This is a genomic window from Segatella copri (genome assembly GCF_024330485.1).
Taxonomy (GTDB): Bacteria; Bacteroidota; Bacteroidia; order Bacteroidales; family Bacteroidaceae; genus Prevotella; species Prevotella copri_L.
On the sequence record NZ_JANDWX010000010.1, the window covers coordinates 57,672 to 113,380 of the forward strand.

43 protein-coding genes and 1 tRNA gene (1 of these 44 only partly in view) are annotated in these 55,709 nt (G+C 47.3%); 23 read left to right on the plus strand and 21 right to left on the minus strand.

The genetic code is table 11. The annotated features are described in order from the left end of the window. Positions 1-405: the start of a hypothetical protein gene (locus NNC77_RS07630; RefSeq protein WP_233338368.1), read on the minus strand. It extends 444 nt beyond the left edge of the window; only the first 405 of its 849 coding nucleotides appear in the window; the start codon lies at positions 403-405; the stop codon falls past the left edge of the window. A 224-nt stretch (positions 406-629) separates the two neighbouring features. Here NNC77_RS07630 and NNC77_RS07635 point away from each other — a divergent pair, with 224 nt between their 5' ends. Then, on the plus strand, positions 630-1,904 hold the full coding sequence (locus tag NNC77_RS07635) for a hypothetical protein (protein ID WP_117691547.1): 1,275 nt from the start codon (positions 630-632) through the stop codon (positions 1,902-1,904). A 633-nt stretch (positions 1,905-2,537) separates the two neighbouring features. Here NNC77_RS07635 and udk read toward each other — a convergent pair. The 3 genes from udk to NNC77_RS07650 are packed head-to-tail and all read right to left on the minus strand — an operon-like array spanning position 2,538 to position 4,819. Next, positions 2,538-3,161, minus strand: coding sequence for a uridine kinase (gene udk, locus NNC77_RS07640; RefSeq protein WP_117691549.1), 624 nt, complete (start codon positions 3,159-3,161; stop codon positions 2,538-2,540). 14 nt (positions 3,162-3,175) lie between these two features. Then, complete coding sequence (locus NNC77_RS07645) at positions 3,176-3,745, minus strand: uracil-DNA glycosylase family protein (RefSeq protein ID WP_254970487.1); 570 nt, start codon at positions 3,743-3,745, stop codon at positions 3,176-3,178. Positions 3,746-3,748: 3 nt separating this feature from the next. Continuing rightward, positions 3,749-4,819, minus strand: a complete 1,071-nt coding sequence (locus tag NNC77_RS07650) for an endonuclease/exonuclease/phosphatase family protein (protein WP_254970517.1) — start codon at positions 4,817-4,819, stop codon at positions 3,749-3,751. Between the two features lie 341 nt (positions 4,820-5,160). On the opposite strand from NNC77_RS07650, the gene NNC77_RS07655 reads away from it, so the two are divergent. From NNC77_RS07655 to NNC77_RS07675, 5 genes are all read left to right on the plus strand, one after another. Further along, positions 5,161-7,761, plus strand: coding sequence for a TonB-dependent receptor (locus tag NNC77_RS07655; protein ID WP_254970489.1), 2,601 nt, complete (start codon positions 5,161-5,163; stop codon positions 7,759-7,761). Positions 7,762-7,832: 71 nt separating this feature from the next. Further along, positions 7,833-9,053, plus strand: a complete 1,221-nt coding sequence (locus NNC77_RS07660) for a DUF5689 domain-containing protein (RefSeq protein ID WP_254970491.1) — start codon at positions 7,833-7,835, stop codon at positions 9,051-9,053. Between the two features lie 44 nt (positions 9,054-9,097). Continuing rightward, positions 9,098-10,576, plus strand: coding sequence for a hypothetical protein (locus NNC77_RS07665; RefSeq protein ID WP_147346993.1), 1,479 nt, complete (start codon positions 9,098-9,100; stop codon positions 10,574-10,576). 321 nt (positions 10,577-10,897) lie between these two features. Then, a complete protein-coding gene (locus NNC77_RS07670) occupies positions 10,898-11,149 on the plus strand; it encodes a type B 50S ribosomal protein L31 (RefSeq protein WP_006847266.1) in 252 nt (83 codons plus the stop codon). A 184-nt stretch (positions 11,150-11,333) separates the two neighbouring features. Beyond that, the gene (locus NNC77_RS07675) at positions 11,334-12,386 is read left to right on the plus strand and encodes a DNA/RNA non-specific endonuclease (RefSeq protein ID WP_254970492.1); all 1,053 of its coding nucleotides are present in this window, start codon (positions 11,334-11,336) and stop codon (positions 12,384-12,386) included. 71 nt (positions 12,387-12,457) lie between these two features. On the opposite strand, the gene NNC77_RS07680 is transcribed toward NNC77_RS07675, so the two are convergent. Both NNC77_RS07680 and NNC77_RS07685 read right to left on the minus strand, forming a co-directional pair. Then, positions 12,458-13,174: a hypothetical protein gene (locus tag NNC77_RS07680; RefSeq protein WP_254970494.1), complete on the minus strand. Its 717-nt coding sequence runs from the start codon at positions 13,172-13,174 to the stop codon at positions 12,458-12,460. Positions 13,175-13,212: 38 nt separating this feature from the next. Continuing rightward, positions 13,213-13,824, minus strand: coding sequence for a hypothetical protein (locus tag NNC77_RS07685; RefSeq protein WP_254970496.1), 612 nt, complete (start codon positions 13,822-13,824; stop codon positions 13,213-13,215). A 374-nt stretch (positions 13,825-14,198) separates the two neighbouring features. On the opposite strand from NNC77_RS07685, the gene NNC77_RS07690 reads away from it, so the two are divergent. Further along, the gene (locus tag NNC77_RS07690; RefSeq protein WP_254986870.1) at positions 14,199-18,197 is read left to right on the plus strand and encodes a hybrid sensor histidine kinase/response regulator transcription factor; all 3,999 of its coding nucleotides are present in this window, start codon (positions 14,199-14,201) and stop codon (positions 18,195-18,197) included. Positions 18,198-19,159: 962 nt separating this feature from the next. Then, entirely contained in the window at positions 19,160-19,714 is a 555-nt protein-coding gene (locus NNC77_RS07695; RefSeq protein WP_006847257.1) for a glutathione peroxidase, read from the plus strand. Between the two features lie 184 nt (positions 19,715-19,898). On the opposite strand, the gene NNC77_RS07700 is transcribed toward NNC77_RS07695, so the two are convergent. From NNC77_RS07700 to NNC77_RS07745, 10 genes are all read right to left on the minus strand, one after another. Continuing rightward, positions 19,899-21,260, minus strand: a complete 1,362-nt coding sequence (locus NNC77_RS07700) for a TrpB-like pyridoxal phosphate-dependent enzyme (protein ID WP_254970499.1) — start codon at positions 21,258-21,260, stop codon at positions 19,899-19,901. 367 nt (positions 21,261-21,627) lie between these two features. Beyond that, the gene (gene mfd, locus NNC77_RS07705) at positions 21,628-25,038 is read right to left on the minus strand and encodes a transcription-repair coupling factor (protein WP_254970501.1); all 3,411 of its coding nucleotides are present in this window, start codon (positions 25,036-25,038) and stop codon (positions 21,628-21,630) included. A gap of 49 nt (positions 25,039-25,087) precedes the next feature. Further along, on the minus strand, positions 25,088-25,828 hold the full coding sequence (locus NNC77_RS07710) for a polyprenol monophosphomannose synthase (RefSeq protein WP_006847253.1): 741 nt from the start codon (positions 25,826-25,828) through the stop codon (positions 25,088-25,090). Between the two features lie 94 nt (positions 25,829-25,922). Next, on the minus strand, positions 25,923-26,681 hold the full coding sequence (locus NNC77_RS07715) for a lysophospholipid acyltransferase family protein (RefSeq protein ID WP_118085475.1): 759 nt from the start codon (positions 26,679-26,681) through the stop codon (positions 25,923-25,925). Positions 26,682-26,733: 52 nt separating this feature from the next. Continuing rightward, on the minus strand, positions 26,734-27,951 hold the full coding sequence (locus tag NNC77_RS07720) for a metallophosphoesterase (RefSeq protein ID WP_254970509.1): 1,218 nt from the start codon (positions 27,949-27,951) through the stop codon (positions 26,734-26,736). Continuing rightward, complete coding sequence (locus tag NNC77_RS07725) at positions 27,948-28,769, minus strand: vitamin B12 dependent-methionine synthase activation domain-containing protein (protein WP_254970511.1); 822 nt, start codon at positions 28,767-28,769, stop codon at positions 27,948-27,950. The genes NNC77_RS07720 and NNC77_RS07725 overlap by 4 nt, the downstream gene beginning before the upstream one ends. A gap of 45 nt (positions 28,770-28,814) precedes the next feature. After that, positions 28,815-30,149 carry a dihydroorotase gene (locus NNC77_RS07730; protein ID WP_254970513.1) on the minus strand — a complete coding sequence of 445 codons (1,335 nt, stop codon included), beginning with the start codon at positions 30,147-30,149 and terminating at the stop codon, positions 28,815-28,817. A 69-nt stretch (positions 30,150-30,218) separates the two neighbouring features. Further along, entirely contained in the window at positions 30,219-31,043 is an 825-nt protein-coding gene (locus NNC77_RS07735; protein WP_118200937.1) for a DUF4369 domain-containing protein, read from the minus strand. A 150-nt stretch (positions 31,044-31,193) separates the two neighbouring features. Further along, complete coding sequence (locus NNC77_RS07740; protein WP_203053925.1) at positions 31,194-31,619, minus strand: hypothetical protein; 426 nt, start codon at positions 31,617-31,619, stop codon at positions 31,194-31,196. Beyond that, on the minus strand, positions 31,603-31,950 hold the full coding sequence (locus NNC77_RS07745) for an FtsB family cell division protein (protein ID WP_117691582.1): 348 nt from the start codon (positions 31,948-31,950) through the stop codon (positions 31,603-31,605). The genes NNC77_RS07740 and NNC77_RS07745 overlap by 17 nt, the downstream gene beginning before the upstream one ends. Before the next feature lie 68 nt (positions 31,951-32,018). Here NNC77_RS07745 and NNC77_RS07750 point away from each other — a divergent pair, with 68 nt between their 5' ends. Beyond that, a complete protein-coding gene (locus tag NNC77_RS07750) occupies positions 32,019-33,935 on the plus strand; it encodes a DNA polymerase III subunit gamma/tau (protein ID WP_254970516.1) in 1,917 nt (638 codons plus the stop codon). A gap of 686 nt (positions 33,936-34,621) precedes the next feature. Here the strand turns inward: NNC77_RS07750 and asnA are convergent. Then, a complete protein-coding gene (asnA, locus tag NNC77_RS07755; RefSeq protein WP_153137598.1) occupies positions 34,622-35,659 on the minus strand; it encodes an aspartate--ammonia ligase in 1,038 nt (345 codons plus the stop codon). A 257-nt stretch (positions 35,660-35,916) separates the two neighbouring features. Here asnA and NNC77_RS07760 point away from each other — a divergent pair. From NNC77_RS07760 to NNC77_RS07770, 3 genes are all read left to right on the plus strand, one after another. Beyond that, positions 35,917-35,990 (plus strand) — tRNA-Arg (locus NNC77_RS07760). Between the two features lie 34 nt (positions 35,991-36,024). Further along, the gene (gene pepT, locus NNC77_RS07765) at positions 36,025-37,248 is read left to right on the plus strand and encodes a peptidase T (protein ID WP_153082362.1); all 1,224 of its coding nucleotides are present in this window, start codon (positions 36,025-36,027) and stop codon (positions 37,246-37,248) included. Between the two features lie 165 nt (positions 37,249-37,413). Next, on the plus strand, positions 37,414-39,669 hold the full coding sequence (locus NNC77_RS07770; protein ID WP_254971680.1) for a cation:proton antiporter domain-containing protein: 2,256 nt from the start codon (positions 37,414-37,416) through the stop codon (positions 39,667-39,669). A 260-nt stretch (positions 39,670-39,929) separates the two neighbouring features. Here NNC77_RS07770 and NNC77_RS07775 read toward each other — a convergent pair whose 3' ends face one another. Continuing rightward, positions 39,930-40,805 carry a DUF5715 family protein gene (locus NNC77_RS07775; protein ID WP_254971682.1) on the minus strand — a complete coding sequence of 292 codons (876 nt, stop codon included), beginning with the start codon at positions 40,803-40,805 and terminating at the stop codon, positions 39,930-39,932. A gap of 232 nt (positions 40,806-41,037) precedes the next feature. Between NNC77_RS07775 and NNC77_RS07780 the strand changes: the two genes are divergently transcribed. The 11 genes from NNC77_RS07780 (at position 41,038) to miaA (ending at position 52,533) form a co-directional block, all read left to right on the plus strand. Beyond that, positions 41,038-42,024, plus strand: a complete 987-nt coding sequence (locus tag NNC77_RS07780; protein ID WP_022120453.1) for a PhoH family protein — start codon at positions 41,038-41,040, stop codon at positions 42,022-42,024. Between the two features lie 114 nt (positions 42,025-42,138). After that, on the plus strand, positions 42,139-43,089 hold the full coding sequence (locus tag NNC77_RS07785; protein ID WP_006847238.1) for a phosphoribosylaminoimidazolesuccinocarboxamide synthase: 951 nt from the start codon (positions 42,139-42,141) through the stop codon (positions 43,087-43,089). A 109-nt stretch (positions 43,090-43,198) separates the two neighbouring features. Beyond that, complete coding sequence (ubiE, locus tag NNC77_RS07790; RefSeq protein WP_118085484.1) at positions 43,199-43,933, plus strand: bifunctional demethylmenaquinone methyltransferase/2-methoxy-6-polyprenyl-1,4-benzoquinol methylase UbiE; 735 nt, start codon at positions 43,199-43,201, stop codon at positions 43,931-43,933. A gap of 12 nt (positions 43,934-43,945) precedes the next feature. Further along, entirely contained in the window at positions 43,946-44,692 is a 747-nt protein-coding gene (locus NNC77_RS07795; RefSeq protein ID WP_006847236.1) for a shikimate dehydrogenase family protein, read from the plus strand. A 59-nt stretch (positions 44,693-44,751) separates the two neighbouring features. Continuing rightward, entirely contained in the window at positions 44,752-45,900 is a 1,149-nt protein-coding gene (locus NNC77_RS07800) for an AIR synthase-related protein (protein ID WP_006847235.1), read from the plus strand. Positions 45,901-46,006: 106 nt separating this feature from the next. Next, positions 46,007-47,116, plus strand: a complete 1,110-nt coding sequence (prfA, locus tag NNC77_RS07805; RefSeq protein WP_006847233.1) for a peptide chain release factor 1 — start codon at positions 46,007-46,009, stop codon at positions 47,114-47,116. Between the two features lie 55 nt (positions 47,117-47,171). Continuing rightward, positions 47,172-48,014 carry an orotidine-5'-phosphate decarboxylase gene (gene pyrF / locus NNC77_RS07810; RefSeq protein WP_006847232.1) on the plus strand — a complete coding sequence of 281 codons (843 nt, stop codon included), beginning with the start codon at positions 47,172-47,174 and terminating at the stop codon, positions 48,012-48,014. 202 nt (positions 48,015-48,216) lie between these two features. Beyond that, positions 48,217-49,251, plus strand: a complete 1,035-nt coding sequence (lpxD, locus tag NNC77_RS07815) for a UDP-3-O-(3-hydroxymyristoyl)glucosamine N-acyltransferase (protein ID WP_153094755.1) — start codon at positions 48,217-48,219, stop codon at positions 49,249-49,251. A gap of 114 nt (positions 49,252-49,365) precedes the next feature. Then, positions 49,366-50,748 carry a bifunctional UDP-3-O-[3-hydroxymyristoyl] N-acetylglucosamine deacetylase/3-hydroxyacyl-ACP dehydratase gene (locus NNC77_RS07820; RefSeq protein WP_006847230.1) on the plus strand — a complete coding sequence of 461 codons (1,383 nt, stop codon included), beginning with the start codon at positions 49,366-49,368 and terminating at the stop codon, positions 50,746-50,748. 15 nt (positions 50,749-50,763) lie between these two features. Beyond that, positions 50,764-51,534 (plus strand): acyl-ACP--UDP-N-acetylglucosamine O-acyltransferase, encoded by a 771-nt coding sequence (lpxA, locus tag NNC77_RS07825; RefSeq protein WP_022120462.1) that lies wholly within the window; start codon positions 50,764-50,766, stop codon positions 51,532-51,534. A gap of 99 nt (positions 51,535-51,633) precedes the next feature. Beyond that, positions 51,634-52,533: a tRNA (adenosine(37)-N6)-dimethylallyltransferase MiaA gene (miaA, locus tag NNC77_RS07830; RefSeq protein ID WP_118085486.1), complete on the plus strand. Its 900-nt coding sequence runs from the start codon at positions 51,634-51,636 to the stop codon at positions 52,531-52,533. 1,000 nt (positions 52,534-53,533) lie between these two features. Here miaA and NNC77_RS07835 read toward each other — a convergent pair. The 3 genes from NNC77_RS07835 to NNC77_RS07845 form a co-directional block, all read right to left on the minus strand. Then, positions 53,534-54,232 (minus strand): HAD family hydrolase, encoded by a 699-nt coding sequence (locus NNC77_RS07835; protein ID WP_118415608.1) that lies wholly within the window; start codon positions 54,230-54,232, stop codon positions 53,534-53,536. 384 nt (positions 54,233-54,616) lie between these two features. After that, positions 54,617-54,745 carry a hypothetical protein gene (locus tag NNC77_RS07840; protein WP_254971685.1) on the minus strand — a complete coding sequence of 43 codons (129 nt, stop codon included), beginning with the start codon at positions 54,743-54,745 and terminating at the stop codon, positions 54,617-54,619. Continuing rightward, positions 54,745-55,455, minus strand: a complete 711-nt coding sequence (locus NNC77_RS07845) for a hypothetical protein (protein ID WP_254971687.1) — start codon at positions 55,453-55,455, stop codon at positions 54,745-54,747. Before NNC77_RS07845 ends, NNC77_RS07840 begins: the two co-directional genes overlap by 1 nt. Positions 55,456-55,709: the final 254 nt, after the last annotated feature.

Consider the following 55,709-nt stretch of genomic DNA (forward strand, 5'->3'; position numbering starts at 1 on the left):
CAGATGCGATACATCGCGCAACTTCGGCATCACCGGATAGGTCCAGGTGGCCTTCAGCTGGTCCAGGTCTATCACCATGTCGGCACGGTTCTTCTCATCCTTCTCCTCGCATGGCATCACGCAAACCCAGTCGCCCACCTCTATATCTCCAAACACCTGATGGTTGCGAGTGGCATCCAGAATGTTGTATCTTACGGGGTCGCCACCTCCGTTGGGCAGCAGCACCAGCGCGGTATCCGAGCAGCCCAGGCAGGCAAGTCCGTAGATAGCCCTGTCGCCCTTTGCCGGTTTCGAGAGGCTGATGGCGAGTTTCGAATTGTCCATACGTGGTGGTTTCTTTCCCCTGTGACATGCTGCGAGGGTTGTGGCGGCTAGCGCCAGTATGAGTATTGTCTTGACTTTCATCTTTCTATTCATTATTTCAGATGCAAAACTACAACTATTTTTTGGAAGCACCAAATATTGAATCGTAAAATAATTAAAAAAATAGGTGATATATTTTGTAGTGTCTCGATTTTGCATTACCTTTGCAACCGTTTTTTGGGATCAACATCCCCCTCGTCCTGCCACACACGCCGGATGATGAAAAGAAATAGGACCAACTCAAGAATTATATGCAACAAGAGAATATGACAGACAAGACAAATACACACGCTCTCCCGGCATGGACCGAGGTAGAGTATACCGCATTATGCAAAAACCCGTACCTGTTAACCCCATTCTTCATCCCTAAGGAGGCGAAGTGCTTCACGTGCCGCGAAGATGGCACGAGGGAAGAAGAAAGAATGGTTTTCCTCGTTTTCAAATCTACTGCAGCCCCTACTGATGCCGAATGGGAAGATGATCCTGTTCCGGGCGAGATGTGGGTGCGAGCGCTGGGCGATGACGATGAGGAGATTGAGCCTGCCAAGGTGATTTACCTGGGTCAGGACATCGAGGATTTCATCCGTGTAGCCGCTGAGGACGACCAGACCATCACCTTCGATTTCTGGTGGCGCCACGGCGAGGTGAAGGTGGAGAAGGCTGAGAAGACGGATGACGGATTCGTATGCCGCAAGGATGATTTCGGCGATGACGGACTGGCTGTTACCCTGATTCCTGAGGACGGCGGCAATCCGGTTGTCCTCCGTCTTCAGATTCCTTATATCGGTTTCTCGCTCTACGATGCCGAGGGCAACAAGGTGCATGGCGAGCTGAGCATTCCGCAGGATAAGGTAGATGACTACACCTACGAATTTGTGGGCGATGACAACAACGACCGTTTCACCCTTCAGCTCGACAGCAACAGGCTGGTTTACATGTGTGTATTGCGCCATGAGGACCATCAGCTGGTGGTTCGCAACCAGCGCGACCGTCTTTCGGTAGTAGATCAGATTCCTACCGAGGGCAAGCTTTCTGAGTTGCTGATGAACACGAATTCTGCGCTCATCAAGAACAGGAATCACCGTTGGCGCATTCAGATTGAGGGCACCACGCTGTCTCACGAGGTTGAGTTGAATGTGGATGCAGCCTCTCTGGTAGCGTTTGCTGAGGAGCAGATGCAGAAGGGCATGGAGATTGACGAGCTGGGGCAGCATCTGATGGCACTGGAGCAGAAGTATCATTTCCAGTGGTTCTGGCTGAGTGAGGACGATTGGAGTCATGACAATCCGGTGTTCGACATGTTCATGAAGCAGCTTTGTGCCTTTTCGTATGTCAGTCAGAATCCTGTTCAGGCAGATGCGTTGATGGCAAGGAACTACAAGCGTAAGATTCGCCGTTACAGCAGTATGCTGAAGGCTCACAAGCGTGGCGAGTTGAATCTTTTTGAGGAGAGTGATGAGGTGCGAGCCGAGTATCTCCGCATCTTCCAGGGTTTCCACCAGCCATTCGTAGAGGCCTTTGAGAAGGAGGAAGAGGAATAATCTTTTAAGTTTTATCCCTCACATCCCTCACTTTTCCTCTTCTCAAAACGTTAATCATCTGATAATAAAAGAATTATCTATTTAGGAAAGCGTGATGGATGGATAAAATGTTTACAATATCCATCACGCTATCCATCACTAATAGCCTTCATCTATCACGTTTTTCAGCTTATCTTCTTGCAAAAAGCAAGAAGATCTTTGCAGAATATGGTTATGGGACCTGGCGAAAACGGACCACACGTTGTGCTGCGCTGACTCACGGATATTACTGCGTCGGGGTACAGATATTACTGCGTCGGGATACAGATATTACTGCGTCGGGGTACAGATATTACTGCGTCGGGGTACGGATATTACTGCGTCGGGGTACAGATATTACTGCGTCGGGGTACGGATATTACTGCGTCGGGGTACGGATATTACTGCGTCGGCTAGCGCAGACGTATCCGTAGGCTTATTGAGACGGCTGAATTCGCTGACTGAACTACTTGAGTTAGCAAACTGAACTACTTGAATAGCCCGACCGGGATAAAAACAAAGCGGGCGGACCTCTTCTCACGAAGAAGCCCGCCCTGTTTCCTAATTAAACTTTGTTTTGCATTAAAGAAATGCAATGCTTGAGCAAAAATATTTTTATTTCTCTATCAATCCCTCTACATACTTGCAGAGGATACCGATGCCCTTGAGGTTTTCGCCACCCTGAGGAATGATGATGTCAGCATAGCGCTTGGTGGGTTCGATAAACTGCTCGTGCATCGGCTTCAGGACCTTGAGGTATCGGTCTACCACCATCGATACGGTGCGACCCCTGTCGATGGTATCACGCTGAATGTTGCGTATCAGGCGCTCATCAGCATCGGTATCCACGAACACCTTCAGGTCCATCAGGTCTCTCAACTTCTTGTCCACCAGCGTCATGATGCCTTCGATGATCACAACCGGCTTGGGGTCAACGTGAACCGTTTCCGGTTCACGATTGCATTTGATATAACTATAGGTGGGTTGCTCTATCGCCTTGCCAGCGCGCAGATCAGCGAGTTGCTGGTGCAAAAGCTTCCAATCGAATGCCGACGGGTGGTCGAAGTTGATCTGATGACGTTCTTCCTCGGTCATCTGCGAGGTATCGTTATAATATGAATCGAGGGGCACCACAGCCACATAATGAGGCGGCAGCACTTCTACGAGTTTCTTCACCACAGTGGTCTTGCCGGAGCCTGTGCCTCCCGCAATGCCAATAACGGTCACTTTATCTTTCATATTCTTTCTTCTTTCTATAAGATTTCATCAAACATCTTGCGGTAGAATTCAGCCTTCTTCTCCACCGCCATGGGATAGGCACGGGAACTGGAGGGCATGCGGTACAGACGGAGTCTGCGTCCCTTGAACTGGAATTCTGCATAGTCTCCCATCTCAGGCTTTTCCTTGATACCGAAGTGTTCTGAAAATACCTTCGTGGCAAGCTGACCGGCTGTGAGCACCGCCCTGCAATGGGGCAGCAGGCGGAGCATGCCGTCGAGATCGGCAGGTTGCACGATCTGCAGGTCCTTATCGGATGCCGTATTCTTGGTGCGTATCACCTGCTGTGCGGTATCATAGATGGCGACGCCCTTCTCACTGAGAAATTCCTTAATAGCATCGAGGCGGTAGGTCTTCTTCTCTACATCCACGAAATGGAGCTTATCCTGGAAGTAGATAATCCCGAATATCCTCCACATATCATTCTGGAAGTTGGGATAATACCAGGGCATGCACCACCGCTTTTCTGCAGGCGGAAACGTGCCGAGCATCAGCAGCCGCGCATTATCGGGCAGCCACGGCTCAAAAGGATGATTCTCAACCATTTTCTACTTTTTTTCCTTCACCAGATACATCACTACCGGCAGGTGATCGCTGTAGCCGTTAAGCCATCTGCCGCCTGCCTTGGTACGCAAAGGAGCACCCTTGTACTGGCCCTCCTGCTGGATGAGGTAATCGCGGCGGAAGATGTGGTTCTTCCAGAACTTCAGAGAACTGTAGTCCTTGTGCTTACTATCCTTGTTCAGGAGATTAGGCGTGATGACTATCTGGTCGAAGAGATTCCATGAACCGCTGTAGAACAGGGTTCCCTTGCCCTCCTTGGCCAGGATGTTATACCATGGGTTATACATATCATCGGCACCTACCTCGCTGATTTCAGCTTTCGCCTTCAGCACCTTGTGCATGCTGGCGTCGGTAGGATCATCGTTCATATCGCCCATCACAAACACCTTCATCTCAGGGTTCAGACGGAGCAGACTGTCTTTTACCACCTTAGTCTGGCGCGCTCCGCTCTCGCGATAGAACGGACCGGAGAAACGGCTTGGCCAGTGGCATACGATAACCGCCACATCCTCGCCCGCCAGCTCACCACGTACGGTGAGGAAACCACGGGTCTTGTAGGCAGAATCCTTGGCAAGTTCCTGTACGTAAGGCACCAATCGGGTGTTCTTCACCGTGAAGAGTGCCGGATTATAGAGCAGCGCACAGTCGATGCCTCGCTTATCGGGACCCTCGATATGGCAGAACTGCATGTTTCTTGCCTTGAGAGGCGGCTGTGCGGTGAGATCTTTCAGCACGTTGGCATTCTCAACCTCAGACAGACCGATGAAGGCACAGCCCACGTTAGGCAGCACATCGGTACCCATGTCGGCAAGTGCACGCGACATATTCTTGAGTTTATTGGTATATTTCATACCATTCCATCCCTTAGCAGGGAGATACTCGTAATCATTCTTACCGGCATCATGACAGGTATCAAAGAGGTTCTCCTGGTTATAGAAACCAACAGCATACACTTGAAACTGCCTGTTGCCTGAAGCCTGCGACTTCTTTTTCTGTGCCGTAGCGCCCAGCCCTATCATGAGGAGGGCAGCCAGCAAGAGCAAATGTTTCCTCATACTAATAGTAATCATTAATGTTCACCTTATTATATATAATATATATGTTCACCTTAACGCGGTGAGGTAATAGGCAGCAAAGATACCTAAAAAACCGGAAATATCTCCATAAAAACGAATATTTTTTCAGTTTTCATGCATTTTTAACATAAATAAATTCATTTTTCAAAAAACTTTTTGTTACTTTGCAGCATTAAACACATTGAATCGGAACAGAAGACACAAGACCAGGGACCACGGTAAGTCCCCTTATCGCCTAAACAAGACCTAGCGGGACATATATCATCACTGCTCAAAGAGACTGCTGTTGCCGGTTTATTAATACTTAATACATATAAACTATGCAGAAGAAAGTAAACTTAGCAATGTTAGCGCTCTTCTCGTGTTCATTGGCTATGGCTCAGAACGAAAAGACTGACCAGAACGTAGCACAGGGACTTGACGAGAATGCTTTCACCTTCTCCGAGGCACAGTTGGGCGAGGACGATGACATGTCATCCAATGTCACCATCCTCAATTCTACCAGCAACGTATACGCGAGCCAGGCAGGTTACCTGTTCTCGCCAGCACGTTTCCGCTACCGTGCCTTCAACCAGAAGTACAACGATGTCTATATCAACGGTGCTTCCATGAACGATATGGAGACCGGACAGTTCCGTTTCTCCAACATCGGCGGTTTGAACCGATTCTCCAGAAACGTAGACTTCGCCCTGCCTTTCGAAGCCAACGGCTATTCGATGACCGGCATGGCAGGCTCCAACAACTATGATTTCCGTGCCGGAAGCATGCAGGAAGGACAGTATGCAAGCGTAGGTGTTGCCAACCGCAACTATACCCTGCGCGGACTCTACTCCTACTCCAGCGGATTCAACGAGAAGGGATGGGCCATCACAGCCGGTCTCACCTACCGCTGGGCTAACCGGGGATACGTAGAGGGAACCTTCTACAACGCCCTCTCCTATTTCTTCGGTGTACAGAAGAAGTGGATGAACGGTCACTCGCTGAGCTTCTCTACATGGGGTAACCCGACAGAAAGAAGCACCCAGGGAGCATCTACCGACGAGGCTTACTGGCTGGCAAACGACTACCAGTATAACCCATACTGGGGATACCAGAACGGGCACAAGAGAAACTCACGCGTAGTGAACGACTTTGCTCCTTCGGCTATCGCTACATGGGACTGGGAAATCAACGACCAGATGAAGCTCACCACATCGGTGTTCGGAAAATACTCTATGTACAAGAGCACCAAGCTCAACTACAACAACGCAGAGAATCCACAGCCAGACTACTGGAAGAACATGCCATCAGCCAACTACTATGTATGGGGCGACTACAAGAACGGCAACAACATGTATACCTGGGAAAACTGGAACAATGCCGTAAACTACTGGCAGGCAAGCAAGCAGAACCGACAGATTAACTGGGACCGCCTGTACTATGCCAACCAGCAGGCAGCCAAGAACGGACAGGATCTGCTCTACTATGTTCAGGCTAAGCACAACGACAACCTGACCCTGACCCTCTCATCCGTTCTGAACACCAAGCTGACCCAAAAATCGAACCTGGCTACGGGTATCATGCTCGGAAAGAGTACCAACCAGCACTATCAGACACTGGAAGACATGCTGGGCGGTGCCATCTTCCACAACATCAACACCTATGCCCTGGGCGATTATCCTAAGACCGACCCACGTGTGCAGTACGACCTGAACACAGCCGGTCCTAACAACACAGGCAAACTGGTTTACGAGGGCGACAAGTTCGGTTACGACTATCGCATCGACGTAAACAAGGCAAACGCATGGAGCACCTATACAGCCGAATTCTACAACATGAAGGCGATGCTGAGCGGACGTATCGGATATACCGGAATGAACCGCCGCGGCTATATGCGCAACGGTATGGCACCGAACAACAGCCAGGGCAAGAGCGGCACAGCCAACTTCCTGGACGGTGGCGTAAAGGGAAGCCTGAACGTGGATATGGGCAGAGGCCATGCCTTCAGCATCGGAGCCGGATACGAGCTGCGTGCGCCGATGGCAAGCACAGCCTTCATCTCGCCTGAAATCAGCAACGACTTCGTGACTAACCTCAAGAACGAGCGCATCTTCAGCTCAGAATTCAGCTACCTGTATCGCAACGCATGGCTGAGTGCCAACGTGAGCGGATACTACAGCCGACTGGAGAACGTTACGGAATGGCAGAACTTCTACAACGATGACGAGAACTCATTCACCTACGTGAGCATGACCGGACTGAAGAAGGAATACTATGGTGTAGAGGTGGGCGCTAAGTTCAAGCTTACATCATGGCTCGACCTGAAGACTCTGGGCGCTATGAGCGAGGCGAAGAACATCAACAATGTAAACGCCGTATATATGCTCTCAAAGAGTGCTGAGGTTTACCAGGACAAGGCTTACGTGATGGATATGCGCGAGAGTGGCACACCGCTCACAGTGGGAAGCATCGGTCTCGATGCCCACGTAAACGGATGGTTCGTCAACCTCAATGCCAACTACTACGACCGCATCTACCTCTCTTATTCTCCAAGCTACAGATATGAGAAGGTGCTGACCAACCGCCAGGCTGCCTACAAGGCATTCCCTGAAATCTTTGCTCCTACAACACTCGACGGTATGAGCTGGACTGAGGATGCTGTAGCCCAGGAGAAGGGTCACGGAGGATGGATGGTTGACCTGAGCATAGGCAAGAGCGTGAGACTGAAGAAGGGTTCTCTCAACTTCAACCTCATGATTACCAACCTGCTGAACAACCAGACCATCGTAACAGGCGGATATGAGCAGAACTCACGTTCAAGCTATACACTGGATGTTAACGGCAACGTGAAGAATCCACGCCTCTACCAGTTCTCAAAGAATCCTAAGAAGTATTACACCTGGGGTACCAACGGCATGTTCCAGGTATCTTACAGATTCTAAAGAACAGTTTCTCTTTAACATAAAGAACAGGGAGCAATCCCGTTTCTCTATAACAATAAAAAGAAAGAACAATGAAAAAGATAAAATTCATAGCATTGGCATTCCTGGCACTGACTCTGGGGTCGTGTATGGGCGACGGTTATGCTGACCCAGACCTGACCGAGAAGGTGCCTGCATCTCCATGGGGCAACAACAGCCTGAGGGAGAAGAATGTGATCAGCATAGCAGATTTGAAGACCCAGTTTGCTACGATTATCAACAGCGACAATGGCTACAAGCAGATTGAGAAAGACATGATGATCAAGGCGGTAGTGACGGGCAATGATGTCAGTGGCAATATCTACAACCAGGTGAGCGTTCAGGATGCATCCGGCGCTATCATCATTGCCATCAACGGAAGTGGTCTGTCGGGTTATCTTCCTGTTGGACAGGAGATTCTCGTAAACCTGAAGGGTCTCTATATCGGAAGTTACAAGAAGTTGCCTCAGATTGGCGGTGTGAATACCAAGCTCTCAGATGGAAGTCTGGGTATGGGCAAGATAGAGCGTGCCATTTGGAACGAGCACTTCAAGATTCTGAACCCTGGCGAGGCTGATGCAAACACGGTAGTGCCAGAGGAGTTTGACCTGACAAAGCTTACTGATGCAGCCTATATGAATGCTAACGTGGGCAAGCTGATGACCCTGAAGAAGGTGAAGTTTGCTTCTGCCAACGGTACTAACGTATGGGCACCAGATGATACCAATACGAGTCTGGAACTGATTGATGCCGAAACGGGCAAGAGAATCAGCAGCAGCAATCTGGTAGTGCGCAACTCGGGTTATTCTAAGTTTGCCAACGAGGTGATTCCAAAGGGTGTATTCGATATCACCGGTATCTTCACCCGTTACAATAACACCTGGCAGATTGTGCTTCGCAGCACAGATGATCTGAAGGCATCAGAAACAGGCGGTACATTGGAGAAGCCTTACACCGTGGCTCAGGCACTGGAGAAGATCAATGCCGGTACAGCAGGCGATGCTAAGGTTTATGCTACCGGTATCATCGTAAAGGTGAAAGATGTAGATACAGGCACGTATGGTAACGGTACATTCGTTATCTCTGACGACGGTAAGGATACAGAAGGCAAGACTCTCGAGGTATTCCGTTGCTTCAACATCGATGGTGCAAAGTGGACAGAGGAAACCAAGAAAATCCTTGTACCAGGCAAGAAGGTGGTTGTATCAGGCACCCTGCTTGATTATAACGGCACCAAAGAGATTAAGGGTGGCAATCTCATCTCTATCAAGTAATTACTGATTATCAAAATAGTAACAATATTTAAAAAGACAATAATATGAAAAAGTATATATTTTCAGTTTTGATGGCGGCAATGGCTGCCTTCACATTCAGCAGCTGTGAGGACGTTCCTGAGCCTTATACACAGCCTACTCAGCCTGGTGCTCCAACCACAGCAGAGGCTAAGGGTACAGGTTCTGCTGCAGACCCATTCAACATTGCCGGTATCATTAAGTATATCGAAAATGGCGGTAGCGCAGATCAGGAAGTTTACACCAAGGGTAAGGTGGTATCAGTTAAGGCAGGCAGCTTTGATGCCAGTTTTGGTAGTTTGAAGTATTATATTTCTGATGATGGTACTACGGCTAACCAGTTCTATGTTTACAATGGCTATGCTGGTCCAAATCGCACAAAGTTTTCAGGCGAAGATGCTCTGAAGCCAGGCGATGAGGTTGTTATCTGCGGTAAGGCAAAGAACTACAACGGAACCAACGAATATGATACAGGTAACTATCTTGTATCTCTCAATGGTAAACCAACAAGTGGGTCTACAACCCCTGATACTCCAACCGACGGTTACATCAATGAGACATTCAGCAAGAGCTTCGGTTCATTCACAGCCAAGACCATTAAGGGCACAGCATGGGTTATCGACTCTTACGGCTATGCAAAGGCTACAGGTTACGATAATGCCTCTAAGACAACAACTCCTTCAGAAAGCTACATTGTTTCTAAGGCTATCGACCTCTCTGCATCTAAAAGCGCGACATTGGAGTTCTCTTACATTCTCCGCTATGTTACAAAAAATGGTGCAGCCGTTGAGGGAGTAAAGAATCAGGTTCTCATCACAGACAATTACACCGGTGACCCAGCAACAACCAAGTGGACTGACATTACTGGCACAATGAAGGAAGGTGTGGATTGGAATACCTGGGAAACCTACAAGCACGATCTCTCAGCCTTCAAGGGCAAGAAGAATGTAGTTATCGCTCTCCACTATGCCTGCGCAGCTTCATCTGGAACATGGGAAGTAAAGAATCTATCAGTAAAAGAGGCTACAGGAGAAACTCCTGACACCCCATCTAAGCCTGATACTCCTGCTACCCAAGATGGCATTACCATCAACGACCTGACCGTAACTTTGGCTAACAACGGTGTAACAGCCGGCGAAAGCCTTAAGATTGATGACGTCAGCGCATTGAAACCTGATGCTACTCTTACAGAAATCAAATTGTCTGACGGCACAGTTATCGCATTTGACAAGAACAGTGGTACAAACGCTCCTGCTTACAACTCAAAGTTTAATGAGTTGCGTATCTATGCAAACAACAAGATGACTTTCACAGCCAGCAAGCCTATCGCAAAGATTATCTTTACATGCACATACGATACAAACAAGAACTGGAATGCTGTAGGTAACGAAACTGCTACTGTAGTATTCTCAGGAAATACAGCAACCTATACAAATACATTCAGCGGTACAGGCGGTGGCGTTCAGCTCCGTATTGCCAAGATGGAAATCGTATACGCAAAGTAATTCCTCTAGTAGATATTATGTATTAGAAAAAATACCAATCCCCATCGTCCTCTACACAAACAGAGGCGATGGGGATTTTTTTTCATCCATTAAAAACATAGGTGTCAGGAGGGAACGCGAACCTACGTATTATGCTCATTTCTAAAATATTTCTTAAAAAGAAGAAGAAATATTTGGTGGTTTCAGGAAAAAAGCGTAACTTTGCAGCCTGAAATTGATAACAGGCTATAATGGGCATGCCCCGATAAGGGACACGAAATGATGCAACGAGCATCCCCATGACGTCTAATTTTAATAACCCAATAAAAATAAAAAAGAAAAATGAAAAAAGGTATTCATCCAGAGAATTATCGTCCTGTAGTATTCAAGGATATGTCTAACGGCGATATGTTCCTCTCTCAGTCTACATGCAAGACTAACGACACTGTTGAGTTCGAAGGCGAGACTTATCCAGTTGTTAAGATTGAAATCTCTAGCACATCTCACCCATTCTACACAGGTAAGAGCAAGCTCGTTGATACAGCGGGTCGCGTAGACCGCTTCATGAACCGTTACGGCAAATTGAAGAAGTAATAATATACCTTTTTTATAAGGATATATTTATTATCGCAAAGATACTGAGTGCATTCCAGCGTAGTTGCATATACGTAGGAATGCACTTTTTTTCTCTCACTACAAATCCTCATGCAATCGATTTCTACATACATTTTTATATAGAAAGTACTTAATCTTTAACTTCAAAACATTATCGAGAATTATGAAGCATACTAAGTTTTTTATCTTCGCGCTCGTTGCTGCGATGACGTTCTCTGCCTGCGGCACAGACGATACCCTACAGTTCTATTATCCTGAAAATGGCGGTAATACGGGTGGTGGAAGCACAGGTGGCAATACCAGTGGTGAATCAACCGATAAGAACAACACAAACAAGAATGTGGCTACTGCCAACATGCCACAAGTGGTAAGAAACGCTATCGGCGGTCTGGAGTTTCCAAAGCTCAAGAATAATGGTACCAGCTATGCCATCGTTCACATGGATAATACAACAGGTATGTTGAACTATTCTACAGAATGGGATGACAACATGAAGAGCCAGAGATGGAGCTGCTATACTTTCCACACCGGAAACACGGCATCTAACGTAAAAAGATGGGATGCTCCTCAGGGCGAGCGCCAGTATCCATGGGATACAGATTTGCAAGAACAGTGGGGAATCACAGATTTCACAGAAGACCCTACTCCTACAACTCAAGGCTTTGACCATGGTCATATCTGCCCTTCTGCTGACCGCAAGCTCAATCTGACACAGCAGAAACAGACTTTCTTCATGACCAACATGCAGCCTCAATATGCCAATTTCAACCAGCGTGGAACATGGTATAAAATGGAGGAAGATCTTCGTACCAAAGCTCCAAAGATTGACTCAGATACCCTCTTCATCGTGAAGGGCGGTACCATCGACCCGGTGGGCAGCGAGAGTAATCTCCTGGGCTGGAAGAAGAAGGGTGCTTCTAGCGAAACCCAGAAGCCAGGCTATATCCCAATACCAAAGTATTTCTTTGTAGCAGTACTGAAAAAGGAGCTAAACAAGAGCACCAACCAGTATACATACAGCGCTTTCGGCTACTGGTTCCCTCACGAGAACAAGGCATTTGAAAAGGGCGATCAGCTCGGCAAATATGTGGTAAACATCAAGACGCTGGAAGACAAAACCGGCATCGACTTCTTCTGTAATCTCCCTGATGAAATAGAGAAGGATGTAGAAAACCAAGATGCAGAAGCTCTCAAGAAACTTTGGGGCTTTAAATAAATCAGGCTATATACAAACAAAGAATCCGCTCTCTCAAATCAATGAGAGAGCGGTTTCTTTTGTTTATATCATCATCTTCTCGGCAACTTCTTGATTGTATGTGGCATGAATGCCCTGCCGGTAGCCTTACCGAAGCTAGGAGCTACAGAATCGGTTGAAGCAGAACGGGTCTTCTTACGGGCTCCACTCGGATTGTAGCGCACTAAATCGATTTGCATCACATCACCCTTAGCCTTACCTGTTCCTATCATATAACCATAGAACACATCCTGCCCCTTTTCATCACCCAGATAGAAACCATATTGCTTAGCACCTGCATCCATCACATAGGTAGCACCAGAATCATTATAGCGGATATAAATATCACCATTCTTATCGATGTACCAGGTAAACTTCAGAGTCTGGGATTCATTGCTTCCATCATCGGCATAATCCACTTCTACACCATTACCACTGAGCGAGTTAACCTTATCACCCGCCTGATAGAACGTCATCTCGGCATTGAAACTGTAGTTATTGCGAGACTGGCCGTCCTCAGCAAGTTCAGAGAGCATCACAGAGCCTCTCCAGTCGCCTGTAAGAGTCTGAGCCTCCGACAGCAGGTAATCATCCTGAGAGCCGTTAGAACCGTTGTTCCAGTCGCCCTGGTTCCATCCCCAGCCACCATGATTATAGTCATCATACCAGTAATAATCATCATGCCAGTAATAATCATCATCACATGAGGTGAATGAGAAAGATGCTGCAGCTATCGCCATCCACATCCATATCTGCTTAAACTTTTTCATATCTTGTTTCCTTTCTTCAAACTAAATTCCTTATTGCCTTACTTCACTACAAAGCGGCGAACAGGCTTCTGATTATCATCTGCCACCTTAACATACTCTACAGAATCCTTAGCTCCGCGAGAAACAATCTGGGTGTTCTCCAAGCCCGAATGCTGCTTGCTGTAGCCCCAACCGTCATCGTAGTCCCAATCGTAGCCCCAGTCATAATCGCGCCAGTTATAGCTGTAAGAATCACGATAAAGTTCGAAATAAGCACGGTTGCCGTTATCAGCCTCTACATATCCAGAGAACTTGCGGTCGCCCAGAGCATAATCGTAAATCACAACATCGCTACCCTCATCAAGAAGAGTGATATAGATGTTTCTGTTGCGTACTGTCCAGGTAATGCGGTTTGCTATATAATTGTTGCCATGCCAGTAATTTCCCTTAAAGTAATCGATCCAATAGCCTGTACCGGAATAGATGCCATCATTCTGGTCGAATCGGATTACCGAGTAGAGGGCATTCTGATTACCATATTCTACCAACATATTACCCTTCCATGTACCATCGAGGGTGTATGCAATATCAGAATCATCATCACATGAGGTGAATGAGATGCTCATCAAAGCTATGAAAGCCATTGTGAGAAGAGTAGTAAACTTTTTCATATCAATTTATCAGTTAAGTTATTTATATTCTTATATCTTCTATACTTTTGAGTTCTCGAAGAACAGCATTCTTTCTTGAACTCGATGCAAAGGTAGTGGTTTTTGCGGCTACCACAAAGGGGAAAAGGATACAAACTGAGGGGGAAATCCCTATTCTTTAGAAAAACATGAAGAAAATTCAGAAATAACCAATAGCGAAACAACATACGCTAAACAAAAGAAAAGCAGGGAGATAACAACCAAATATTACACCTATTCTATGAAAAGTGGAAGATTTTAAGGCGCTAACATAAAAAAATACACCTAAAACTACAATATCTCATTTATTTTCACTACCTTTGTTGCGATTAATAAACGTATACGAATAAAAAATGATGAAAAGAAAATTATATATCACCCTATTAGGACTGCTCTCTACCATCATGACAGCAGCTGTACCCTACTGCGATGTGAGAAAATTCTCTATCACAGACGGACTCGCTGCCAATACCATCTCAGACCTCAAACAAGGTAAAGACAACCTCATGTGGTTCAGTACATGGAACGGACTGTCGTTCTATGACGGCTACAAATTTCATACTTTCAGAGACAACCCGGATGATATTGACGTACTGTCAACCAACCGTATACTGAAAATAGAACCATCCTATAACAACAACGTGTGGTGTATCACATACGACCACAAGCTCTACGTATACGATACCCACTTCTGCCGGTTCTTTGCTGTAGGACAGAAATTCAACGAACTGTTCAACATCGACCTGCGCGTGAGCCAGGTATACCCATTGAAAAACGGAGCTACATGGTTTACTTCAGAAAATGGAAAATACATCATCCGATCAGCAGGAAGAACCTTTGATGAGCGGAACATAGAACTCATCAAAGTAGGAGAAAAGGGACTCAGAAGCGGAAATGTATGGTACATCCATCGAGATATACACGGAAGAGAATGGGTGCTTACCGACAAAGGCGCATACATATATCATTCGAAAATTCCAAGCAAACTGCCTTTCAAATGGCTCAGAGGGGTGGGAGAAGATGAGTTCCTGGCAACTGAAGACGGCAAACTGGCAAAATATGACCTGCAGAACCGACTCACCATGATACCAATGCCGGAAGGCGTAACCCGTATCAACCAACTGAAAAATACAGGTTACCAACTCCTGCTGGCAACCAATCTGGGTGTTATCATCTACAACCCGCGCACCTTCAAGTTTGATATCATCAACGTACAGAGCCCGAGTCAGCCTCTGGCAGAGGTAAAGAAGATTTATACCGATGATTTCGGTATGGTATGGGCATTCACTGACGGCATGGGAGTAACCCTCGTCAATCCGAAGACCGGACAGAAACAGTGGCTCTTTGCCGACCAGGACGACCCGATGGACCGCACAACCTGCGAAAGCAATTTCATCACACAAGATGAACACAAGACCCTCTGGGTAGTGCCAAGAGGAGGAACCTTCAGTTATTTTGACCGCAAGGCAGGAAAACTGGTGCCTTATCTGCTGAGAAGCAATTCATCGGGCAACTACCGCATACCGAAGATTACGAAATATGTACTCTCAGACCAGGGAATCCTCTGGCTGACAGGCTCTCACGACCTGACACAGGTAGTCTTCAAATATCACCCTTATATTATCAACAAGCTGGATGTGGGCGAAGACGAAGTGTTCTCGGTGAATGCATCGCCAGACGGACATATCTGGGCTGGTTATTACAATGGTATAATCCAGGTGCTCAACGCATCCTACCAAAGCATCGGATACCTGTCGCCAAGCGGACAGATTGTGCCACAGCAGGTAAACTTCACCGAGAAGGGCATCATGTCTATCCACTTCGATATCAAGGGAAGAGCATGGATAGGAACCAACGGAAATGGTGTCTATCTGATAGATAAAATGCAGGTAAGACACTTTGTTTATGATGCCAACAACCCGTCATCGCTGCCGTTCGACAAGATACAAGACATTGTAGCCGACCGCACCGGACGCATCTGGATAGGTACCTACGGAGGTGGGCTGGCACTTGTTAACGAGGCGGCAGACGGCAGTATCAGTTTCATCAGTAAACGAAACGGCCTGCCTTGGGAGAAACAGCACTACGACCGCATACGCCGCATCTGCTGCACCACTACGGGAACCATTCTCGTAGGAACTACAGATGGTCTCATCACCTTCAGTGATGCCTTTACAAACGCAAGAAAGATCAATTACCACAAGACCTACTACATACCGAACGATACAACAAGTCTGGCTGCAAACGATATGAACAATATCATGGAGCACACCAGCGGCAAGATGTATATCTCGCAACAGGGCGGTTTGATGGAAGAGATTGTGAGCAAATCGCTCCTGCAAGACAACCTGAAGATGAAATACTTCCATGCCATCGATGTTAACGAAGGCATCGTACAGGGCATGGTAGAAGACAACCAGGGAAGAATCTGGGTAATCAGAGAGTCGAGTATCGACTGCGTAAACCCGAAAACGGGCCAGTGCAATGTGTTCGGACCTAACGATTTCGACTTCAACATGTCGTTCTCGCAAAGCCGTCCTTACCACGATCCGGCAAGCAACAACATCTCGGTAGGTACCCCGATGGGACTGATTACCTTCAATCCGGCTACGCTGAAGAAGAGCAACTACCAGCCTAAAGTCATCTTCTGTTCCCTCCATTATAGCGGAGAGAAGGAGTCGGAACCTATCCTGCACAAGGATAAAATAGTGATTCCTGCCAACAAGCGAAACCTGACCATCAACTTCGCATCGCTCGACTATCAGCGCAAGTATCAGACCAAATACCTCTATCGCATAGATGGTTATACAGCTCCAGGCGTGTGGATATCAAACGGAAGCAACCATACCATCGGCTTCAACCGTATCAGTCATGGCGATTACGTACTCAAGGTGAGAGCCACCAACTCTCACGGTGTATGGAGCAAGTATGTGGCAGAACTGCCTATCGAAGTGCGCCCTACCTTCTGGGAAAGCATCTGGGGCAAATTTCTGATGCTGCTTCTGCTCTTCGGTATCGTAGGCGCAATCTTCTATACCTACAACCAGCGCCAGCGCGAGAACGTAACCCACGAGATGAGCATGCTGAAGAACGAGTTCTATAACGATGCTGCCAACCGTCTGAGAACCCCTCTAACGCTCATCGGAGCCCCGGTAAAAACCATTCTAGATACCGAGCCGGGTATCACCCGAAAGGGCAAGGAACTGCTGAGAATGGTAATAGACAATGCTAACGAAATGCTGGTAATGCTGGACAAGGTTCAGAGATATGGTAGCAATGCAAACTTCCATACGAACAGCGGTCTGACCGAGGAAGATTACGACCTGGCAGAAAGAGAAAAAGCGAATGGCCAGATTGACGACCACAATGCATCTGACTATCTGGAAGAAACCAACAAACAGAAAGAAGAAAAGGATGCAGAGGCAGAACGCCTGGAAGAAATGGGCAAGGAACAGAAAGAAGCACAGGAAGAAGCGGAACTCAAAGACCAGACAGTACTGGTAGTAGAAGACAATGCCGACCTGCGCAAGTTCCTCTACAGCATTCTCTCGCCTACCTATAACGTGCTGCTCTCAGAGAACGGAAAGGCTGGCTTGGTAATGGCGCGCAAGGAGATACCAGACTTTATCCTCACGGACGTTACCATGCCTGTGATGGATGGTTTGTCGATGATTCACGAGATCAAGCAGGATACCACCCTCAACAACATCCCTGTGATGATTCTCTCGGCCAAGGCAAGCGTAGAAGACCAGCAGCGAGGTTTTGATGAAGGAGTTGACGCCTATATCACCAAGCCATTCTCTACCCCTTATCTGCTCGGCCGAATAGAGGCTATCCTCACCCAGCGCCGCAACATTCAGGTGGATATCATCAGGAAACTGAAGGAAGCTGGCGATAAAGATGCCATAGCAGCCTTGCGAATACTGCCTGCAGCAGCTCCTCTGCCTGCTATTAACCAGGCTGAAACTAGTGCCGAGAACGAAGCGGTTGACCCAAACAGCGAGCTGGCATTGATGGCGGCACAGATGCAGGACAGAACCATGATGCGTGCCTTCAGGTTTATTGTTGAAAATGCAGGCAACCCGGAACTCAAGATAGATGATATCTCGAACGAAATCGGTATGAGCCGAAGCGTACTATATAATAAGGTGAAAGCAACGACCGGAATGACGCCGGTAGACTTCGTTCGCCATATACGTATCAAGAAGGCATGCGAGATGTTGCGCAAGACAGACGATACACTGAGCAGCATCGCCTTTGCAGTAGGTTTCACCGACCCTAAGTATTTCTCGAAGGTATTCAAGAAAGAAACGGGTATCGTGCCTACTGAATACCGAAACAGAACGCAGGGATAGCCCGCATCATTACAGATGAAAGCAGTCATCATTACTGATGGCTGCTTTTATCTGTATTGACAAAAAAGTAATACATATTACAGGACATATCTTCAGTTGTTGCCGAGCACAGCCTTCTTCGTTATCGTACACAGCAAAACGTTCAAGCAAGGAAAAAAGCAGAATAGTCATAAAATTGAGCCATTTTGCTTTGTTTTTTGACCGAATATTGCAAAAAAGTATAAAAATGGGGGGGTATTTGATTAATTTTCCCTTTTTACTGAAAAAAAACTGAGAAAAAGTTTGGTGTTACAAGAAAATGTAGTATCTTTGCAACAAGTTCTTAGAAAAGTTAAATGATAGATTAATCGTAAACCTCTTTTTCTTTGTTTTTTTGAGGAAAAAGAGGTAAAGAAAAAGAAATGCAGGGTTTGTGAAAATCCTGCATTTTTTATTTTTACAACTTTCATACAGGCCGTTATGTAGTCTTATAATCTACACACCTTTCTATTCACAAACCCAATTATCTACGGAATCTATATACTCTTAACTGCGATACTATCTACATTATATATATTACGCACAGAACTTTCGCATGTGGTTCAAGTACGGGCTGAAGGCCCAAAAGCTCCTAGCCCAGGGCAACACCCTGGGTATGATGGCAATCAGCAAGACGCCCTGTAAGGGCAAAAGCTTTATGTTTTATCTGGAGTTTTAAAGCTTTTGCCCTTACAGGGCGACAGGTTTGAGTCCAATTACCCAGGGCGATGCCCTGGGCTAGGGGCTTCTGCCCTTTCAGGGCGTATGGGACAAAACTTGCGAAAGTTCAGTTATGCTTATTCCTTCATCTATGATTTTGTTCGATTTTTAGAATTTTTAAAAAAACTCTTGAAGTATTCTAAGAGAAAAGTAGTATCTTTGCACTCTAGATCATATAAGTTGAGATCGGAAATATAGATAACACATACATAAAGATAAAAAAAATGAGAACTGTTTACGAATTTTCTGTTAAAGACAGAAAGGGAAAGGATGTTTCCCTCAAGGAGTATGCCAACGAAGTGCTGCTCATCGTTAACACCGCCACAAAGTGTGGTTTCACACCTCAGTATGAGGAACTGGAGAAACTTTATGAGACCTATCATTCTCAAGGTTTCGAAATACTTGATTTTCCTTGCAACCAGTTTGGTCAGCAAGCCCCTGGTACAGATGAAAGCATTCATCAGTTCTGCAAGCTTACATACGGCACAGAGTTCCAGCGCTACAAGAAGATCAAGGTAAACGGAGACGATGCTGCCCCTCTCTTCAAATTTCTGAAAGAATGTAAGGGCTTTGCTGGTTGGGACGAGAGCCACCCTCTCTACCCTGTTCTCGACAAGATGTTGAGCGAGGCTGATCCTAACTACAAGGAGAGTGCCGATATCAAGTGGAACTTCACCAAGTTCCTCGTTAACAAGAAGGGTCAGGTTGTAGCCCGCTTCGAGCCTACCACAAGCTTCGATGTCATCGCTAAGGCTATCGAAGAGTGGTTGAACTTCTAATGAAAGATAGAAGTCTCGAACTGAGAATAGAATTTCTAAAAAAAGAGAATAGAATCTCTAAATAAAAAGCCAGGTTGCTTTTCGCAGCCTGGCTTCTTTTATATGTGATATCGTTATTTCAATATATCTCAAAGAATAATTGTCAACTGTTTGCTATAAACTATAAACTATTAACTGTAAACTATTAGTCAACCTTTGGCACATCCTTGAGGAACTGCTGGATTTCTTCATCACTTACTGAATAATTGTGCAAATCGCCATTAATATAGCTATCGTAAGACGGCATATCGATAAGACCATGGCCTGAGAGGCAGAACAGGATAACCTTCTCCTTGCCCTCTTCCTTAGCCTTCAGAGCCTCACGTATAGTGGCTGCAATCGCATGGCAGCTCTCTGGAGCAGGAATGATACCCTCGGTCTGTGCAAAGAGCATACCCGCCTTGAATGACTCCAGTTGAGGGATATCTACACCATGCAGGTAACCATCCTTCAGAAGCTGGGAAATAATCATGCCCGCACCATGATAACGGAGACCACCGGCATGAATGTTGGCTGGCTTGAAATCATGACCCAAAGTAAACATTGGCAGCAATGGAGTATAACCTGCCTCATCACCGAAATCATACTCAAACTTACCGCGAGTCAGCTTAGGACAGCTCTCCGGCTCTGCAGCTATAAACTCAGTATGGCGCTCGCCTGTGAAGTTGTGACGGAGGAATGGGAAGGCAATACCACCAAAGTTACTACCACCACCGAAACAAGCAATCACCTGATCAGGATACTCACCTGCCATCGCCATCTGCTTCTCTGCCTCTAGACCGATGATGGTCTGGTGAAGTGCCACATGATTGAGCACGGAACCCAGTGTATACTTACAGCCCGGTGTGGTTGTAGCCAACTCAACAGCCTCACTGATAGCTGTACCGAGCGAACCAGGATGATGAGGATCGCGTGTGATGATATTCTTACCGGCACGTGTACTCATGGAAGGAGAACCCTCTACAGTGGCTCCAAACGTACGCATGATGCTGGAACGGTATGGTTTCTGCTGCATGGTAATCTTTACCTGATAAACTGCTGCCTCCAGGCCGTAGAGTTTTGCTGCATAAGAGAGGGCTGCACCCCACTGTCCTGCACCAGTCTCTGTAGTGACGTTGGTATCACCCTCCTGCTTACAGTAATAGCACTGAGGAATCGCTGAATTGATTTTATGAGAACCTAACGGGTTGGTACTCTCATTCTTGAAGTAGATATGCGCCGGAGTACCGAGTGCCTCCTCAAGGGCATAAGCACGTACAAGAGGGGTTGAACGGTAGAAGGTGTACTTCTCCAGCACATCTTCTGGAATGTCAATCCAGGCATGCTCTGTATCAAGTTCCTGCTTTGAGCACTCCTTATTAAATACGTGTGACAAATCATCAGCACTCATTGGCTGGTGAGTCTGAGGGTTCAACGGTGGCAATGGCTTGTTAGGCATATCTGCCTGAATGTTGTACCACTGAGTAGGAAGTTCCTGCTCGCTTAAGATGTACTTTTTCTGTCTCATATCTATATATATGTTTAAAATTGTTGTATGCCTGAACAAAGGTACAAATAAAAAATGAAATAAAAAACTTTTTTATCTGATTTTCCACTATTTTTTTTATTTTTGTCCAACAAATCAGTTAATTCTATTGGTATTATTTGTTGCCAAAGTATACAATCGGTGTGATTTCTAAGATTTTAACCAAATATTACACCTAAAATATCAAATATTACCCCACTATTATAACAGGAAATAGTATCTTTGCAACAGAAAAATTCAACATGCGTTGTGAAACGCTTATCATCATCTTTTACTTATACAAAAAATAAAACATTGGAACTCAATAGGGATATTGGGATTCCAATGTTTTTTTTATGCAATAAACTGATTACTTTTCATTACCTAAATCTATCTGCGATATCTGATTCAGCAGGTTTACAGCCTGCCCTACTGTCTTCACATCATTGATGCGAAGCATTCGCTTGTTGAATTTTTCCTTCAGAACACAATCTTGAATATGACTGGTAACGTAAGCGAGTATGCGGTTAAACATCTGACTTCTGTAGAACGGACTGTTTACATTGCTTACAAACTGCATCTGCATATAGCCCTGCTTGAGAATAATCTTCTCGCAACCTAGCTTCTTGCCTACCCTACGCAGACCTACCACATGCATCAGTTCGTCTGCTTCATGAGGCACAGGACCAAAACGGTCTATCATACGCTTGCGGTAAGCTTCTACTTCATCATCGCTCTCCAGGCGGTCCAGTTCACGATAAAGAAGCATGCGCTCACTGTCACCAGGCACATAAGTCTGAGGGAAATACATCTCCAGATCGCTCTCTATGCCACAATCGTCAACGAAATCATCACCCGTAAGCTGGGCACCTTCATCCATCTTCTCCTGATAAAGATCACAGAACTCCTCGTTCTTCAACTCTGTGACAGCCTGAGAGAGAATCTTCTGGTAGGTTTCATAACCCAGATCTTCCATAAAACCGCTCTGCTCAGAGCCCAGCAGATTACCCGCACCGCGGATATCCAGGTCCTGCATGGCGAGATTGAAGCCGCTACCCAGTTCGCTGAACGTCTCCAGAGCCTCCAGCCGGCGACGCGCCTCAGGAGTAAGTGCACTCTTAGGTGGCGCCATCAGATAGCAGAAAGCCTTCTTGTTGCTTCTTCCTACGCGTCCACGCATCTGATGCAGGTCACTCAATCCGAAGTGATGAGCATCGCTCACGATAATCGTATTGGCATTGGAAATGTCGATACCGTTCTCTACAATAGTGGTAGAAAGCAGTACATCATAATCGTAATTGATAAAGCCCATGATGATTTTCTCCAAATCCTCAGGCTTCATCTGTCCGTGACCGATTGCTACCCTACAGTCTGGGATATGCTTCTCGATGAGCATCTTGAGTTCCGGAAGCTTGGATATTCTGTCGCATACGAAATAAACCTGTCCGTTTCGGCTCATCTCGAAGTTGATGGCATCGCAGATAACTTCACTACTAAACGTTACCAGTTCGGTATGAATCGGATAACGGTTAGGTGGCGGAGTGCGCATGATACTCATATCCCGGGCGCCCATCAGAGAGAACTGGAGGGTTCGCGGAATCGGAGTGGCACTCATCGTGAGTGTATCGACATTTACCTTGAGCTGACGGAGTTTCTCTTTGGTAGACACACCGAACTTCTGCTCTTCATCGATGACGAGCAGTCCCAGGTCATGCCATTTCACGGTCTTTGATATCAGCTTATGCGTACCTATGAGGATATCAATCTTACCCTCTTTCAGGGCGTCAAGCACCTCTCTGGTTTCCTTCGTTGTACGGGCTCTACTGAGATAGTCTACCCTTACAGGCATGCCTTCCAGACGCTTTTTGAAAGTCTGATAATGCTGGAAAGCCAGAACGGTAGTAGGCACCAGCACCGCAACCTGCTTGCTGTCGCACGCTGCCTTGAAGGCTGCACGGATGGCAACCTCAGTCTTGCCGAAGCCCACATCGCCACAAACCAGACGGTCCATCGGTCTGCCGCTCTCCATATCCTTCTTTACCTCCTGGGTAGCCTTATTCTGGTCTGGCGTATCTTCATACAGGAAGGAAGCCTCCAGCGTATGCTGCAGATAATTGTCGGCACTGAAGGCGAATCCCTTCTCCCGTCGGCGCTGGGCATAGAGTTTGATCAGGTCGCGCGCAATGTCCTTGATTCGCTTCTTAGCTTTGTCCTTGAGTTTATCCCAGGCACCTGTACCCAGTGTAGACAGGCGAGGCGGAGTACCGGTATCGCTGCGGCGATATTTGCTGATTTTATAAAGCGAGTGGATAGAAACATCCACCTTGTCATTGTTCGTATAGACGATGCGGATCATTTCCTGATAGCTGTTGCCCGTAGGAACCCTAACCAGACCGCCGAACTTGCCGATACCGAAGTCTACATGCACGATAAAATCTCCCACTTCCATCTCCTGCAGTTCCTTCATGGTGAGTGCCATCTTGCCGGCTCTCGCTTTATCTGAGCGCAGGTTATATTTATGAAAACGGTCAAAAATCTGATGATCGGTAAAGAAACAGCACTTCTTGTCATGGTCAGTAAAGCCTTCATGAAGCGTCTTGTCTACCGGTGTAAAACGGATGGCGTAGCGCTTCAGCTCTTCGCTTTCAAAGATATCCTTCAGGCGCTGTTGCTGCTTCTGGCTATCTGCCAATATATATAAGGTGTAACCCTGGAGCAGGAAATCCTCCAGAGTCTGGCAAAGCAAATTAAAATTCTTATGGAAAAGAGGCTGTGGAGCGATATTGAAAGGTATCACAGCCGGACTCTCTGACGGAGCGACCTTGCCGAACTCGATACGGAGATGAGCCGCTACTGCCTTCTTGAAATCGAGCGGAGAAACGAGGTTGAGCTCGGTCTTCATCTCATGTCTGATGCGCTCTGCCTCCACCTCAGTGGCTCCCTCCAGCTGCTCGGCAAGGCTCTGCGATGAGAAGCCTTCGGTATAAATCTGACCGATGCGGTCGCAAACGAAAGCAAGGTCTTTCGCCACGACTGGCGTACTTTCGGAGAGGAAATTGAGGAAACACTGCTTGTTGCTCTCGATATGGGCGAGTTCGGGCACGATTTCTATCTCTGTGCGCTTCGCCTGCGAGAGCTGGGTCTCAACATCAAAGGTACGGATGGTGTCAATCTCATCGCCGAAGAAGTCGATACGGAACGGATATTCGCAGCTGTAGGAATAAACATCGAGGATGCTTCCACGCACGGCAAACTGGCCCGGTTCATAAACATAATCGGTTTCTTTGAGTTCGAAATCGCGCAGGGTATGAACTACATCGGTCTGAGCAATCTGCTGGCCTACAGCCAGTTTCATTATCCGTTCATCCAGATTCTGCTTAGCCACAACGAGTTCTGCCAGTGCATCGGGATAAGTGACTACCAGGAAATGTCCTCCCGAAGAGAGGCGCGCCAGCACCTCTGTACGTAGGATTTCGTTCGCTGCATCACGCTGCCCGTATTTCACGGCACGCCGATAGCTGGAAGGAAAGAAGAAGACCTTCTCCTGCCCCATCATCTGAGTGAGATCGTGATAAAAATAGCCTGCTTCATCGGCATCATCCAGTACGAAGAGTACCGAACGCTTCATCTTCCCCTGCAGAGAAGCAAAGAACATCGGAGCCGAAGAGCACAGCAAACCCTGGAGAAAAATGGAATGAACCGACTTCTTCCCCATCAAATCAAAGAGGGCATCCGCCTGTGGCGAACGCCCGTATGTTTTTTCTATCTTTTGGATTTCCATCCAAGTACTGATTAGTGATTACTGATTACTGAGTAGTGATTACAGAGTATTAATCCTTCTTCGGATATTTCTTGAACCAGCCATCCAGGCGCAGTCGCATCACGCCAAAGAAAGCCTCACCGAAGATTCCACCACTCATCTTGCTCACACCTTCACGACGGTTAACAAAGATGACAGGCACCTCCTTGATCTTGAAACCGATTCGATGAGCCGTATATTTCATCTCTATCTGGAAAGCATAGCCCTTGAAGCGGATAGCATCCAAATCTATGGTTTCCAACACCTTACGTCGGTAGCAGACGAATCCAGCTGTGGTATCATTCACCTTAAATCCGGTTACGATACGTACGTATTTAGAAGCGAAATAGCTCATCAATACGCGTCCGATAGGCCAGTTGACCACGTTCACACCCGAAATATATCTTGAGCCTACAGCCACATCATAGCCCTCATCGTGAGTTGCCGCATAGAGACGAGGCAAATCATTAGGATCATGACTGAAGTCGGCATCCATCTCGAAGATGAAGTCATAGCCCTGCTTCAATGACCATTTGAAGCCCATGATATAGGCAGTACCCAAACCGAGTTTACCCGAACGCTCTAGGATATGCAGACGACCGGCAAACTCATTAGCCATCAAGCCCTTGACAATGGCAGCAGTACCATCAGGACTTCCGTCATCGATAACGAGGATATCAAACTGCTTTTCGAGACCGAAGACAGCACGGATGATTTTCTCGATGTTTTCCTTCTCATTATATGTAGGAATGATTACTATGCTATCACTCATAACTTCTTCTAATTTTAATGATTCTGATACTAAATAATGTAATACAGATGCAAAATTACAACTTATTTTTGAAATAACAAGCAAAAACCCGAAATTATTGGTCAGGATTCTCTACAAAACCTTGATATTTCTTGTCAAGCCCGTTCATGATCGCCTCATAGCTCTTGTTCATCTGGTTCTTGATATTGTCAGCTCCCTTGCCTATCGGCTCGATAGGCTCATGAATGGTGAGCTTCAGAGGATGCCAGAAAGCCCAGTAGATGTCCTTCATGCGAGGCTTCACATCAAAACTGCCATTGATGGTAAGCGGACATACCGGCAACTGCAGTTCATCGGCAAGCATGAAAGCACCGCGGCGGAACACGCCCATGTGCCCCGTAAACGAACGGGCGCCCTCAGGGAATACCACCAGCGACATGCCCTCTTTAAGCACCTCACGAGCACGGTCATAAGAAGCACGGATCTTCGAAGGTCCGCTCTTGTCTACAAAGATGTGGTGCGCATACTCACAGGCGATACCGATGAGAGGCACTTTGCGCAAGCCCTTCTTCATCATCCACTTGAAGTTTCTGCCCAGAAAACCGTATATCAGGAAGATATCGAAAGCACCCTGATGATTGGCCACGAAAACATAACTCTGGTTCTTCTTGAGATGCTCACGTCCCTCTACTTTTACAGGCAGAAGGAGGATGCGGACCCAAAGCCAGGACCAATACTTACCGGGATAATAACCCCAGAAATGGCCATTGCCCAGCATACATCCCAAAACAGTAGTTAAACTGGTTAAAACGCTAGCTACCAACAGGATAGGTAAGCATATCACAAGCTGATACAGACGATATAAGTACTTCATTTTTTATTAAGAATGAATAATTTAACACTCAATATTTAACACTCAACACTCCTTATTTTCTCTTCAGTGTGATGACCACGATTTCTGCCGTAGCCCCGATGCGGATTGGAACGGTACCGCCCAGACCCGATGTGGTATAGAGCTGGCAACCTTCCTCTTCGAAGAGGCCATAATCATAAGGAGTAAACATCGACGGACGCAAGCCCAGGATATTGATCTGCCCCGCATGCGTATGACCGCTCAGCGTAAGCTGCGGTGCTACGACCAGCGAATCCTTCCTGTCAGGTCCTATCACATCGCCATCCTCATCCTTCTCCTTATTAATAGTAGAAGGCCAAGTCTCGCGCCATTGCTTCGGAATATGCTGCAGCATCAGCACGAAAGAGCCCAGTCTGATGCCATACAGCGCCTTCCTTACGTTGGTTCGCTTTGGCTTGTCATAGTTCTCTGTACCAGCTACATAGATGCTGTCAGCGCCTCTATGCACCGCCACATGCTCATTCATCAGCAGGCGCCATCCGCAACTCCGCTGGAAGTCCTGCATCCGCTTCTCTAATGCAGCTATCTCCTGCTCATCATCTACATCCATATAATAGGTGTAATCGTGATTGCCCAGCACACTCATCACGCCGTCTCTGGCTTTCAGACTGCTGAGCAGCGCCTGATACTTAGGCAGTTCATCGGGTGTAACATTCTGTAAATCACCCGTAAAGCAAATCAGATCAGGTTTTTCGGCATTAATACTGTCGATATCGCGCTGAGGCAGATGACCACGCCAGCCATAGTATGACCCGAGATGGATGTCGCTGAACTGAACGATGCGATAGCCCTCGAAAGACTTCGGCAGATTAGGTACATAGATGGTGATACGCTTGACCTGCATCTTAGGAAATCCTTCGGTAAATCCATAGATAAAGCAGAAGAATGCCACCGCTCCCACTACCAGACCGAGGAGCTTGCCCCAGTTGCGATGGCCGTGGAGAAGCCTCATACAACACCAGCCGAAGACACTGAACAGACTGAAGACAAACTGCGGAACCGCACATACTGCCATCATCACAAACCAGATGTCGATGAGCACCGGATTGCGTGGCAGGAAGTTGGGCAGTATCGTGATATACGCGCTGTAGGCGATAACCACGAAAGCCGGCAACCAGAAGAGCACCCGCTGCCAGAGACTCTTCAGCCGTAACTTGCCATACCTTTTATATATCCAGAGATACGGCAACAGGGTGAATACCACTACGGGTATCAATATTCTTGCTATCATTTCTTGATCAAACTTGATTGAAGATACGTTTTCATTGCCTGCACGGGCACTCCTCTGCGCTGTGCATAGTCGCGAAGCTGGTCGTCTCCTATCCGTCCCAGTTCGAAATACCGCGACTTGGGATGTGCAAACATCAGCCCCGAGACACTGGCATGAGGCGTCATCATTCCGCTTGTGGTGAGCCGGATGCCCACCTGACTCATATCTATGAGCTGGTCGATGATGAAGTTGGCACTGGTATCGGGCAGCGAAGGGTATCCTATAGCCGGACGGATGCCCTGATAGCGCTCCAGATGCTGGTCTTCGATGCTCAGCTGCTCGTCGGGAGCATAGCCCCAGATGCTGCGTCTCACCTCTTCGTGCAACTTCTCTGCCGTGGCTTCAGCCAACCGGTCGCAGAGTGTCTGTGCCATCATATTGAGGTAGTCGTCCGTGCGATATTTCTTCTCCAGACCGCCATCTACCGTCGTGCAGAAGATACCCAGCCGGTCTGTTATTCCGCTGCCCAGAGGGCGGATGAAATCAGCCAGACAGAGATTGGGTTCTCCCTGAGCCGCCGGATGCTGCTGACGGAGCATCGGGAAGCGGACTTTCTGCCCTTCCAGCCAGATATCATCCCCCTCGCTGTTCGCCTCGAAGAGTCCGAAGACGGCATAGGTATGAAATTCGCCCTCCCATGAATGGAGCATATCGAGCGCCTCAGCCTTCAGTTTTTCCTTTTCCTCTCGAGGTTTGCCGCTCAATCCCCAGGCATGATAGAAATATAGCCAGTTGATATATGGCTCAATTTCGCTTATATTGTATACTATTCTTCGCATCCGATACGATATTTTATTTTACAATCTCCGTAAGATTTCCCTTTTTCAGGAATTGTTTCTGAACTCCAGTTCCTCTCCTCTGCAAGCGGCATCAAACACGCCTTTGTTATAGATAAGACTACCGTTACAGAAAGTCTGCTCCACTTTCCATGCAAACTCATCACCCTCTACAGGGCTCCATTTACACTTGCTCTGAATCATCTCTGCGGTCACCTTCCAAGGCTCTCCCTTGCGCACCACAACGACATCTGCCTTATAACCCGGACGCAGGAAGCCGCGCTGACTGATATGGAACAGACGGGCTGGATTATGGCACATCAGTTCAACCAGGCGCTCGATACTGATTACCTTTTCGTCAACAAGTTTCAGCATGCTTACCAGCGAGAACTGTACCATTGGCATACCTGATGCAGCCTTGGCACAACCGCCCTGTTTATCCTTCAACTGATGAGGAGCATGATCGGTACCTACTACAGTTATCTTGCCATTACTCAGCGACTTACGCAAAGCTTCGCGGTCAGCAACGGTCTTTACAGCAGGGTTGCATTTGATGCGTGCGCCCTTCACAGCGTAATCTTTATCCGAGAACATAAGATGAGCCACAACAGCCTCGCCTGTAATATTTTCATCCTTACCAAAGAACTCCAGTTCCTTAGCCGTAGTAACGTGGGCGATATGGAGATGCGCCCCGCTTTCCTTAGCCAGCTGCACCGCCAGACGGCTGCTTTCATAGCAAGCCTCCTCGCTGCGTATTTCCGGATGATGCTCTACGGCAGGGTCCTCACCCCATTTCTGCTTAGCCAGCTGCATGTTGCGGTTGATGATTTCGGTATCCTCACAGTGGGTCATCACCGGCAAATCCAGCTCTTTCGCCTTCTTGAAGATAGCCTGCAGCGCCTCATATTTATCCACCAGCATATTGCCCGTACTGGAGCCCATAAAGAGCTTGATTCCCGGAACGCGATGCGTATCGAGCTGCTCAAAATCATTTACATTGTCATTGGTAGCACCAAAGAAGAAACTGTAGTTCACATGACTCTTCTCTGCGCCCAGCTGCCGCTTTGCCTGCCAGGCCTCCAGAGTGGTAGTCTGAGGCACCGTATTAGGCATCTCGAAATAGCTGGTCACACCACCAAAGGCAGCTGCACGGCTTTCGCTCTCGATGTCAGCCTTCTGCGTAAGTCCCGGCTCACGGAAGTGAACATGATCATCAATCACACCCGGCAAAACAAAACACCCCGAGGCATCGATGACTTCATCGTAATTGCCACGGGGTGCCTCGCCTTCATATATCTCCTTGATAAATTCACCATCCAACAAGAGGTCGCCCACAAAAGAGCGACCCTCATTTATAATGGTTCCATTCTTGATTAATTTCATATTACTAAACTTATAAAATGAAGAGTTTTACAAGATGTTAATGCCCAAGACCTTGAAAGAGCCCTGTTTCTACTCCTGACCTTCCTGTTTTTCAGGAATCGTAGGCGCAGCCAGTTCGTTGGCTGTAGGTGCCGGAGCCGCATCAGGATTTACCTGTGGAGCCGCCTCCATCTCTGGCTGCATGCCGCTCTGAGCATCTCGAGTACCGTTCATAATCTCCTGATTTTCTTGAGCTTTCTTATAATAGTCCTTTACATAAGGATCATTCTTGAAATAGTCGGTAGCCTTGCTCATGATATCCTCAATCCAAGGAGAGAGCATCGGATACTGGTTGCCCATCGTAACGAGGAAGAAGACGCCCGGTCCCAGCACATTGTTGAAGTTGTCGGTAACAAACGAAGTGATGAGCTTGTCTTCCTGCTCAGAGAGGCGGATGGATTCCTCGTTCAGATGCTTGTTGACAGCCACCATATCGCTACCGTTCATGATAGCCTGGTCGTGCTTGTGTACCAGTTCGCGCAACTGATTCTGAATCTGCTGGTATTTCTTGAAGAAGCCGAAGAGCTTATCGTTCATCGGAGTACCGCTTACCACCTGCTGTGTATCATCGAGCTTCACCGTAATGCTTCCACTCTCCAGCACCAGCGGCAGCACAGGGTCATCATCCATGAAGATATTCGCCATCCTCATAGAGTCGACAGAACCCTGAAAATGGAACTGTCCGTGCACTACATCGCAAGAATCCACGTTCTTGAAATCGTTGTTTTCCAGTATTTTAAGGTACAGCATGCGTCCGTCCAGAGTACTTACGTTAGAAGTACCCGAGATATCGTAACTGTTGGCACAAGATGCAAGTGCCATCAAGGCAATGAATGCGTAAAATATTCTATTCATAAGCTATCTATATCACTTTCGGTGAACAAAAGTACAATCTTAATTTGAACTGACGAAATAAATTGCAGCAATTTAATTCATTCTTACAAGATTTATGTTTTGTTTGCACTCCTATTGGCCACCGAAAGCTTTTTTCTCGTCCTTTCTATATTACTGATTGTTTTCCTTCTTCAGTTCATGAGAGATGCGATGCGTGGTATACAGTTCCAGCAGAGCTGCGATGAGGAGGAAGACTACCCACTTATTATAGAAATAGGTGATATAGGTCTCATAATTCTCAAACCAGCGGCGCAGGAAAGCATACACCGTATCTACCATCGAGATGCCTGAGAGCACGAAGAAGATGTCTGCCACATACTGCATCCTCTTCAGTCGGTGGATAACCAGCGAAGGTCCCTCATAGATCTGCATCGCCTGCATTACACTGAAGAGTATGGTGCCCAGCAGGAACCCCCAGCTCGTTACCTGCACCAGCTGCGGATGTGAAAAACCAAATGCGAAGCAAGCCGCACCGACAACCATCAGCACGCCGCCCAGCAAGAAAATAGCACTTTCCAGTTTACTCAATTGTTTCATTTTCGTCTTGTTCGTTAGTTTTTTCCGGAATATCCGAACTCAATACAAAGATATCTTCATCATCAGCCTTCATGAAATAACGCTGGCGGGCTATCTTCTCAAATGCCCGCACACCATGCTGCATATCACGCAGGGTATGCTTGTCGTTTTCATACTGCTCACGATACTTTTCTATCTCCGAACGGAGCGTAGCTATCTCTATCTGGTACTTAATGTGCTGTCTTACACTGTTGTCGTCAACTACACCAACTACCAGAACACCCGCTACAATCACTATAAGATACTTATAATGAGCGAGATAATTCCATATAATACCAAGTTTTTTACTCATTTCTTCCGAATTTGTTTGCAAAGATAATATTTTTTTGTTATCTTTGCATCATCAATTAAGAAAAAATAATGGAAGAGTATATAGTTTCTGCAAGAAAGTACCGTCCGATGACCTTCGATTCGGTTGTCGGACAGAGTGCATTGACCACCACTTTGAAGAATGCAGTGAAGAGCGGCAAGCTGGCGCACGCCTATCTTTTCTGCGGTCCAAGAGGTGTGGGAAAGACCACTTGTGCCCGCATTTTTGCGAAGGCAATCAACTGCGAGCACCCTCGCGAAGACGGCGAGGCATGCAACGAATGTGAGAGCTGCCGTGCCTTCAATGAGCAGCGTTCCTACAACATCTTCGAGCTGGATGCCGCCAGCAACAACGGTGTTGACCAGATTAAGGTTCTGATGGAGCAGACCCGCATCCCGCCTCAGGTGGGCAAGTATAAGGTGTTTATCATTGACGAGGTCCACATGCTCTCTACAGCCGCCTTCAACGCCTTTCTCAAGACACTGGAGGAGCCGCCTCAGCATGTCATCTTCATCCTCGCCACAACCGAGAAGCATAAGATTCTGCCTACCATCCTGAGCCGATGCCAGATTTACGACTTCGAGCGAATGACGGTAGCCAACACCATCAACCACCTGAAGATGGTGGCTGAGAAGGAAGGCATACAATATGAAGAGCAGGCGCTCGCCGTGATAGCCGAAAAGGCAGACGGAGGTATGCGCGATGCCCTCTCTATCTTCGACCAGGCTGCCAGCTTCTGCATGGGCAACATCACTTACCAGAAGGTAATCGAGGACCTGAACGTGCTCGACAGCGACAACTATTTCCGTCTGGTAGACCTGGCTCTGGAGAACAAGGTGGCAGAGATGATGGTAACGCTCGACGGCATTCTGAGCCGCGGTTTCGATGGCGGCAACATGATTCAGGGTCTTGCCCAGCACGTGCGCAATGTGATGATGGCGAAGGACCCTCAGACCCTGCCTCTGCTCGAAACCAGCGATGACCAGAAAGCCAAGTTCCAGGCTCAGGCCCAGAAGGCGCCTACACCTTTCTTATATAAGGCGCTGGAACTGATGAACCAGTGCGATATCCATTACCGCGCCAGCAGCAACAAGCGATTACTGGTAGAGCTCACCCTGATACAGATAGGCCAGATTACGCAGCCCGAGGATCAGGATGTGCCTAGTGCGGGGCGTACGCCCAATAGATTAAAATCCCTGTTTCAGAAACTCCTGGCTCAGTCTAAGCTTGCCTCTCAGGGTGCAGGTTCTGAGCCTTCCGGCAGCAGCGAAAACCGGTCTTCACAGCCGGGAACGTCTGCTGCTACAGCTACTGCTGTGCCTTCGTCAGGGGCACCGACAGCCGCTTCTGCAGCCTCCAATGCTGCATCTTATTCAGCATCTGCCACCGCAGCCGCATCTGCCTCTCCAGAAGGCTCAGCCGCTGCCGGAGCTGCTACTGATGCTGCATCGCCTCACAAGCCACGACTCAAGAATATCAAGCTGGGCGGCATAGGCATGACTTTCTCTAACCTGAAGAAGAGGGAGGAGAACCAGCGCCGCCTGCACAGTCCGTATGATGATACCAATGAGGAAAAAGCGACCATCACGGGCGACCAGAACGAGTTCACCCAGGAGCAGGTGGAAGCAACATGGTTCAGTATGTGCATGAGAATGCAGAACAAGCTGGATTTCATAGGCTTAGCCAACCGCATGAAGAGTATTGTACCGAAGATAACCAACTATCCGCAGATAGAGGTTATCATCAACAACCAGCTCTTGCTAGACGACGTTTTGAACATCAAGAACCGCATTCTCAAGACTTTCGTCTTAGGTCTTCACAACAGCGAACTGAGCATCACCTACCGCCTTGCCGACCAGGAAGAGGTAGGCAAGGTTCTGACCAAGAATGAAGTTCTGGAACTTCTTATGGAGAAGAACCCTGCGATGAAAAAACTCACAAAGGACCTGGATCTGGTCATGACATAGAATGATGCCCAAGAGGTTATTCAGTATTCAGTATTCAGTTTTTTTCGCGATAGTTACCTTTTATACGGTTACAAATTGTAAGTAATTATTTTATATTATATATATATATTATTATATATATATAATATACTATCTATACAGAGAGTGGTAACAACAGCGAAAAAAACTGAATACTGAATACTGAATACGTTCCACGTAATCGGTTACTACTTTGTAATATACTGGTTTATAGCGTAAAACATAGTTTTCCACACCGCAAAACATAGAGATGCGTCCCATGAAACATAGAGTTATTTCTCTTTACTAAGTTTCAAATCGTAAGCTGCTGAAAATCGCTCCTTATCACATGCCTAAATTTGGTAGATACCAGAAATCTTCATATCTTTGCACCGGCAATCGAAAGAACAGTCTTTTGTGCCTCGCTCGAGTCTTCTATTAAGACCAACACGGGTTATAAATGATGGCAGACGCCGGTCATCAATGAAGACCCCGAAAACGGCAGAAACGGGGCGTTCTGGGGAATTTGAACCAACTAGGTTAGTGTCATACCGACACACAACAAAAAAAAAAGCCCCCGATGCAGAAACGCACCGGGAGCCTTCGTAAGCAAATTATTATTATCTTAAAAAGATCAACTGAATATGCAGCACATCAAAGTATACACCATGACGCACCGTCAGAAAGCCTTAGATGAGGTTCATGCCCGCTTCCTCAGCCTCCTTGCGCATCTCCTCAGGCCAGATGCTAGCCTGGATCTCACCAATATGAGCCTTATGAAGCAATACCATGCACAGACGGCTCTGGCCGATACCGCCACCAATGCTCAGAGGCAACTTGTCGTTCAGGAGCTGCTGATGGAAGTAAAGCTTCTCTCTATCCTCCTTGCCCTCCAGCTTAAGCTGACGCAGCAGACTCTCCTTGTCGACACGGATACCCATAGAACTGAGCTCGAAACTGCGACCCAAAACAGGATACCAGATGAGGATATCACCATTCAGTCCCATCTTGCCGTTCTCAGCCACGGTGCTCCAGTCATCATAGTCAGGAGCTCGGCCATCATGCTTCTTGCCATCGCTCAACTTGCCTCCGATGCCCTCTACAAATACAGCACCATACTTCTTGCAGATTGCATCCTCGCGCTCCTTAGGAGAAAGGTCTGGATACATATCGAGCAAATCCTGCGCATGAATAAAATGAATCTCCTTAGGCAGGAAAGGCTTCAACTGAGGATAATGCTCGCAAGCCAGGAACTCGGTACGCAAGATGGCACCATAGATGCGGCGCACGATATTCTCGAGGAAGGCAATGGTACGGTCTTCCTTGGTAATCACAGCCTCCCAGTCCCACTGGTCAACATAGAGCGAATGAAGATTATCCAGTTCCTCGTCAGCACGGATGGCGTTCATATCTGTATATACGCCATAAGCAGGCTCAATCTCATACTCGGCAAGCGTCAGTCGCTTCCACTTGGCAAGAGAATGAACCACCTCAGCCTGGGCTTCGCCCAAATCCTTGATAGGGAAACTTACAGGGCGCTCTACGCCGTTCAGGTCATCATTGATACCAAGACCCTTCAATACGAAGAGCGGAGCGGTAACGCGACGCAGACGGAGCTCGGTGCTCAGGTTTTGCTGGAAGAATTCTTTTATCATTTTAATACCCATTTCGGTCTGGCGCATATCCAGCAGCGCCTTGTACCCTTCAGGTTTTATCAAATTGCTCATTTTTATTTCATATTTAGTATTTGCGCTGCAAAGGTACAAAATAATAATTAATCTGCAAGCATTTTTCCGTATTTTTTCGCAAAATGATAGCATTTTTAAGTTTTTTAGTAGCATTTTGTAGAACAATTTGCAAATACACATTATATATATGAAAAAATCTGCCCCAAATATTTGGTTATTTCAAATAAAAGCAGTAATTTTGCAGTCGACTTCCGTTTCGATGTCATACAACCGGAGAAACGGGCGGCAGAAAAGAGGGTCTCGTAGCTTAGCTGAATAGAGCGTCAGATTCCGGTTCTGAAGGTCGTGGGTTTGAATCCCACCGAGATCACCCGAAACAACAGAAATGATTAATAATTGAAAACATGGATTTAGTAGAACGATTTATAAACTATACGAAATTCGACACACAGTCGAGCGAAGAATCGACCAGCGTGCCTAGTACGGCAAAACAGCTCGAATTTGCCAAGTACCTGAAGAAGGAACTTGAGGACGAAGGACTGAGCGATGTCGAAATGGATGACATGGGCTATATCTATGCCACTCTGAAGAGCAATACCAAGAAAAAGACTCCTACCATCGGATTTATTTCACACATGGATACATCGCCTGATGCCAGCGGAAAGGATGTAAAGGCGCGCGTCATCAAGAACTATGACGGCAACGACATCGAGCTGAGCCCGGGCATCATCTCAAGCGTTGAGACTTTCCCAGAACTGAAGGCTCACAAGGGAGAGGATATCATCGTGACAGACGGTACTACCCTGCTGGGTGCCGACGACAAGGCGGGCATCGCTGAAATCGTACAGGCTATGTGCTATCTGCGCGACCACGACGAAATCAAGCACGGAGATATCCGAGTAGGTTTCAATCCTGACGAGGAAATCGGTATGGGTGCACATCATTTCGACGTAGAGAAGTTTGGCTGCGACTGGGCTTACACCGTAGATGGCGGCGACCTGGGCGACCTGGAATATGAGAACTTCAATGCTGCCGGAGCTAAAATCATCATCAAGGGCGTGAGCGTTCATACAGGCTATGCCAAGGGAAAGATGGTGAATGCAAGCCGACTGGCTGTGGAATTCCAGAACATGATTCCTGAGAACGAGACTCCTGAGCAAACTGAAGGCTACCAGGGTTTCTACCACCTCATCGGCATCGAGAGCCGCTGCGAGGAGGCAAAACTCAGCTACATCATCCGAGATCACGACCGCAACAAGTTTGAAAGCCGCAAGGATTTCATCGAGGATTGCGTGAACAAGATGAACGAGAAATATGGCGACGGAACCGTAAAGGCGGTTATCTACGACCAGTACTATAACATGAAGGAGAAGATTGATCCTAACATGCACGTCATCGACATCGTGCTCAGAGCGATGCAGGAGAGCGGCGTTCCACCTCGTGTAGAGCCTATCCGCGGCGGTACCGACGGAGCCCAGCTGAGCTTCAAGGGTCTGCCTTGTCCTAACATCTTCGCCGGCGGTGTCAACTTCCACGGTCCTCACGAGTTTGTGAGCATCCAGGTAATGGAGAAGGTAGTGAAGACCATCGTGAAGATAGCGGAAATCACAGAAGAATTTAATGATTAGTTTATAGTTAATAGTTTATAGTTAATAGGGCACTCTTGCTGCAAAGCAAGCGTCTTATCTACTATAAACTATTATTTTTATCAGCATCCCTCTTCTTTAAGCAAGTTTGCCCCTATACGGCGAAGCCGCTATAAACTATAAATTATAAATTATAAACTATAACTAATGGCAGATATTCCCTTTTTAGTAAAAGACCTCGCCCTCATTCTGATGGTAGCAGGCATCGTAACCCTCATCTTCAAAAGGCTCAAGCAGCCGCTGGTGCTGGGATACATCATGGCGGGATTCCTGGTTTCGCCACACATGCCCTACACCATGTCGGTAGTCGACGAGACGGATATCCAGACCTGGGCCGACATCGGTGTCATCTTCACCCTCTTCTCGCTCGGTCTCGACTTCTCGTTTAAGAAAATCGTGAAGATGGGTGCCTCTCCCATCATCGCCACCGTGGTCATCGTGTTCTGCATGATGATGCTGGGCATCAGCGTAGGCCACAGTTTCGACTGGGGCAGGATGGACTGCATCTTCCTGGGCGGTATGCTCGCCATGAGCTCCACCACTATTATATATAAGGCATTCGATGATATGCGGCTGCGCACCCAGAAGTTTGCCTCGATGGTGATGAGCGTGCTGATACTGGAAGATATCCTGGCTATCGTGATGATGGTGATGCTGTCGGCGATAGCGAGCGGAAGCAGTCCCGACGGCGGGCAGATGCTTGCCTCTATCGTGAAGATAGGCTTCTTCCTGGGCGTGTGGTTTATCGTGGGCATCTTCGCCATTCCGTGGTTCCTGCGTTCGGTGAGGAAACTTATCAATGCCGAAACCCTACTCATCGTTTCGCTGGGTCTGTGCTGCGGCATGGCGGTACTGAGCACCAAAGTGGGATTCAGCAGCGCCTTCGGAGCCTTCGTTATGGGCAGCATACTGGCAGAAACCATTGAGGCAGAGAAGATTATCAAGCTTGTAGAACCGGTAAAGAACCTCTTCGGAGCCATCTTCTTCGTATCGGTAGGTATGCTGGTAGACCCGAAGATTCTGATAGAATATGCCGTTCCTATCCTCGCCCTGGTGGGCACGATACTGGTAGGTCAGGCGATATTCGGCACCTTCGGATTCATGCTCGGAGGCGAGTCGCTGAAGTCGGCGATGCGCTGCGGTTTCTCGATGGCTCAGATCGGTGAATTCTCTTTCATTATCGCCTCGCTGGGTCTGTCGCTCGGCGTCATCAGCAAGTTCCTCTATCCGGTAGTGGTAGCGGTGAGCGTCATCACCACCTTCCTTACACCTTATATGATTCGTCTTGCCACACCTACCTACCAGGTGATGGAGAAACATCTGCCCGACAAACTCATCCATATTCTGAACCATTTTGCGATGAGTCATCCCCAGACGCAGCAACAGAGCAAGTGGAAATCGCTGATCCGCCAGATGCTGGTCAACACCACCGCCTACTCTATCCTCTCGGCAGCCGTCATCGCCCTGATGTTCACCTTCGTGCTGCCGCTGATGCGCAATCTGCTGCCCGGCTGGCATCTCCACTGGTATGCCAACGCCATCACCGGTCTGCTCACCATCCTGTTCATCTCACCGTTCCTGCGCGCCATCGTGATGAAGAAGAACCACAGTGCCGAGTGGAAACGCCTCTGGGTGGAGAGCAGCATCAACCGCGTGCCGCTGCTCTTTACGGTGTTCGTGCGCTTCATGATAGCACTGGCTTTCATCTTCTATATCATCAATTTCCTCTCGCGCTTTACCAATGCGCTGATTGTCTGCATCGGTGCAGCCGTGGTGATGCTGATGCTGGCATCCCGCCGCATCAAGAAGCGTAGCATCGTGATGGAGCGCGTCTTCGTTCACAACCTCCGCTCGCGCGATATTGCGGCTCAGGTGAATGGCGAAAAGCGGCCGCTCTACGAGGGCAGACTGCTAGACCGGGATATCCACATCAGCGAATTTGAAGTGCCTGAAGATAGCAGTTGGACTGGCAAATCGCTGAGAGAGCTGCATCTGCGCCAGCGTTTCGGTGTTGATATGAGCAGCATTCGCCGCGGTTCTCACCGGCTGAACATCCCGAACGGCGACATGATCATCTTCCCGGGCGACAAACTGCAGGTAATCGGCAACGACGACCAGCTGCAGAAATTCAACACCGCCCTGCAGAGCGACCTGCTGGCTGAGGAGGCTGAAATAGAAAAGCGCGAAATGAAACTCAGCCAGCTCATCATCTCTTCTTCCAGCGAATTCCTGGGCAAGACGCTCATCGAAAGCGGTATCAGAGACCGGTACAACTGCATGGTTGTAGGACTGGAAGAAGGTCGTGAGAATCTGACGCACGTATCCCCTACCCGAGTCTTCAAGAAGGGAGACATCATCTGGATAGTGGGAGAAGAAGCAGATTTGAAGAGAATCAAAAATTAAATAAAAGAACTTTCGTAAGTAAGCTCCATACTAAGTAAGCTCCATACGCCCTGAAAGGGCAGAAGCTCCTAGCCCAGGGCAGCGCCCTGGGTATAGTAGCAGTCAGCAAGACGCCCTGTAAGGGCAAAAGCTTTATTATCACTAAGTATTTTAAAGCTTTTGCCCTTACAGGGCGCATGTTTATTATTATATTTTACACCCAGGGCGCTGCCCTGGGCTAGGAGCTTCTGCCCTTTCAGGGCGTGCCGGGAACAACCAGATTACTTCACGGTGATATGGAAGCAACCCTGCTTCACCTCATATTTAATATAGCAGCGGTTCTTGTCGCGGAAATCGCGGAGCACCTCGGAGAACACCCATTTCAGGGTATCATTCTGCACCTGGCGGCGAGGCTGTTCACGGGTCTGAATCTGCTTGTAGCGGTTGTAGCAGATATCGAAGGTAGTACCATAAAGATGGCACGAATTTTCGGTAGCATTACCGTTTCGGGTACGCAGTTTCGCCACATCATCCTTGGTACGCAGAATGCTCGTCACGATAATCTTATGCAGCGGAATGCCCTTGATCTGCAACGAATCAAAATAGGCACGGCCGATATCCTGGAGCAGCACAGAGGCACGAGGCACCAGGTAAGGAATGCTGTTGTTCAGCTTGTCGACATAAAAGAAAGGATTGCTGCCCACATACACCAGTTTGCCCTTGCTGTTCTCCGCCTCCAGACGGTTCTGTACCGGTTTCACACCATGCTTAGTAGCCGCCAGAATCTGCACATCCTGCTGGTCGGGGAAAGTATTGCCGAAATGAGGCACCGAGAAGATACGATGCTTCACCTCCCTGCCATCCTTATCGAAGAAGATAGAAGGCTTGCCGCCCTGTGCCGTATCAGGCGTAGCGGAGAGTTCATCCTTCTTCAGGTCCTCAGCCACATTTCCATCAGCACCAGCGGGAGCATCAGAAATTTCAGCAGAAGAAGCATCAGAAGCTGCCGAATCCTTCGCAGCCACTAATGTAGAATCAGCCGCATCAGCAGCCGCAGTTTTCGGTTTTGCCACCCCCGGGAAGATGACTCTCACCAGCGCCAAAAGCAAAACCACAATACCAAAACCCTGTAAATATCTGTTCTTACTAATCTTCATAATTATCTAATTTTCACGAAATAATATTCTATATTCTTCAGGCAAAACGGAAGCCGTATCGCCAAATTTAGCTGCAAAGGTAACAAAATCTCTCGAAAAAATAGCTTTTTTAATATTTAAAGAATGTTTTATTCGCCGAAATTTGCTCATTTCATGGAAAAGTAGTAATTTTGCAGCGTTATATAACAAAATATTAGATAGGATAGTTTAAACTTTATAGAATTAAGACATTTTGATAGAGAAACATATTGTACTCGAAGATATCGATCCAGTGATGTTCTACGGTGTGAACAATGCCCACCTGCAGATGATTAAATCGCTGTATCCTAAGTTGCGTATCGTGGCACGCGACAACGTGATTCGTGTGCTCGGCGACGAGGAGGAAATGGCAAAGGTGGAAGAGGATATTGAGCAGATGCGCAAGCACTTGCTTAAATACAACATGCTCAATGATGAAGACATCCTGGACATCGTGAAAGGAAAACAGACCAAGGCGGACAGCGTGAAAGGCGTGCTGGTATACAGCATCAGCGGCCGACCTATCAAGAGCCGCAGCGAAAACCAGCAGCAGCTGATAGATGCTTACGAGAAGAACGACATGGTATTTGCCGTGGGACCAGCCGGTACCGGCAAGACCTATCTCAGCATCGCCCTTGCCGTAAAGGCCCTCAAGGAAAAAGCCATCAAGAAAATCATCCTCTCACGACCAGCCGTAGAAGCCGGCGAAAAACTCGGTTTCCTGCCTGGCGATATGAAAGACAAAATTGACCCATACCTCCAGCCGCTCTACGATGCGCTGGAAGACATGATACCTGCCGTAAAGCTGCAGGATATGATGGAAAAGCACATTATCCAGATTGCTCCGCTCGCCTTTATGCGCGGACGCACACTCAGCGATGCCGTCGTCATCCTCGACGAGGCGCAGAACACTACCTCCCAACAGATTCGCATGTTCCTAACCCGTATGGGCATGAACACCAAGATGATTATCACCGGCGACCTGACACAGATTGACCTGCCACGCGAACAGCGAAGCGGACTGAAGGAGGCGCTCAAGATTCTGGACGGCGTGGAAGGCATCGGAGTGGTGAAGCTGGGACAGAAGGACATCGTGCGCCACAAACTCGTAACCCGCATCGTCAACGCATACGACAAGTATGACAAGGAGAGAGCGGAAGCACGGGAAGCTCAGAAAGCAGAAAAAGATAATTCAAAATAATCAGAATGAAGAATGAACTGAATGATTCTTTAAAAATAGATTTCATCAAGAATGCAGATCATAAATAAAGCATATCATAAAGTTCAAAGTTCAAAATTCAAAGTTCAAAGTAAAATGAAAGCATTAACAAAGACAGATTTCCATTTTGATGGACAGAAGAGTGTTTACCACGGTAAAGTACGTGATGTGTATGACATTAACGACGACCTCCTCGTGATGGTCGCTACCGACAGAATCTCAGCGTTCGACGTTGTTCTGCCTAAGGGTATCCCTTTCAAAGGACAGGTGCTCAATCAGATTGCAGCTAAGTTCCTGGACACAACTACAGACATCTGTCCAAACTGGAAGTTGGCTACTCCAGACCCAATGGTTACCGTAGGTTTGAAGTGCGAAGGTTTCCGCGTGGAGATGATCATCCGTTCTATCCTCACCGGTAGTGCATGGCGCGAGTATCAAAAGGGCTGCCGCGAGATCTGCGGTGTGAAGTTGCCAGACGGTATGCGCGAGAACCAGCGTTTCCCAGAGCCTATCATCACCCCTACTACAAAGGCTGACGAGGGTCACGACATGAATATCTCTAAGGAAGAGATCATCGCCCAGGGTATTGTTAGTGCAGAGGATTACGCTGTGATGGAGGACTACACACGCCGCATCTTCGCCCGCGGTCAGGAAATCGCTGCCAAGCAGGGCTTGATCCTCGTAGATACCAAGTACGAGTTCGGCAAGCGCGACGGCAAGGTTTATCTCATCGATGAGATCCACACTCCAGACTCTAGCCGCTACTTCTATGCAGACGGTTACGAGGAGAAGTTTGAGAAGGGTGAACCACAGCGCCAGCTCTCTAAGGAGTTCGTTCGCCAGTGGCTCATCGAGCACAACTTCATGAACGAGCCAGGCCAGACCATGCCAGAGATTACCGACGAGTATGCAGAGAGCGTATCCGACCGCTACATCGAACTCTACGAGCACATCACCGGCGAGAAGTTTGACAAGGCTGCAGAGGAAGGCGACATCGCTGCCCGCATCGAGAAGAACGTAAGCGAGTGGCTTGCTGCACACAAGTAGTTTTTAGTTAATAGTTAATAGTTTACAGTTAATAGAGGCTACGCCGTTGAGCAACAAAGCGGTTCATGCTATAAACTATAAATTATAAACTGTAAAAAACTATATATAAATGTATAAGCAAGAACAGATAAAGCCCTACGAGGGCACAGGAGACAAGGGCAAGCTGGTAGAGGAGATGTTCGACAACATCGCCCCTACCTACGATACCCTGAACCACCGTCTCTCGTGGGATATCGATAAGGGATGGCGCAAGAAGGCAATCAGGCGTCTTGCGCCCTTCTCTCCTAAAAAGATGCTCGACATCGCTACCGGTACCGGCGATTTCGCCATCCTTGCCGCACAGATGCTACATCCCGACCAGCTGATCGGAGCAGACATCTCGGACGGCATGATGGAGATAGGCAGACAGAAGGTAAAGCAGCTGGGACTGGAAAACACCATCTCCTTTGCCAAGGAAGACTGCCTCAACCTCTCGTTCCAGGACGAGAGCTTCGACGCTGTAACCGCAGCCTTCGGTATCAGGAACTTCCAGAACCTGGATCAGGGACTGAAGGAAATGTGCCGGGTACTGAAAAAAGGCGGACATCTCTGCATCGTAGAACTCACCACACCGGTCAGTTTCCCGATGAAGCAGCTGTTCAGCATCTACAGCAACACTGTCTTGCCGATGTATGGCAAACTCATCAGCAAAGACCAGAGCGCCTACAGTTATCTCAACAAGACCATCGAGGCATTCCCTCAGGGCGAGGTCATGATGGAGGTGTTCAAAAAGGCAGGATTCGCAAAGGCAGAGTTCAAGCGACTCACCTTCGGCATCTGCACACTCTATTTCGCAACCAAATAAAACAAAAATATTATGGACAAGTATGGACTCATAGGTTACCCTCTGGGGCATTCGTTCTCAAAAAACTATTTCAACGAAAAGTTTGAGAACGAGGGCATCGATGCCCAATACATCAACTTCGAGATACCTTCTATCGAAAATCTTACCGAGATTCTCGACTCAAATCCAGAACTAAAGGGTCTCAACGTCACCATTCCTTACAAGGAGAAAGTGATCAGCTATCTCGACGTGGTAAGCCCTGAGGCGAATGCTATCGGAGCCGTCAACGTGATCAAGGTGGAGCACAGAGGCGAAGATGTTTATCTGAAAGGATATAACAGCGATGTAATCGGTTTTACCAAGAGCATCGAACCTTATATCGAGCCTTATCACAAGAAGGCTCTCATCCTGGGTACAGGCGGAGCTTCAAAGGCTATCAACTTCGGTCTGAAATCGCTCGGACTGGAAACAGCCTTCGTGAGTCGATACGAGCGTCCGGGTACTATCCAGTACGAAAAAATCACCCCTGAGGTTATCAAGGAGTATAACGTCATCGTAAACTGTACCCCAGTGGGCATGTACCCACACGTAGACGAGTGTCCTGCGCTGCCTTACGAGGCAATGGACAGCCACACCCTGCTCTACGACCTCATCTACAATCCCGACGAAACCCTCTTCATGAAGAAGGGCAAAGAACATGGAGCCACAGTAAAGAATGGCTTGGAAATGCTCTTGTTGCAAGCCTTTGCATCATGGGATTTCTGGCACCAGGAAAAATAAGCATATCATAAAGTTCAAAGATCAAAATTCAAAGTAAGAATATGAGTAACAATAGATATATGATGCGCGGTGTTAGCGCAGCAAAGGAAGATGTTCACAACGCTATCAAGAACATCGACAAGGGTATCTTCCCACAGGCTTTCTGCAAGATCATACCTGATATCTTGGGCGGCGACCCAGAGTATTGTAACATTATGCATGCCGACGGTGCAGGTACCAAGTCGAGCTTGGCCTACATGTACTGGAAGGAGACGGGCGACCTCTCTGTATGGAAAGGTATCGCTCAGGATGCTATCGTGATGAATACCGACGACCTGCTCTGCGTAGGCGCAGTAGACAACATCCTCGTTAGCTCTACCATCGGCCGCAACAAGATGCTCATCCCAGGCGAGGTAATCTCAGCTATCATCAACGGTACTGACGACCTGCTCCACGAGATGCGTGAGATGGGTATCGGCATCTATCCTACCGGCGGTGAGACTGCTGACGTAGGCGACCTGGTTCGTACTATCATCGTTGACTCTACCGTTACCTGCCGCATGAAGCGCAGCGATGTCATCAACAATGCCAACATCCGTCCAGGCGATGTCATCGTAGGTCTTTCTTCTACAGGTCAGGCTACTTACGAGAAGAAGTACAACGGCGGTATGGGCAGCAACGGACTTACTTCTGCCCGCCACGATGTATTTGCCAAGTATCTCGCAGAGAACTATCCTGAGAGCTACGACCACGCCGTGCCAGACGAGTTGGTTTACAGCGGTAAGTATAAGTTGACTGATGAGGTAGAGGGTTCACCTATCAATGCCGGAGAACTGGTACTCTCTCCTACCCGTACCTACGCTCCTGTCATCAAGAAGATTCTCGATGAGCTCCGCCCAGAGGTTCACGGTATGGTTCACTGCACCGGTGGTGCCCAGACCAAGGTTCTTCACTTCGTAGGCGAGAACTGCAAGGTAGTGAAGGACAACATGTTCCCAGTGCCTCCACTCTTCAAGGCGATCCACGACTGCTCAGAGACCGACTGGAAGGAAATGTATCAGGTATTCAACATGGGTCACCGCATGGAGATCTACGTACGTCCTGAGGTTGCCGAGAAGGTTATCGCCATCAGCAAGAGCTTCAACATCGATGCCCAGATTGTAGGTCACATCGAAGAAGGCAAGCGCAGCCTGACCATCAAGAGCGAATTCGGAACATTCGAATACTAATTGATAGTTAATAGTTAATAGTTTATAGCGGCTTCGCCGTTTAGCAAACTTGCCATAGGTGGTTCATGCTATAAACTATAAACTATAAACTATAAACTAAAATAAAATGGATAATAACAACATATTACAGAAGCTAGAAGGCTTAGAGAGCCGATACGAGGAAGTAAGCACCCTCATTACCGACCCAGATGTCATCGCCGACCAGCCACGCTACGTGAAGCTCACCAAGGAATGGAAAGACCTGGGTGACATCATGGACGCACGCAAGCGATACATCAACTGTCTGAATAGCATCAAGGAGGCAAAGGACATCCTTGCCAACGAGAGCGATCCGGAAATGAAGGAGATGGCTCGCGAAGAACTCAACGAGAACGAGGCGCTGCAGCCTAAACTCGAAGAAGAAATCAAGATTGCGCTGGTACCTAAGGACCCAGAAGACGCCAAGAACGTACAGATGGAAATCCGAGGCGGTGCCGGAGGCGACGAGGCTGCCCTCTTTGCAGGCGACCTATTTAATATGTATAAGAAATACTGCGAATCGAAGGGATGGACCGTCAGCGTGACTTCTGTTTCTGAAGGCGCAGTAGGTGGATACAAGGAAATCGACTTCGCTGTAAGCGGTACTGACGTTTACGGTACATTGAAGTATGAATCAGGTGTTCACCGTGTTCAGCGTGTGCCTGCTACTGAAACACAGGGCCGTATGCACACCTCAGCTGCTACCGTGGCTGTATTGCCAGAGGCAGACAAGTTTGAGGTGAACATCAACGAAGGAGACATCAAGTGGGATACCTTCCGAAGTTCAGGTGCCGGTGGTCAGAACGTGAACAAGGTGGAGTCTGGTGTACGTCTCCGCTACCCTTGGAAAAACCCTAACACAGGCGAGGTAGAGGAAATCCTCATCGAGTGTACCGAAACCCGTGACCAGCCAAAGAACAAGGAGCGTGCTTTGAGCCGCCTCTATACATTCATCCACGACCGTGAGCACCAGAAGTATGTTGACGATATCGCCAGCCGCCGCAAGAGCCTCGTTTCTACCGGCGACCGCAGTGCGAAGATCCGTACCTACAACTTCCCACAGGGCCGTGTTACCGACCACCGTATCGGTTACACCACTCACGATCTCAACGGTTTCCTGGCAGGTGATATTCAGGACATGATTGATGCCCTGACCGTAGCTGAGAACGCAGAGAAACTGAAAGAAACAGAATTGTAAAACCCCGATTCATCGTTCCGTACTTCGGGGCGATGAATCATCATATCAATCCATTATGAACAGAAAAGAACTCGTAGAGCAGATTTTCGCCAAGAAGAGTTTCTTGTGCGTAGGTCTTGACACAGATATCAACAAGTTGCCTAAGTGCATCACCGAGAGTGAAGACATCCAGGGCGCAGAAGCTGAGATGATATTCAGATTCAACAAGGCTATCATCGACGCAACAGCCCCATACTGTGTGGCTTACAAGCCAAACCTGGCTTTCTATGAGAGCCGCGGAATCGATGGCATGATTGCCTTCGAAAACACCATCAAGTATCTCCACAGCCACTATCCAAACCACTTCATCATCGCAGATGCCAAGCGCGGCGATATCGGCAACACCAGCAAGATGTATGCCCAGACATTCTTCGAGGAGTACAATATCGACTCTGTAACCGTAGCACCTTATATGGGCGAGGATTCAGTCAAGCCATTCCTCGAGTATGACGGCAAGTGGGTTATCCTCCTGGCACTTACCAGCAACAAGGGTAGCCACGACTTCCAGCTCACCGAGGATAAGGAGGGCGAGCGCCTCTTCGAGAAGGTTCTCAAGAAGAGCCAGGAATGGGGCAACGATGAGAACATGATGTATGTAGTAGGCGCTACACAGGGCAAGATGTTCGAAGACATCCGCAAGGTGGCTCCTAACCACTTCCTGCTCGTACCGGGCGTAGGTGCACAGGGCGGCAGCCTGCAGGAGGTTTGCAAGTATGGCATCATCAAGGACTGCGGCTTGCTCGTCAACTCTTCCCGTGGCATCATCTATGCCAGCAACGGCGATGACTTTGCAGAGGTAGCAGGTCAGAAAGCTAAGGAGTTGCAGGCTGAAATGGCAGCAGAACTTGCTAAGTTATAAAAACTCAATTTAGGCGCAAAGTATCTTGAAAAAGAGGCTTTGCGCCTAAAAAATACCCTTTTATGGGGCGAAAAAGCAAAATATTACAAAATAAAGTCGAGAATCTAAATCTTTTTTGCTATTTTTGCAAACAAATTGCGGTTACCTAAAGGTAATGATGCCTTGGGAACCTAAATAAAACAAACTAGAAGTCAGATAAATTATGGAATTTACCGCTCAACAAATAGCCCAGTTCGTTCAGGGCCGTGTGGAAGGTGATGAGAACGCAACAGTCAACACCTTCGCAAAAATCGAAGAAGGTAAGGAAGGCGCTATCTCGTTCCTTTCTAACCCTAAATACACTCATTATGTTTACGAAACCAAGTCAAGCATCGTACTCATTGATGAGAACGTAGAATTGGAACACCCTGTCAGCACAACCCTCATCCGTGTGAAGAATGCATACGAGTGTGTGGCTAAGCTCCTGCAGATGTACGAATCTATGAAGCCTAAGAAGACCGGCATCGATCCGCTGGCTTTCGTATCTCCAAAGGCTAAGGTGGCTGAAGGCGTATATGTAGGTGCTTTCGCATATATCAGCGATGGTGCAGAGGTAGGCGAAGGTAGCCAGATTTATCCTCATGCCTACATCGGAGAGGGTGTGAAGATTGGTAAGAATGCACTCATCTATCCGAACGTTACCGTATATCACGGCTGTAAATTAGGCAACAACGTTACGCTTCATGCCGGTTGTGTAATCGGTGCCGACGGATTCGGATTCGCTCCAGGTCCTGAAGGTTACGACAAGATTCCTCAGATTGGTATCGTTACCATCGAAGACGATGTAGAGATTGGTGCCAACACTTGTGTAGACCGTTCCACAATGGGTTCTACCTATGTTCGCAAGGGCGTAAAGCTCGACAACCTCGTACAGATTGCCCACAATACCGACATCGGTGCCAACACCGTGATGTCTTCTCAGGTAGGTGTAGCAGGCAGTACAAAGGTAGGCGAATGGTGTATGTTTGGTGGTCAGGTGGGTCTTGCCGGCCACATCACTATCGGCGATAAGGTGTTCCTCGGTGCCCAGAGCGGTGTTCCGGGCAGCCTCAAGAGCGGCCAGCAGCTCATCGGAACTCCTCCTATGGAGCAGCGCGCTTACTTCAAGTCTCAGGCTATCTTCCGTCGTTTGCCTGACATGTACAAGGAACTCAACGACCTGAAGAAGCAGATTGAAGAATTAAAGAAAAACAATTAAAAATAATAAGGCACGGATGACACGGATGACGCGGAGGCTAACGCCACTAAGGAATCCGAAGAAAACGCAGAGAAAAAAATCCGTGTAATCCGTGCCTAAAAAATGAATATAATTATGTCAAAACAGAAGACACTGAAAGGTAGTTTCTCTCTTTGCGGAAAGGGTTTGCATACAGGCTTGAGCCTCACTGTAACTTTCAATCCTGCACCAGAGAACACCGGTTATAAAATACAGCGCATCGACCTCGAAGGCGAGCCTGTTATCCAGGCTGTAGCTGAAAACGTTGTTGAAACACAGCGCGGTACCGTACTCGGTAAGGGCGATATCCGCGTTTCTACCATCGAGCATGGTATGTCAGCACTCTATGCCCTCGGCATCGACAACTGTCTCATCCAGGTAAACGGTCCTGAGTTCCCTATCCTCGACGGTTCTGCTGCTCCGTATGTAGAGAAGATCCAGAGCATAGGCATCCAGGAGCAGAATGCTGAGAAAGACTACTACATCATACGTCATAAGATTGAGGTGAAAGATGATAATGGGTCTGTCATCACCATCCTTCCTGACGAGGACTTCAGCATCACAGCCATGTGTTCTTTCGAGAGCAAATTCATCAACAGCCAGTTTGCTACCCTCGAAAAGATGGAGACATACGCAGAGGAGATTGCATCAGCCCGTACCTTCGTTTTCGTACGCGACATCATGCCTCTGCTCCAGGCTAACCTCATTAAGGGTGGTGACCTGGACAATGCCATCGTTATCTACGAGCGCCAGGTAGAACAGGCTCAGCTCGACCAGCTCGCCGACCATCTCAAGGTGCCTCACATGGATGCCAACAAATTGGGTTACATCCAGCACCGTCCATTGCAGTGGGAGAACGAATGTACACGTCATAAACTGCTCGATATCATCGGCGATATGGCACTCATCGGTAAGCCTATCAAGGGCCGCATCATCGCTACCCGTCCAGGCCATACCGTAAACAACAAGTTCGCCCGCCTCATGCGCAAGGAGATTCGCAAGCACGAGATTCAGGCTCCTATCTACGATCCTAACGAGGAGCCAATCATGGATAATATCCGCATCCGTCAGCTCCTGCCTCACCGCTACCCTATGCAGTTGGTCGACAAGGTCATCGCTATGGGTCCTAACAGCATCGTGGGCGTAAAGAATGTAACCAGCAACGAGCCATTCTTCACCGGTCACTTCCCTGAGGAGCCGGTTATGCCGGGTGTTCTCCAGGTAGAGGCGATGGCACAGTGTGGCGGTCTGCTCGTCCTCAACCAGTTGGAGGAGCCTGAGCGCTGGAGTACTTACTTCATGAAGCTCGATGATGTGAAGTTCCGCAAGAAGGTGGTTCCGGGCGATACCCTCCTCTTCCGTGTGGAGTTGCTCGCACCTGTACGTCATGGCATCAGCTCTATGAAGGGCTACATGTTCGTAGGCGACCAGGTGGTGGCAGAGGCTACTTTCACAGCACAGATTGTTAAGAACAAGTAATAATAAAATAGAAATATGAATCAGATTAGTCCATTAGCGTTTGTTCATCCAGAGGCAAAACTCGGTGACAACAACATTATCGGTCCTTTCTGCTATATCGACAAGGACACCGTTTTGGGCGATAACAACGTATTGCAGAACAGCGTTACCATTCACGTGGGCGCTCGCATCGGCAACAATAATGAATTTTTCCCAGGCGCCAGCATCTCTACCAAGCCTCAGGACTTGAAGTTCAAGGGCGAGCAGACAACCTGCGAGGTTGGCGATAACAACAGCATCCGTGAGAACGTTACTATCTCTCGTGGTACAGCCTCTAAGGGCAAGACCGTAGTAGGCAGCAACAACCTCCTGATGGAGACCGTTCACGTAGCTCACGACTGCGTGCTCGGCAGCGGCTTGATTATCGGCAACTCTACCAAGTTTGCCGGTGAGGTGGTAGTAGATGACAACGCCATCGTCAGCGCCAACGTTCTCGTTCACCAGTTCTGCCATATCGCAGGTTACGTGATGATCCAGGGCGGTTGCCGTTTCTCTCAGGATATTCCTCCATACATCATTGCCGGCAAGGAGCCAACCCGCTACTGCAGCATCAACCTCATCGGTCTGCGCCGTCGCGGTTTCAGCAATGAGACCATCCAGAACATCCATGAGGCTTACCGCCTGCTCTACAGCAAGGGTATATTGAAGGAAGGTATCGAGGAAATCAAGAAGAATCTTGAGGTTACCAAGGAGATTCAGTACATTATCGACTTCGTAGAGAGTTCTCAGCGAGGCATTATCCGATAAAAGTAAAAGGGTAAAAAAGTAAAAAGGTAAAAAGAGCATCCTTGCATAGGTTTATGAAACGAGCAAGGATGCTTTTTTCTTGAATATAAAGAATGATATATGAAAACATTGATTGTGGTTTTAGGTCCTACCGGTGTAGGTAAAACGGAGCTTTGCCTTTCACTGGCAGAGCATCTCGCTATACCTATCATCAATGCCGACTCCCGCCAGATCTTCGCCGAACTCCCTATCGGAACCGCAGCCCCTACTGCCGAACAGCAGCAGCGGGTAAAGCATTATTTCGTAGGAAATCACCACATCGAAGACTATTACAGCGCTGCCCAATACGAGGCTGATGTGATGAATCTCCTGCAGGAAGACATCTTCAAGAATCACGATGTGGCGCTGCTTACAGGCGGCAGCATGATGTATATCGATGCTGTATGCAAAGGAATCGACGACATCCCTACTGTTCGTGACGACATACGCACTTGGATGAAACAGCGTCTGGAAGAGGAAGGGCTGGAGGCACTGGTAGAAGAACTCCACAAGATGGATCCGGAGCACTGGGCGATAGTAGACAGGAAGAATCCACGCCGCGTGGTTCATGCACTTGAAATCTGCCATCAGACCGGCAAGACTTATACTTCTTTCCGCACAGCCGAAAAGAAACAGCGCCCTTTCCGCATCATCAAGATAGGTCTGAACCGCGACAGAACTGAACTCTACGACCGCATCAACCAGCGTGTATTGATGATGATGGACGAAGGTCTGGAGGCAGAAGCCCGCAGCGTATACCCACAGAAGGGACTCACCTCGTTGAGAACCGTAGGCTACAAAGAAATGTTTGCCTATTTCGATGGCGAGATAGATAAGGATGAAGCCATCCGCCAGATACAGTCGCACAGCCGTGAATACATGCGCAAGCAGCTTACCTGGTTTAAGCGGGATGCAGAAATTCACTGGTATCATCCCGACCAGCAGGATGAAATCATCCGATTTATTGATGAAGAGATATAGACATAATCGCCCGATAGCATATTCATTTTTGTTGTTAGAAATATAGTTGAGATTCCATAATATTACATGGAATTCTCCGGAATCAGATTTGAATTCTGGTGCTTTATAGCCCATGAACTTTTCAAAATGCTCGTGTTCTTTGATGATTTTCTTCACACCTTATAAAATCAGCGTCTTGTTTGATGCAGAATTCTAAATAATTGGAGGTAAAAATGAAATAAGCTTCATGTGCTATCGAAACAGGCTTCATTTAGAGCAGAAGTAATCTTCCCCTGCCAAAAAGGGTATTTCTGTCAATATTTATAACCAAATTTTGCATACTGGTAAACTTAGAATCTAGCAACGAAAATAGGGAGTTTTGGGCATCTCGAATTCTCTATTTTTTGTTTCTCATTAAGCGAATACCCTATAGTTGTACGACTATAAAGTTGTAGTCGTACGACTATATAGGGTATGGTCGTACAACTGTAGAGTTATAGTTGTACAACTATAGGGGGTATAGTCGTACAACTATAGAAATCCTATTTTAGCGCTATTAACCAACAAATCCATAATTCCTTGATTATTAACATATTACCATTTTCTTCCATATTTTCAATATTCACAAAGAAATAAGAATCGTTTGAAAATACGAGAATCTCAGCAAGGGAAATGTATAAAAATAAAACGACCCGCACATTTGAGCATCGTTGAGAGGCTTGGCGGGTACTAGTGCTGCAAAGGTACGAAGATTCTTAGAAACCAGCAATTTTTTGGGGAGAAATTTTAATTTCGCATGCAAAAAAGTATAAAGCATTTACAAATTAAGCTACTCCACCCCCATGCGGTAATTCTTTGGCGATAATCCGGTATGCTTCTTGAAGAAGGTGCCGAAGGATGAGGCATTCGGCACAGTCCATTCGTTGAGACTTTGGTATCACTGAAAGATGAAGAAGGAGAAGAATAAAAGTATTATATGAGTATTTTATAAGGTTTTTTAAGACCCTTATAAAATATCGAGTTATAAGATATCGAGAAGTTCCTCGAATCTTGAAATACGACGGAGCTTGGGATGTTCAAATTCCTCTGTCTTTTCATGCGCCCATGTGGTATGAAAAGGGATATGGACAGCCGAAGCTCCGATTTTTAATGCCGGAGCAATATCGCTTTTGAAGCTGTTACCCACCATCACCAGCTCGTCGGGAGTTACATCCAGTTCCCTGCAGAGACGATGATAAGCCTTGGGCGTCTTGTCGCTCACGATAGTCACCACATCAAAATACCGCTGCAGACCCGAACGCCACAACTTATTCTCCTGATCCATCAACTCCCCCTTGGTGAAGACTGCCAGCTTATATTTCTTCATCTCACGGAAACAAGCCAAGGTTTTCTCTACCCCTTCCAAAGGCTTGGCATCAAGATGCAGGAGACTCTTACCCAAGTCCACAATTTGGGCGATGACATTCGCCTCCACCTTACCATGACTCACCTTCACCGCATTCTCTACCAGGGATATGGTGAAAGCCTTGCAACCATAACCCAAATCAGCCATATTTTTACTCTCCGTCTCGAAGAGAGCAGCAGAAATATCCTTTTCCTTTCCATATTCCGCAAGCAGCTCGCAATACTCATGCTCCACGTCCTCGAAATAGTTTTGTAATGCCCAGAGCGTATCATCGGCATCGAAAGCTATCGCCTTGATATTCTTCAGCTTTTCCATACTTTTCATTTTTTTAGTTGCAAAGTTAATGTTTTTATCCGAAAAGGAAAACAAATTATTCTGCTTTCTTTTGCATATACCAATATTTTTCGTAACTTTGCCAAAAATTCAAATAAAGCAACAATATGAAGGCTAATGCTGTTGACGGAATATATATGACGTAATGTAAGAACTTATATTTCTTGGTGCAAGAAAGCCTTTTCATAGCTACCATGACAATCGTCATACAATCGCACGACATATATCATTCAATCATACGGCATATGCCGTGCGACTACATGACATATGTCGTGCGATTGCAAAAAAGGACATCTTGCATCATCATTACTATATTCTTACGTCACAACCAATAGCTTTTCATAGCGGAATAAACAAATTTACATTTTAGACACCGAAAATTTGGTAGAACTCATGGGTATGAGGCTCCGCACAACAAGGATTATAGACAAAGAAACGAGGCATGAAATACAACTCCAATCCCGAATGATGATTCTCTTCTATTGAATATGTCATTACTTCTCATCTTTTTTATAATCTTCAAACGATATTTCCTTGACGAGTTTTCCATCCAAATCATAAACAGACACTACAGAATACCTACCAAACCTAGTATCAGAATAATGACGACAAGACTGGCAGATTGGTAATCCATCTTCAGACGTAAAGCCTACGCAGCCACGATTTGATGGTAACAATATCGCCTTTCCCGCATCCTTATCTAATATAAAAGTATAAATTGTATTCATCTTGTCTGTTGTTCCATTTACAACTACCACATCAGGATTTAGAGGGACAAGCATGGCTTCACTTGCCACAAAAACAGAATCTAGCCCTATCGTTACACCATGTTTTTTATCAGGATTATACCATAACAAATCTGCCATAGGATGCGCCGTAACTATTTCTTGAATATCATTCTGCTTCTTATAATACTTCCAAATGCTAACTACGTCACCGCCATAAATGCCATCTCCCCCATCAACGCTTCTCAACAAGATTGCATCAACATCCTCATCTGTTACAACAGTATTATTTGGCAGATGAAAATGTTTGATGATTTGTGCTATCATCGCTTGCGAATACTTTCCATCTTCATCATTTTCATATTTCAAAAAGGCATAATCTTGAGCAGGAGCAACTTGTTTTGCCCCTTTTTCTCCACAGCTGATAGAAAGAAAGCACAGCTGTAGCAGTACAACTATCCAATATTTACACTCTTTCATTTTCTAACTTACGAGAGTTTAAATGATACAAAAGAACTTCTTTTATATCATCGGCAACATTATTAGCCAACCTTTCAAAAACCTTTGCCCCAGAACCATTAGGCAAGCTATCTATTTCATTGACTTCTATAAGATCAATACTCTGTTAATTCTTATGTAATCGATTGAAAATGAGAGAGTTAATTAACGTAATATAACTAATAAAATTTGGTTAAGTGGCTGATTATCAGTAACTTTATAGTTCTCTAAGCTCA

What these genes read in the sequence shown, in the direction of transcription:
- NNC77_RS07635 (WP_117691547.1), top strand. Translation starts at nt 630, where the DNA reads ATGACAGACAAGACAAATACACACGCTCTCCCGGCATGGACCGAGGTA.
- udk (WP_117691549.1), bottom strand. Translation starts at nt 3,161, where the DNA reads ATGAAAGATAAAGTGACCGTTATTGGCATTGCGGGAGGCACAGGCTCC.
- NNC77_RS07645 (WP_254970487.1), bottom strand. Translation starts at nt 3,745, where the DNA reads ATGGTTGAGAATCATCCTTTTGAGCCGTGGCTGCCCGATAATGCGCGG.
- NNC77_RS07650 (WP_254970517.1), bottom strand. Translation starts at nt 4,819, where the DNA reads ATGAGGAAACATTTGCTCTTGCTGGCTGCCCTCCTCATGATAGGGCTG.
- NNC77_RS07655 (WP_254970489.1), top strand. Translation starts at nt 5,161, where the DNA reads ATGCAGAAGAAAGTAAACTTAGCAATGTTAGCGCTCTTCTCGTGTTCA.
- NNC77_RS07660 (WP_254970491.1), top strand. Translation starts at nt 7,833, where the DNA reads ATGAAAAAGATAAAATTCATAGCATTGGCATTCCTGGCACTGACTCTG.
- NNC77_RS07665 (WP_147346993.1), top strand. Translation starts at nt 9,098, where the DNA reads ATGAAAAAGTATATATTTTCAGTTTTGATGGCGGCAATGGCTGCCTTC.
- NNC77_RS07670 (WP_006847266.1), top strand. Translation starts at nt 10,898, where the DNA reads ATGAAAAAAGGTATTCATCCAGAGAATTATCGTCCTGTAGTATTCAAG.
- NNC77_RS07675 (WP_254970492.1), top strand. Translation starts at nt 11,334, where the DNA reads ATGAAGCATACTAAGTTTTTTATCTTCGCGCTCGTTGCTGCGATGACG.
- NNC77_RS07680 (WP_254970494.1), bottom strand. Translation starts at nt 13,174, where the DNA reads ATGAAAAAGTTTAAGCAGATATGGATGTGGATGGCGATAGCTGCAGCA.
- NNC77_RS07685 (WP_254970496.1), bottom strand. Translation starts at nt 13,824, where the DNA reads ATGAAAAAGTTTACTACTCTTCTCACAATGGCTTTCATAGCTTTGATG.
- NNC77_RS07690 (WP_254986870.1), top strand. Translation starts at nt 14,199, where the DNA reads ATGAAAAGAAAATTATATATCACCCTATTAGGACTGCTCTCTACCATC.
- NNC77_RS07695 (WP_006847257.1), top strand. Translation starts at nt 19,160, where the DNA reads ATGAGAACTGTTTACGAATTTTCTGTTAAAGACAGAAAGGGAAAGGAT.
- NNC77_RS07700 (WP_254970499.1), bottom strand. Translation starts at nt 21,260, where the DNA reads ATGAGACAGAAAAAGTACATCTTAAGCGAGCAGGAACTTCCTACTCAG.
- mfd (WP_254970501.1), bottom strand. Translation starts at nt 25,038, where the DNA reads ATGGAAATCCAAAAGATAGAAAAAACATACGGGCGTTCGCCACAGGCG.
- NNC77_RS07710 (WP_006847253.1), bottom strand. Translation starts at nt 25,828, where the DNA reads ATGAGTGATAGCATAGTAATCATTCCTACATATAATGAGAAGGAAAAC.
- NNC77_RS07715 (WP_118085475.1), bottom strand. Translation starts at nt 26,681, where the DNA reads ATGAAGTACTTATATCGTCTGTATCAGCTTGTGATATGCTTACCTATC.
- NNC77_RS07720 (WP_254970509.1), bottom strand. Translation starts at nt 27,951, where the DNA reads ATGATAGCAAGAATATTGATACCCGTAGTGGTATTCACCCTGTTGCCG.
- NNC77_RS07725 (WP_254970511.1), bottom strand. Translation starts at nt 28,769, where the DNA reads ATGCGAAGAATAGTATACAATATAAGCGAAATTGAGCCATATATCAAC.
- NNC77_RS07730 (WP_254970513.1), bottom strand. Translation starts at nt 30,149, where the DNA reads ATGAAATTAATCAAGAATGGAACCATTATAAATGAGGGTCGCTCTTTT.
- NNC77_RS07735 (WP_118200937.1), bottom strand. Translation starts at nt 31,043, where the DNA reads ATGAATAGAATATTTTACGCATTCATTGCCTTGATGGCACTTGCATCT.
- NNC77_RS07740 (WP_203053925.1), bottom strand. Translation starts at nt 31,619, where the DNA reads ATGAAACAATTGAGTAAACTGGAAAGTGCTATTTTCTTGCTGGGCGGC.
- NNC77_RS07745 (WP_117691582.1), bottom strand. Translation starts at nt 31,950, where the DNA reads ATGAGTAAAAAACTTGGTATTATATGGAATTATCTCGCTCATTATAAG.
- NNC77_RS07750 (WP_254970516.1), top strand. Translation starts at nt 32,019, where the DNA reads ATGGAAGAGTATATAGTTTCTGCAAGAAAGTACCGTCCGATGACCTTC.
- asnA (WP_153137598.1), bottom strand. Translation starts at nt 35,659, where the DNA reads ATGAGCAATTTGATAAAACCTGAAGGGTACAAGGCGCTGCTGGATATG.
- pepT (WP_153082362.1), top strand. Translation starts at nt 36,025, where the DNA reads ATGGATTTAGTAGAACGATTTATAAACTATACGAAATTCGACACACAG.
- NNC77_RS07770 (WP_254971680.1), top strand. Translation starts at nt 37,414, where the DNA reads ATGGCAGATATTCCCTTTTTAGTAAAAGACCTCGCCCTCATTCTGATG.
- NNC77_RS07775 (WP_254971682.1), bottom strand. Translation starts at nt 40,805, where the DNA reads ATGAAGATTAGTAAGAACAGATATTTACAGGGTTTTGGTATTGTGGTT.
- NNC77_RS07785 (WP_006847238.1), top strand. Translation starts at nt 42,139, where the DNA reads ATGAAAGCATTAACAAAGACAGATTTCCATTTTGATGGACAGAAGAGT.
- ubiE (WP_118085484.1), top strand. Translation starts at nt 43,199, where the DNA reads ATGTATAAGCAAGAACAGATAAAGCCCTACGAGGGCACAGGAGACAAG.
- NNC77_RS07795 (WP_006847236.1), top strand. Translation starts at nt 43,946, where the DNA reads ATGGACAAGTATGGACTCATAGGTTACCCTCTGGGGCATTCGTTCTCA.
- NNC77_RS07800 (WP_006847235.1), top strand. Translation starts at nt 44,752, where the DNA reads ATGATGCGCGGTGTTAGCGCAGCAAAGGAAGATGTTCACAACGCTATC.
- prfA (WP_006847233.1), top strand. Translation starts at nt 46,007, where the DNA reads ATGGATAATAACAACATATTACAGAAGCTAGAAGGCTTAGAGAGCCGA.
- pyrF (WP_006847232.1), top strand. Translation starts at nt 47,172, where the DNA reads ATGAACAGAAAAGAACTCGTAGAGCAGATTTTCGCCAAGAAGAGTTTC.
- lpxD (WP_153094755.1), top strand. Translation starts at nt 48,217, where the DNA reads ATGGAATTTACCGCTCAACAAATAGCCCAGTTCGTTCAGGGCCGTGTG.
- NNC77_RS07820 (WP_006847230.1), top strand. Translation starts at nt 49,366, where the DNA reads ATGTCAAAACAGAAGACACTGAAAGGTAGTTTCTCTCTTTGCGGAAAG.
- lpxA (WP_022120462.1), top strand. Translation starts at nt 50,764, where the DNA reads ATGAATCAGATTAGTCCATTAGCGTTTGTTCATCCAGAGGCAAAACTC.
- miaA (WP_118085486.1), top strand. Translation starts at nt 51,634, where the DNA reads ATGAAAACATTGATTGTGGTTTTAGGTCCTACCGGTGTAGGTAAAACG.
- NNC77_RS07835 (WP_118415608.1), bottom strand. Translation starts at nt 54,232, where the DNA reads ATGGAAAAGCTGAAGAATATCAAGGCGATAGCTTTCGATGCCGATGAT.
- NNC77_RS07840 (WP_254971685.1), bottom strand. Translation starts at nt 54,745, where the DNA reads ATGACATATTCAATAGAAGAGAATCATCATTCGGGATTGGAGTTGTAT.
- NNC77_RS07845 (WP_254971687.1), bottom strand. Translation starts at nt 55,455, where the DNA reads ATGAAAGAGTGTAAATATTGGATAGTTGTACTGCTACAGCTGTGCTTT.